We start from the raw sequence: 55,733 nt of genomic DNA, 5'->3' as shown, positions 1-55,733 counted from the left end.
GCATCCGCTCGAAGCTCGTCGACATGGTCCAGCACACGGACCTGATGTATCTGCAGGTCGACGACTATCTGCTCAGCAGCGGACTCGCCGTCGAGGGTGACAAGGTCGTCGTGATCTCCGGTTCCCCTCCCGGAATCGTCGGCTCGACCAACGACATCCGCGTGCACAAGGTCGGAGACGCCGTGAACGGCGCGGCTCCGATCTACAAGGAAGCCACGGTCTGATCCAGGCAAGAGGCGAAGGGGCGGAGCCACGGTTCCGCCCCTTCGTCGTATCCGTCGCCGGGGAGTCCTGGCGGTTGGTATCGTCTGGCGTGACGGATGCGGCGCGGCCACCAGGGGAGGGGACATCATCGATCTCGTGAGACGGGCCCGCTGGTGGATCGCGGACTACGCCTATGCCGCCTACTGGCAGGTGCGCTCGGCCTTCGACCGCCGCGATCCGTCTTCGTTCGCCGGGGGCCATGCTGCTCCGATCGTCATCCTTCCCGGGGTCTACGAGACATGGCGCTTCATGCAACCGCTGATCACGGCCCTGCATGATCGCGGCCATCCGATCTACGTGGTCGATGCCCTGAGACGCAATCAGCGTCCCGTGCGGGATGCAGCGCGGGTCGTGACGGCCTTCCTCGAGCGCGCGGACCTGTCCGACGTGCTGCTCGTCGCGCACAGCAAGGGCGGACTCGCGGGGAAGCTCGCGATGGCCGGCCCGGCGGGGACTCGAGTACGCGCCATGTTGGCGGTCGCGACTCCCTTCGGCGGTTCCCGGTACGCACGGATACTCCCTGTCCCGTCCCTGTGGGCCTTCGCCCCCTCGCATCCCTCGATCGTGGAGCTCGCTCGGCATCAGGACGTGAACGAACGGATCGTATCGGTGTACGCCACCTTCGATCCGCATATCCCCGAGGGCAGCGAACTGCCGGGTGCGCGCCGGAACGTCCGGCTCGACACAGGCGGGCACTTCCGGATCCTCGCGGATCCTCGCGTCCTCGGCGAGGTCGCGTCTCTCTCCGAACCCTGAGCCGCTCGGCCTCGGCGCCCGCGGGCACCGTCTCGGGACCGGTCGGCGCCGCGACATGACGGATTCTCAGCGCATGACGGATACTCTGGTGCTGGCGCACGCCGTGACAGACCACGCGGGCGCCGTGCCCATGGATGAAGCGACCATCGAACCCGCCACGGACGCGCGCCTCGACAGCGCCCGGCCGCCGTGCGGCGTGCCCGGTGCGGGTCGTTCCGAGGCCCCGGCCGACCCTGCTGCGGTGATGGCTGATCCGATGACGTCGTCGAAGCCCGGCAGCATCGGGGTCCGATACCGCCTCAAGCGTCGATTCCGAACGTGCGACGCGATCGCGTGCGTGCCGGTGCCGCTCGCGCAGACGCGCATCGCCGAGACGATCGCGGCGGACGACGGAGCCCGCATCTACGGTGGCGGCACCTACATGCCCGTGCTGCGTGACGGAGCCCCGGTGGACGCCTCCGACGAGAACCTCGACGTGATCATCCGTGCGGCGGTGCCGACACGGGTCGTGCTCGCAGAGCATCCTGCCGTCGCGGAGCGCGAACTGCACGCGGCCATGCGGCCCGTACTGGATCGCTACCTCCTCATCGACGATGAGATCTGGTCACTCGTCTGAGGGCTGTTCTCTGATGTGCCGGCGGTGGGACTCGAACCCACACGCCCTTTCGGACAAAGCATTTTGAGTGCTCCGCGTCTGCCATTCCGCCACGCCGGCTCGTGTGTCGCGTCTTCGACTTTAGCGCAGCGGATCAGTGTCGATCCTCACGCGCCGCGGCATCGGGGGACCTCAGAGGCGCTCTCCACTAGGATGGATCTGTGACCGAGCAAGAACAGGCAGCCGAGCAGCCCACGTCATCCGCACCCCGACGCGTCGTCGTCGCCGAGGACGAGTCGCTGATCCGTCTCGACATCGTCGAGATCCTCCGCGACAACGGCTTCGATGTCGTCGGCGAGGCCGGCGACGGAGAGACCGCCGTGGCGCTGGCGACCGAGCTGCGCCCCGATCTCGTCATCATGGACGTCAAGATGCCGCAGCTCGATGGCATCAGCGCCGCCGAGAAGCTGCACAAGGGCAACATCGCACCCGTCGTCCTCCTCACGGCATTCAGCCAGAAGGAACTCGTCGAACGGGCCAGCGAGGCCGGCGCCCTGGCCTATGTGGTCAAGCCGTTCACGCCGAACGACCTGCTGCCCGCCATCGAGATCGCTCTCGCTCGCCACGAGCAGATCATCACGCTCGAGGCCGAGGTCGCCGACATGGTCGAGCGCTTCGAGACCCGCAAGCTCGTCGACCGCGCCAAGGGACTGCTCAACGAGAAGATGGGCCTTTCCGAGCCCGAGGCGTTCCGCTGGATCCAGAAGGCATCGATGGACCGCCGTCTGACGATGCAGGACGTGGCGAAGGCGATCATCGAGCAGCTCGCTCCGAAGAAGTAGCCTTTGCTTCCACTCGACGCAGAGCATGTTCTGCGTCCGGTCCGGACCGGCGACGGCGCGGCCCTCGCGAGAGCGTACTCCGCGAATCGCGACCATCTCGCGCCGTGGGAACCGCTCAGGGCTCCGGAGTTCTTCACTCCGGAGTGGCAGGAGTTCCATGCGGAGCAGTGCGTCATCGAAGCGTCGGCCGGTCGGAACATCCGGTTCGTGATCGAGTCGTCCGATGGTGAGATCCGCGGAAGGATCAACCTCAACAACATCGTCCGCGGGGCTTTCTGGAATGCGGACCTGGGCTACTGGGTCGACAGGACGCGTCTGCGGCGGGGACTCGCTTCCCGCGGCGTCCACCGGGTCGCCGAGTACGCCCGCGAGGAGGTGCAGCTGCACAGGCTGCAGGCAGCGACCCTCCTGCACAACTCTGGTTCACAGCGTGTGCTCGCCGACAACGGCTTCGAGCGCATCGGCATCGCGCCGCAGTACCTGCGCATCGCGGGGGAGTGGCAGGATCACCTGCTGTTCCAGTTGCTGCTGGTCGAGCCGCTCAGCCTGCCGCGGGAGCGTCCTTGATCATGTTGGTGATCCGGATGGTCGAGCAACGACGCCCCTGATCGTCGGTCACGACGATCTCGTGCACGGTGATGCTGCGGCCGAGATGGACGGGTGTGCAGACGCCCGTCACGACACCCGACGTGGCGGAGCGCGTGTGGGTGGCGTTGATGTCCACCCCGACCGCGAGTCGGCCCGGGCCCGCGTGCAGGTTCGCCGCCATCGAGCCGAGCGACTCGCCGAGAACCACGTAGGCACCGCCGTGCATGAGGCCGACGGGCTGTGTGTTCCCCTCGACCGGGAGCGTCGCGACGCATCGCTCGGTGGTGAACTCGAGGAACTCCATGCCCATCTTCTGAGCGAGAGCACCCATTCCGCGGGCTGTCGCCCAGTCGAGTCCTGCACTGGTGGCAGTGTCGCTCATGGTTCCTCCTCAGCGGGTGTCTGTCGTCCTCGTTAGGCTGACAGGGTGACGGACTCCGCAAAGCCTACCCTCATGGTCGTCGACGGCCATTCGCTCGCCTATCGTGCCTTCTTCGCCCTCCCGGTCGAGAACTTCACGACGAAGGACAATCAGCACACGAACGCCATCTACGGCTTCCTGTCGATGCTGGTGAACCTCATCAAGGCCGAGCAGCCGACGCACATGGCGATCGCGTTCGACACCTCCCGTCATTCGTTCCGCACCGATCAGTATCCCGAATACAAGGCGACGCGGTCGGAGTCCCCGCAGGAGTTCCGGGGTCAGATCCCGCTGCTGCAGGACTGCCTCGCGGCGATGTCGATCCCCGTGCTCACCAAAGAGGGCTTCGAGGCCGACGACATCCTCGCGACGCTCTCGACGCAGGGCGCGGAGCAGGGATACGACGTCCTGGTGGTCTCCGGAGACCGTGACACGATCCAGCTGGTCACCGACGACGTCACGCTGCTGTACCCGTCCGTGCAGGGCGTCTCGCAGCTCAAGCGCTACGACCCGGTGACCGTGCAGGAACGCTACGGAGTGCGGCCCGAGCAGTATCCCGACATCGCGGCTCTCGTGGGCGAGACGAGCGACAATCTCCCCGGCGTGCCCAAGGTGGGGGAGAAGACCGCCGTCAAGTGGCTGACGCAGTTCGGTTCGCTCGACGACCTGCTCGAGCGAGCCGGTGAGATCAAGGGGGTCGTGGGCGGCAACCTGCGCGATCACATCGAGGACGTGCGCCGTAACCGTCGGCTCAACCGACTGCTGCGCGACGTCGAGCTTCCCGTCGCTCCCGACGACCTCGCGGTCGCCCCGATCGACGCTCAGGCCGTGCGCGACATCTTCGCCCGCCTCGAGTTCCGCACCCTGCTGCCCCGTGTCTTCGAAGCAGTCGGCGCCGGCGAGGTCGCCGACGATCCGGCCGCGACGGTGGTGCTGCCCGAACCGACTCAGGTCACCGCAGCCGAGTTCGTCAGCTGGGCCGACGCGCAGACGGACGACGTCGCACTGCGTATCGTCGTGCAGGGCGGGGCACCGACGCGTCTCGGCGCCGCGACCGCGAGCGAGCTCCGCGAACTCGACTGGAACGATGACGACATCGAGGTGCTGAGACCGTGGCTCGAGTCGACGCGCCCCAAGGTGCTGCATGATGCGAAGCCCCAGGTGAAGGCGCTGCTGCGCCTCGGCATCCGGCTCCAGGGACTCGCTTACGACACCAGTCTCGCCGGCTGGCTGCTGCGACCGAGCTTCCCCGACAAGACCCTGTCCGACCTCGTCGAACGCTATCTCGGAGAGAAGCTCCCCGAAGCGGATCCCTCGCAGCTCGTGCCGGAGACCGAGGGCGCCACCCCATCGCAGGAGGCCTGGTTCGCGCTCCGCGTCGCCACGGCTCTGCGTGACGACATCCCCGAGTCGGTCGCCGCTGTGCTCACCGACATCGAGCTTCCGACCCTGCTCACCCTGGCCGACATGGAGGTCGCGGGAGTCGCGGTGTCGCACGACGTCCTCTCGACGTTCTCGGGCGAGCTGGCGACGCGCGCCGACCGCCTCGCACAGGAGGCGTTCGGGATCGTCGGTCGCGAATTCAATCTCGGATCTCCGAAGCAGCTCCAGGAGGTGCTGTTCGACGACCTGCAGCTGCCCAAGACCCGCAAGACGAAGACCGGATACTCCACGGATGCTGCGGTGCTCGCCGATCTCCAGGAGTCGCATCCGCATCCGTTCCTCGGTCTGCTGCTGCAGCACCGTGAGGCCACGAAGCTCCGTCAGATCATCGAGTCGCTCGACACCGCGATCGGAACCGATCACCGTGTGCACACGACGTATGTGCAGACCGGAAGCCAGACCGGGCGCCTGTCGAGCACAGACCCGAACCTGCAGAACATCCCGGTGCGCACCGAGGAGTCGCGTCGCATCCGCAGCGCGTTCCAGGTGGGAGAGGGGTACGAGTCGCTGCTCACCGCCGACTACTCGCAGATCGAGATGCGCATCATGGCCCATCTGTCCGGCGACGAAGGCCTCATCGAGGCGTTCAACAGCGGTGAGGACCTCCACCGCTTCGTCGGCGCGCGAGTGTTCGGGGTCGAACCGAGCGAGGTGACGTCCGCGATGCGCACGAAGGTGAAGGCGATGTCCTACGGCCTCGTCTACGGTCTCTCCGCGTTCGGCCTGTCGAAGCAGCTCCGCATCGAGCAGTCCGAGGCGAAGCAGCTGATGGTCGAGTACTTCGCGCGGTTCGGAGCGGTACGCGACTACCTCCGGGCATCTGTCATGAAGGCCAAAGAGGTCGGCTACACCGAGACCATCTTCGGGCGGCGGCGACCCTTCCCCGACCTCGCGAGCCCCAACCGCGTGCTGCGCGAGAACGCCGAGCGCGCGGCGCTCAACGCACCGATCCAGGGCAGCGCGGCCGACATCATGAAGATCGCGCTGCTGCACATCCACGAAGACCTCAGGTCGGAGGGACTCGCCTCGCGTGCGCTGCTGCAGATCCACGACGAACTCGTCGTCGAGGTCGCACCGGGGGAGTGGGACGCGGCCGAGCGGATCGTTCGGACTCGCATGGGCGATGCGGCGGATCTCACCGTGCCGCTCGACGTGCAGGTCGGGCGCGGGCAGGACTGGAACGAGGCGGCGCACTGATTCCGACCGCGCGTCCGTGACGACGGATGCGACCGCGAGGGCCGGCAGCGCCGGCGACGGGTACCAATATCCTGCGCCGGGGCGCAGGGCTACGCTGGAGGGATGACCTCTTCCTCTCGCACACCGTCTGCCATCGACAGAGTCGCCGATGAGTGGGTCGACACCATCGCGGTGCTCGCTCCGACGCTCGGCACTTACATCGGCCGGGACGACGTCAACGACCGTTTCGGCGACCTGAGCCCCGAGGGGCACGAGGAGATCGTGCGAGCGACTCGTTCGACCCTCGCCGCGCTCGAAGCGCTCGAACCCGTGGACGCGATCGATGAGGTCACCAAGACCGATCTGGCTGCCGAGCTGAGTCTCGACCTCGAACTGCACGATGCCGACTGGCACCTGCGCGACCTGAACGTCATCGCGTCGGCGGCGCAGGACGTACGGTCGGCCTTCGACCTGATGCCCACCGCGACGGCGGACGACTGGAGCGTCATCGCCACCCGCCTCGCCGCGGTCCCTGATGCGCTCCGGGGCTACACCGAGACCCTTCGTGCAGGCATCGCCGCCGGAGTGACCCCCGCACGCCGTCAGGTCGTGGAAGTCGCGACGCAGATCGATCGCTATACCGCCGACGACGGATTCTTCGCTGCATTCGTCGCCGAGGCAGCGCCTCAGGAAGGCAATCTCCCCGCATCGCTCGCCCGTACTCTGGCCGACAACTCGGCCGCCGCTCGGGTCGCCTACGACGAGCTCCGCAGCTTCCTCGCTGACGAGCTGGCACCGGCAGCGACTGAGACGGACGCCGTCGGCCGAGAACTCTACGCGCTCAACTCGCGACGTTTCCTCGGCGCGACGATCGACCTCGACGAGACCTATGAATGGGGCCGCGAAGAACTCGCCCGCATGGTCGCGGAGCAGACCGCGATCGCGAACGAGATCCTGCCCGGAGCCACCGTCGAAGAGGCTGTCGCCCATCTCGAGGCCGACCCGTCCCGCAAGCTCGTGGGCACCGATGCTCTACAGCGCTGGATGCAGGAGACGAGCGACCGTGCCGTCGCAGAGCTCGGCGCGACGCACTTCGACATCCCGGAGGCGATCCGGACCCTCGAGTGCATGATCGCTCCGACGCAGGAGGGCGGCATCTACTACACCGGCCCCACCGACGACTTCTCACGCCCCGGCCGGATGTGGTGGTCGGTGCCCGAAGGCGTCACCGAGTTCGACACCTGGCGGGAACTGACGACCGTCTACCACGAGGGCGTCCCGGGGCACCACCTGCAGATCGCCCAGGCGGTCTACAACCGCGCGGAGCTCAACTCCTGGCGCCGTCTGCTCGCAGGGACGTCGGGACATGCCGAGGGATGGGCGCTGTACGCCGAACGTCTGATGCAGCAGCTCGGCTACCTCGACGACCCGGCGGACAGGCTCGGCATGCTCGACGGTCAGCGGATGCGCGCAGCCCGCGTCGTGCTCGACATCGGCGTACACCTCGGCAAACCTCGTCTCGACGGTCAGGGCACGTGGGATGCCGACTACGCCCTGGACTTCATGCGCAAGAACGTGAACATGTCCGATCAGTTCGTGCAGTTCGAGGTCAACCGGTATCTGGGCTGGCCGGGGCAGGCTCCGTCGTACAAGGTCGGGCAGCGCATCTGGGAGCAGGTGCGCGATGCGTATCAGGCGGAGCGTGGCGCGGACTTCGATGTGAAGGAGTTCCACAAGCGCGCGCTCGACATGGGCGGGGTCGGACTCGACACGCTCCGCACGGCACTTCTGAATCGCTGAGGGAATGCCGCGCCGGTGTGCGCTGTTCATTCAGCTGAATAGAAAGGGCTGACATGAGCATCGAGTTCGGACTGGACACCTTCGGAGACATCACGAGAGGCGACGACGGCGAGCTCCTGACCGGCGCGCAGACGATCCGCAACATCGTCGAGCAGGCGGAGCGAGCCGACAGCGTCGGTGTCGACTTCTTCGGTGTGGGGGAGCACCACCGCGAGGAGTTCGCGGTGTCGTCCCCGGAGATGGTGCTCGCCACCATCGCAGGGCGCACAGAGAACATCCGCCTCGGCACCGCCGTCACCGTGCTCTCCTCCGACGACCCGGTGCGCGTCTTCGAACGGTTCTCGACACTCGACGCGCTCTCCAACGGACGCGCCGAGGTCGTGCTCGGGCGCGGATCGTTCATCGAGTCCTTCCCGCTCTTCGGATACGACCTCCGCGACTACGACGCGCTCTTCGAGCAGAAGCTCGACCTCTTCGTCGAGCTCCTCAAGGAGGAGCCGGTGACCTGGTCCGGCTCGATGCGCGCATCGCTCGAGAACGCGAATGTCTTCCCGAAGACGGAGAACGGTCTGCGCACCTGGGTGGGTGTCGGCGGCAGCCCCGAATCCGTCGTGCGGGTCGCCCGCCACGGACTGGGCCTGATGCTCGCGATCATCGGAGGTCCTGCGGGGCGATTCCGTCAGTTCGTCGACCTCTACCACCGCTCGATCGCATCCTTCGGCACGACGTCGCATCCGATCGCGGTGCACTCGCCTGGTCACATCGCCGACACCGACGAGGAAGCGTGGGAGGCCGCGTACTCCGGTTTCGAGGCGATGAACAACACCATCGGTCGCGAGCGCGGGTGGCCTCCCTACAGCCGGGCGCGGTTCCAGAACGACGTCGGTCCCGCGGGTGCCCTCTACGTCGGTTCTCCCGACCGGGTCGCGGCCAAGATCGCCGACACCGTCACGACGCTCGGACTCGGGCGATTCGACATGAAGTACGCCACCGGCACGCTGTCGCACGACTCGATGATGCGCAGCATCGAGCTCTACGGGTCCGAGGTCATCCCTCGGGTGCGCAAGCTGCTGGCCGCCCAGGACTGACGCGGGACTCGGCAGCGCGGCGCTCCCCTCTACGATGAGGGGATGGCCAACACCGCGCTGCCGAGCCGGGCGTCCATCGCCGGGCGTCTCGATGAGCTTCCGTTCACGCGCCGCCACCTTCGTCTGCTCACAGGATCAGGCGTGGGGTGGGCTCTGGATGCGATGGACGTGGGACTCATCTCGTTCATCCTCGCCGCACTCACCCAGCAGTGGGGCCTGACGAAGGCGGATGCCGGGTGGATCGCCTCCGTCGGCTTCATCGGAATGGCGATCGGCGCAACGCTGGGCGGACTTCTCGCCGACCGGCTCGGACGGCGCCAGGTCTTCGCTCTGACGTTGCTCATCTACGGCATCGCCACCGGAGCGAGTGCGCTCGTGAGCGGCCTCGCCGCGCTTCTCGTGCTGCGCTTCCTGGTGGGGCTGGGGCTCGGCGCCGAGCTTCCCGTGGCGTCGACGTACGTGAGCGAGTTCGCGCCGGCGCGCATCAGAGGCCGACTGATCGTCATACTCGAGGCGTTCTGGGCGGTGGGATGGACGGCGGCCGCACTGATCGGCTTCTTCGTGATCCCCGCGTCCGACGCCGGCTGGCGCTGGGCGTTCGCCCTCGGCGCGATCCCCGCGGTCTACGCACTGATCGTGCGCTGGGGACTGCCGGAATCGCCTCGGTGGCTCGCGTCGCGCGGGCGCATCGCCGAGGCCGATCGCATCGTCTCGGCGTTCGAGGCCGACGCCGGTGTCGAGCCGGGGCCTGCGATCAGACGCGAGCCGATGTCGCGGGCGATCGCCGTGACGACGCGAGCTCGTCTGACGACACTGTGGAACGGCGAGTTCCGCGTGCGCACCCTGTGTCTATGGGTCGTCTGGCTGTGCGTGAATTTCGCGTACTACGGCGCCTTCATCTGGATCCCCAGCATCCTGGTCGATGCAGGCTTCGATCTCGTCCGCTCGTTCGGTTTCACTCTCATCATCACGCTCGCGCAGCTTCCGGGTTACGCCGTCGCCGCGTGGCTCATCGAGGTGTGGGGTCGACGCACGACGCTGTCGGTCTTCCTGATCGGCTCGGCGGTCTCGGCCGTCTTCTTCGGCACGTCGACGACCGAAGCCGCGATCATCGCCTCGGGCATGGCTCTCTCGTTCTTCAACCTGGGCGCATGGGGTGCGCTGTACGCGGTCACCCCGGAGATCTACCCGACCTCGCTTCGCGGCACCGGCGCGGGATGGGCCGCCGGAGTGGGGCGTATCGCGTCCATCATCGCTCCGCTCGCGGTGCCGGTCGTTCTCGTCGCCGGGGGCGCGCCGGTGCTGTTCGCGGCGTTCGGCGCGTGCTTCGTGGTCGCGGCCGCGGCGGCGTGGGGCCTGGTCGATCGCGGCGGGATGGCGCTCGACGACCGCTGATGCGCCTGGTGTCGGCGAGCGGGAATAGGCTGTCGAGGTGACAGACGTTCGCTATGTGGCCATCGGAGATTCCTTCACCGAGGGAGTGGGTGATGTGCTGCCCGACGGCCGCGAGCGAGGCTGGGCTGATCTCGTGGCTCAGGGGTGGGCCGATGCCGCCGGCCATTCGATCAGCTATGCCAACCTCGCCATCCGCGGCAAGCTGGCTTGGCCGATCGTCGAGCAGCAGCTGGAGCCGGCGCTCGCGCTGCGCCCGACCCACCTGTCGTTCAACGGCGGAGGCAACGACATGCTGCGGCCGCGGACCGACCTCGAGCACATCGCTGACGCGTTCAGCCGGGTCCTGCGCCGCTGCGACGAAGAAGGCGTCACCCTGATCCTCCTCTCCGGAGCGAATCCGAGCGGCCAGCTCCCGATGGGATCGCTCGTGCAGCGGCGAGGCGACCAGCTCTCGGATGCCGTGCTTCGCCGCGTCGAGGGGCGCGACGATGTCGTGCGCGCATTGAACTGGCCCGACCGCGAGTTGGCAGATGCGAAGTACTGGTCCGAGGACCGCCTGCACATGAACGCCGCCGGTCACCACCGAGTCGCCGCACGGGTGCTGCAGGGGCTGGGCTACGAGCCTCCGTCGACCTGGTGGTCACCGACAGCCCTCACCGCGGGTGGCCCCGCGGGGCTCGCCTACTATCGAGAGTTCGTCGGCCCGTGGGTCAGGCGACGCGTCACGCGCACCTCGTCCGGTGACGGACGTGCCGCGAAGTACCCCGACTGGGTCGAGAGGGTGCCGCAGGCGTGACCGATATCGAGATGCGACCGATCCGGGGCGGGTCGGTCACACTGCATGATGCGCGCCGAAAGGTGGAACGCACCGTCAGTCTCGAGGATTTCGAGATCGGCGTCTTCCCGATCACCGAGGAGCAGCTGGCGGAGATCCTTCCGATCTCCTCACGCCATCCCCGTCGACCGGCCGCGGACCTGAGCTGGTTGCGCGCGATCCACTTCTGCAACGCCGCATCGGAGTGGGAGGGATTCGACCCGGTCTACCGATTCGACGGCGAGGACGTCACCTGGGACGTGACCGGAGAGGGCTATCGTCTCCCGACTGAAGCCGAATGGGAGTACGCGTGCCGGGCAGGGTCGACGGGGCCGCACTATGCACCTCTCGCCGAGGCCGCGTGGACGAGTGCCGACGGTGTGTCGGCTCCCCAGGAGGTCGGCGGCAAGCTGCCCAACCTCAACGGGCTGTTCGACATGCTCGGCAACGTGTGGGAGTGGTGCTGGGATCTGCTGGATCCCGCGCGATACGACGACTATCGCGTGTTCCGCGGGGGCGGCTTCGCAGACGATTCGTGGAGCGTCCGCGCCTCGGTGCGTCGCGGGGGAGGACCCCGCATGCACCATGAGGACGTCGGGCTTCGAGTCGCGCGCGGCGCGTATGAGACTCCGGGAGAAGCTCAGGGGTGGTCGACGCGCGCCGACCAGGAGAGAGCAGCGTTCGACGGCCCGGTGCCGTTCGGCTGGACGCCGTTGCGGCGCCCAGGGCGCTGAATCGCTCGAGGCCGTCTCATCGCGACATGGGCCTGATCATGTACCGGCTCGGTCCCTCCGGCTCGGAGAAGCCGAACTTCGCGTAGAGGCCGTCCGCATCGCTGGTGGCGAGCATGATGCGCCGCACGGTCGAGGTCTCCTGCAGATCATCGACGATGCCCTGCACGAGCATCCTTCCGATTCCGATTCCGAGTCCTCGTTCGAGAAGGTGAAGCTCGGGGGCATGAGCACCATCCGCGGATTCCTCAGCGTCGCCGCTCAGGATCCAGCCCCATCCGGATGCGGGTGCGCTTGCGTTCGATCACGATGAAGGTGACACCGAGGATCCACAGCGGGATGGGCATGAGGAACGCCACTCGGAACGCCTCCAGCGAGTAGGTCTCCGGCGTCCCCGCGCCCTGTAGGTCGAGTGCGAGACCGATGAGGAAGATCGCGATGAGAGCGGCGATGAAGCCACCGGCATTCGTCACTCCTGTGGCCGTGCTGAGACGATGCGAGGGGTTGTGCGTGCGCGCGTGGTCGAAGGCGATCATGCTCGCCGGGCCTCCCGTCGCGAGCGCCACGGCGAGGACGTAGAGCAGCCAGAGCGGAGCCGGTTCGGGCAGGGCGAGGACGGCGACCCATGCGACGACCTGCACCCCGACGGCCGGAAGGACGAGTGCGAGCGAACGCTGATTCGGCAGCCGACGCGAGAGGTCTCCGATGATGGGGCCCAGTGCCATTCCGGCGATCACATACACCGAGATGATGCCCGCAGCATGCGCCGTGTCGAGCCCCTGCGCTGCGGTCAGGAAGGGCATTCCCCAGAGGAGGATGAACGCCGTGCCCGCGAAAGGTGTCGTGAAGTGCGACCAGAACGCGAGGCGGGTGCCGGGGTGCGCCCACGCGGCGCGGATGCCGACACCGGTGTCGATCGCCGACGTGACGACGCGGATGACACCCGTGTCGGTGTTGACCGTCACGTCGGCCCCACGCTCCGCCGGGTGATTGCGGATGACGAGCGCGACGAGAATGGTGAACAGCACGCCGAGCCCCGCAATGCTGCCGAAGGTGATCGTCCACGTCGTCGCGTGCAGGAGTGCGGCGAGGGGCACGAGTGCGATCAACTGTCCCGCCTGCCCGATGATGCCGGTGAACTGGACCATGATCGGCCCGCGCTGCGCAGGGAACCACGTCGCCACGAGCCGCAGCACGGCCGGGAAGATCGCCGCGTCGCCGGCGCCGAGCAGGATGCGCGCGAAGATCGCGATGCCGATGCCGGGGGAGAGGGCCATGGTGAGCTGACCTGCAGCCATGAGCAGCATGCCGATCGTCATGATCGGGCGCGAGCCGAAACGGTCGAGCAGGATGCCGATCGGAATCTGCATTCCGCCGTAGACGGCGAGTTGGACCACGGCGAACAGCGCGAGGGTCGACGCGTCGGCCTGGAATCGATCCGCGGCCTCCACCCCGACGGCGCCGAGGGAGGTGCGGTTCGTGATCGCCAGGACGTACGCCGCGACGCCGACACCCCAGATGAGCCAGGCTCTCCATCCCGGGGCGGTCACGGGGGAGCGGGGAACCTGATGCACTCCTCCCACGGTACTCCTGGTCGCGACCTCCCCTGTCGCGCAGCCCGCCCTCTCGGTTGTCTGGCGCATGTCGGATGCTGTCGCTAGCGTGGCCGCATGACACCCGCACCCGTGCACCACGCCATCAACTACGTCGAACTCGTCGTCAATGATCTCGAGACGGCGAAGCGGTTCTACCGCGACGCCTTCGGCTGGGTCTTCGTCGACTACGGTCCCGCCTATGCAGGCATCGCGTCACTCACAGGCGACGGATCCGAGGTCGGCGGGCTGCTCCTCTCCGATCAGGGACGCCCGCCCGGTGGCCCTCTCGTGCTGTTGTACTCCGACGATCTGGATGCCACCCAGGCGGCGATCACCGAGGCCGGCGGTGCGGTCGTGCAAGGTCCGTACGAGTTCCCGGGCGGCCGCCGCCTGCACTTCCTCGACCCCAGCGGCAACGAGCTCGGCGTCTGGTCCTCACGCTGAGGGCAGAATGAACCTGTGACCGAACAGCCTGATCTCGACACACTCATACGCCCCGAGCGCGCCTCTGTCCGCATCCGGCGGACGAACCTGCACGGTTCCGACGCGGTTGCGGTGACCCATCTCGTGCGGACGTACCTCCTCCAGACCGAGGACGAGAAGCGGGAGCACGGGCTCGCAGTGCCATCCCCGCCCGGCACGCTGCCGCCGCATTACAGGCAGGAGGCTGATGACCCCGCTCTGGCGTACGCCGGGTGCGTTGTGCTCATCGCAGAGCTGGACGATCAGCCCGTGGGAGTGGTCGTCATCCGGCCGGTCGCCGGAGAAGCAGAGGTCAAGAGGTTCTGGACGGATCCGAGCGTGCGGGGACGAGGCGTCGGCGGTGCTCTGCTCGATGCCGCCCTGGAGGTCGCGGGTTCCCCTGTCCGGCTGTCCGTCTGGCATTGGCGTGATGCGGCGATCCGTCTGTATGAATCCCGGGACTTCCTGCGTGTCGAATCCTGGGAGGATCGCGAGGCCCTCGTGTGCATGGTGCGACACCGCGACACTTTGCCCTTGCGCTAACCGTCCAGGTGCAGAATACTTTGCTCTATGGCTAACCATGACGACGTGAACGGAGTGTTCCTCGCGCTCGCGGACCCGACGCGGCGGGAAGTGATCCGGATTCTCGGATCGGGTCCGGCGAGCGTGGGGGAGTTGGCGAAGTCGTTCGCGATCACGCTGCCCTCTTTCCTGAAGCACGTGCGCACACTGGAGGGGAATGGTCTCATCCGCACGACCAAACGCGGACGCGTGCGCACCTGCAGCCTCGACCGCGATCGACTCGCCACAGTGGGGGACTGGCTCGACGCTCAGCGCCGAATCTGGGATTCCCGTACCGATCGACTCGAAGTGGTCGCTGCAGGACTGGAGGAGCCCCGATGATCGACACGCTGGCGGCCGAGAACCCCGAGGCCCCGTGACGAACACATCCGGCCGAGCGGGCGCAAGACCCCTTTCTGGTCGCCTGCGGACGGCGCGCCTGATCCTTCGGCCGCAGACCGCCACCGATGCGACCGTCTTCCACACGCTCTGGACCGAGCGGGATGAGCGCGTGCCGGCGCACCGGAAGCTGGACGCAGCCGGACACCCGACGGCGTCCGACATCGCCGCGCACATCACCGATCCGGCCTCGGAGCGATCGAGCCTGCTCACAGTGGAGGACGCGGTGTCAGGGGAGGTTTACGGATACTGCGGGCTCGTCTTCGACGCGAACGGCAACGATGAGGAGCCCGAGGTAGCGTTCGAGCTCCTCCAGGCCGTGCACAATCGCGGATATGCCACGGAGGCCGCGACGGCGGTCCTGCGGTGGGCTGCCGAAGCGGGCTATCGCCGTGCGTGGGCGGGAGTCTGGGAGTGGAACGTGAGTTCGCGTCGCGTGCTCGACAAGCTGGGGTTCGTGGATTCGGGCCGATCGGGCCGCGTCAGCGAGCACGGTCGCACCCTCATCACGGTCCGCGACCTCGGGACCGAGCACACCCCGATCGAACGCACCGAGCTCGTCGAGCATCAGGATCTTTCCACATCGCAGTTGTCAGCGCTCGGCAAACTCTTCGACTCCGAGTACCGCGTGACGCACGGCGCCTGGAATCCTGACCGCCCGTACGGGTATTCGCCGGCGCATGTTCATGTGATGCTGTCGATCGGCCGGATCGTGATCGCGCATGTCGGCTTTCAGCGACGCACGATCAGTGCAGGCGGCCACGAGATCGTCGTCGCCGGAACCGGGGGAGTCCTCGTGCATTCCGACTGGCGCGGCAGTGGGGTCGGGCGACGGGTGATGGCGCGTGCCCAGCAGGCGATGCGGGACGACGCGCTGGTCGACTTCGGGTACCTCGGATGCCGTGAGGCGGTCGTGCCTTTCTATGAGAGCACCGGCTGGAGGCGGATCCGCGCGCAAGAACGTCACATATCGATCGCCGACGGTTCCGACACGACCGAGCCCTTCGGAGCTCCCATACTCATCTACGACGCATCTGACTCGCGATGGCCGCCGGGGGACGTCGATCTGAGGGGTACGCCCTGGTGACGCTCAGGCCTCCGGGAGAGGGCGCTTCTCCCTCTACTGGGGAGGAGCATTATCAGGCTCGCTATTATGCGGGCGGCATCAGACCGGGGGACGGTAAGCGGAGCTGACGAGCGCACACTCGCCATGTGACGTCGCGGGTATCGACGAAAGGAACGATGATGCTTCGCGGACATCACGCAACTCAGCGCGACCTGTTGCGCGGCATCAGAGGGTGAGGCTCAGCTGCTGTATACCCGTCATCGGCTCTGCATACGGAGCGCCCAGGTGGGTGCGCCGGAGCTGTCTCGTGGATAGTTGAGCTGCGGTGTTGACGAAGCTTGAGACTGGTCCGGCGAGTCGGTGACGGGCCCCTGATGTCGAGGGCGACGAGTACAGTCTGACCCGTGAGCGATTCCTCCGGCAAACGTCGCGTACGCGGTGTGATTGAGAGCGTCAACGGGCGCGCAAATGGTCGCGGTGTCCCCGAACTCAGTCAGGCCGTTCTTCGACTTGAAGACGGGTCAACCCTCGAGGTGCGTATGCCACAACCGCTGGGAGCGGAGCGTAATTTTCGAGCGCTTCCCGTCGCCTTCGACTTCATCGACTTCGGTGTGTGTCCGATCTGCCTAGAGCCAAAACCCCGCAGCCGGGAGCATGTCCCACCCCACTCCGTCGGCGGAAGCGTCATCACGATGACGTGCGAGACGTGTAACAACGAGTTCGGAAGCAAGTACGAGCCGCACCTGCGTAATTGGTACGAGAACGCGATAGGAAAGGTGCGACTCTCGGGTAAAAACCTACCCGGACTCCGAAACGCGGGAGAGTACCTCCTGCGCGAGAACACATCCGGCGGGTTCGTTCTCTTCCAACACGGAAGGCACGACCCGGCGGTCAACCAGATCATTCGAGAACATGAGTTCGAGATGAGCTACGTGCCTATCGACGCAACGCGCTCACATATTGCAGCAGTGAAGACCGCGTACTTAGCCGGATGCGTCGCGCTACGGCAGATCCCGAGAACACCGCACGCTGATGCACTGCGAACTGCACTCCTTTCTGCTCGAGACGTGCCCCGTACCCAAGATCTCACGGTCGACGACACGGTGACATCAATCAAGGTCGCGCGCTCCGCACATCAACCAAACCCGGGTGAAATCGTTCTGATGGCGTTCTCAGACGGATCGGAACCGGCGATGATTATCAGCTTCAATCGCGTCTTCGCCGTGAATTGGCCGCTCGACCCGATTACTGGATTCACTAGGCGTGTGGACTGATGATGGCACGTAACGATCGCCGGGGCGAGAACAAGGGAGCGCCAGTGATGCAGCCCACGGAAATCGTGGAACGCTTCGTGCTGCGTGCGCGGCGGGTTGCCGCGCACTCGCTCTCGCAGTCGAGGGAACGCCTCCAGGCGTTCGCCCACACCATGATCCGCGGCACCATCGATCTAGCGGGCCGCTTTACCGTCGTAGAGGATCTGCCCGATGAGGATCGCAGAGCCTGGCGTGATGAAACACCACGACGCAGCCGCCCGCGAATGACGAGGCGGAGGCATACATGCGTGAACGGATCGGCGTCCTCCAGAACCCGCCTGAGGCACAGTCAGAGACCTATCTGGCCTCGACGATGGTTCGGACTTCGACGCCCACAGGTTCTCCTGAAAACGCAGCTCGCCCCGTAGAGCGTGATCGGGGCTGGTCCCGACAGGTCTGGGGTACCCGCGGGACCACCTGCCGGCTTCGCTGGGGACTCCACCGGCCCAAGGATCGCGATCTTCTGCGATCTCGGCTCAACATATCTTCGGAACAGTCGGGCTCGTCGGCCCCTTGAGCGGTTCTTCGTCGGGGTCTATCATTCCGGCTTCTGCTGCTCGCTCTACGGTGCGGACTGGTCCGCCTGGGAGGATCGAAGAATGCCCGAACCTGTCGATGTCACCAATGCTGATCACTACGTGTGGGGCGAGGTCTCCGACGGGTGGCGACTACTCGACAGCCCCGGGCTGTCGGTGATCGAGGAGCGAGTCCCGGCCGGAGCCGGCGAAGAGTGGCACGTGCACCACACCGCGACCCAGTTCTTCTACGTGCTCGAAGGAACCGCCCAGATGTAGACCGCCGAGGGCGAGGGCGAGCGGGAGAACCACTAGGGAGTTGCGGGTCGCGCCGGAGAATACGACAGCGCGAGTGCTGGAGACGTCGAGTCGTGCCGCACGCCCCGCGAATATCCCTACCGGGATCATGACCGCCGCGAAGGCGGCATAGATCGGAACTGTGGCGAGCAGTGCAGGAAGTTGCCGGCTGACGCCGTAGACCTGGGAAGCGACGACGACGGCGAGCGTGAGCATCATCAGCGGCACCATGGCGGCTAGAGCGGTGTCTCGGAGAGTGCGACCCCAGCGCGTGCGGGAGGCGACGTACTGGGTGAGGCCGGCCGCCATGAGCGGGAGCACGATGAGCAGGAGGAAAGCGTCGACGAAGGGCGCGAGGTCGACCGCGGCGATGAGTTCAGGGCCGACGAACAGCCAGAGGTATGCCGGCAGGAGCAGCATCTGTCCCAGCATGAGGATCGGCGCGGCCGCAAGTAGCCGTTCCTTCGCCCCTCCGGCGAGCCCCGTGAAGACGATCACATAGTCGATGCAGGGCGTCAGCAAGACGAACAGCACACCAACCAACAGCGCCTGATCGTGAGCGACGAACCGAGACAGGCAGAACACGATGACCGGCACGATCACGAAGTTCACGACCAGCACCACGAACAGGAACCGCATCGCGGAAGGCGCGTCCGATCATCGAGAAAGGGACACCGAGGAATGTCGCGTACAGCAACAGCCCGAGAACGGGGTTGATCGCGAGCTCGAGCGGGTGCGCGGCTCCTGGTACCAACAAGCCCAGCACGACGCCCGCAGCGATCGCTGCGAGATAGAGGGCGATCTGATGACGTTCCCACCAGGCGACGAGGTTGCTCACGTTCCCAGCATGTCGACTCATCCGGTCCTGCACGAATCACCCACGCCAGGGCCGGGTTCGTGACAAGGGAAACTCAGGCAAGAAGCGTCGTACGAATCTTCTCGGCCACCGCTTCCCGTAGCGGGCGCACTGCTTCGGCGTCCCAGGACTCGGGGTTGGGGAACGACCACTCCAGAACCTTTCCGCGAGGGGTGGAAGGCAATGTGAGCCCGGGCTTCATCAGGACGATGACGTCGGCGGCATCCAGATCTTCGACCGTGACGGCGCGCGGTACGCGCCCCGTGATGTCCACCCCGAGCTCCGCGACAGTGGCGGCCACAGCCGGGTTCACTTCGTTCGCCGGGGAGAGGCCCGCAGACGTGGCACGAAACCGGTCCCCGGCCAGGTGCTCTAGGAGAGCCGCGCCGAGCTGCGACCGGCCGGCGTTGTGCTGGCAGATGAATAGGACGGTCGGAGTGGTGTCAGTCACGGGTTCTCTTTCAGGGTGAGTCAGCTGGCGGCGAGCCGGGGTGCGAGTTCCGCGATACGGCGCTCCAGCTCGTCGTAGGCGGTGTCGAAGGCGTCATCGGTGCCGATCCGAACAGGGTCGGGGATCGACCAGTGCAGGTGTCCGATGGCGCCGAGTTCTTCGTGGGCGCTGTCGCACACCGTCACCACGAAATCTGAATCGGTCAGGACCGAAGTCAGAGCGCGGGGTGCCTCATCGTGCAGCGCGAGAGTGTGGCGATCGGCAGCGGCGACTGCGCCCGGATCTATCCGCCCCGTCGGGTGCGTTCCTCCCGACGTCGCGGGGATACTGCTGCGGGTCGACCACAACGCCGCGGCGAGCTGCGACCGGGCGGAGTTCGCCGTACAAACGAACACGACGCGATCTGCGCGCTCGACCCGGCCGGGTGTGAGCCCGCGGAGTGCGTTATCTGAGAGGTGAACGTAGCTGCGCCGTCTATCGGCCTCCGAGCGGGACCGCGAGACCATCCCCACCGACTCCAGCACGTTCAGATGATGGGTGACGAGGTTGGAGGGAAGGCCCAACGCCATTCCGATTTCGGTGGGCGAGAGGTCGCCCAGCGTGAGACGATCGACGATCCGCAGGCGAGATGGGTCGCTCAGCGCAGCGTGCTTCGCGGCGCGCGCCTCCACCTGGTCAGTTCGTTCAGTGTTCATTGTCTCAATCTTGACTGAAGTACCCCGTTCGGGTCAAGATGAGCCGACATGAAAACACCTCACCCCGCCCTCGCACGGCCACACCTTCTGCGCCGAGCAGCCGCCGAGTTCCTTGGAACTGGTCTGCTCGTCACTATCGTGGTGGGTTCCGGTATCGCCGCGCAGCGGTTGTCCCCGGATGATGTCGGTCTCCAGCTGTTGGAGAACAGCCTGACCACTGCCCTCGGTCTGACGGTGCTGATCCTGATGCTCGGGCCAGTGTCCGGCGCGCACTTCAACCCCGTGGTGACGGTCGCGGATTGGCTGCTTGGCCGCAGCGCCAGCACCGGGCTTCCGTTGCGCGACGTCGCTGCGTACGTGCTCGCGCAGATCTTCGGCGGCATCGCCGGCACCCTGCTAGCGGGGGTCATGTTCGACACCGGTCCCGGGTTCTCGTCCAACGACCGGGTCACAGGCGGACATCTGGTCGGGGAAATGGTCGCCACTGCAGGGCTCGTGCTGCTGATCTTCGCTCTCGCCCGCACCGGAAAGGGGTCGGTCACGGCCGCCGCGGTCGGTGCGTACATCGGCGCGGCCTACTGGTTCACCAGTTCCACATCGTTCGCAAATCCCGCCGTCACGATCGCCCGAATGTTCACCGACACGTTCGCCGGTATCGCACCGTCGTCTGTTGCGCCGTTCATCGCTGCACAGCTCTTCGGGGCTGCCATCGGCCTCGCGCTGCTGCTCGCCCTCTATCCAATCGCCGCCCGCACGGCCGGCGACGTCGTGGTTCCTCAAAAACTCGAAACCCAGCCCTGAAAGGCATCCTCATGCATCTTGTAGCGATCGGCGGAAGCGACGCCGGAATCTCCACCGCCCTCCGGGCCCGCGAACTTGACCCGTCTGTTGATGTCACTGTCGTGGTGGCCGATGCCTACCCGAACTTCTCGATCTGCGGCATCCCGTACTACTTCTCCCGCGAGGTACAGCCCTGGCAGTCGCTCGCCCACCGCACCCACGCTGACCTCGAAGCCACCGGCATGAACCTCCGTCTGGACACCCTCGCTACAGGTATCGACGTCGACGGCCGCCGACTCACGGTCCGCGACGCGAACGGCAGCGAATCAACGATCGCCTACGACGAGCTCATGGTCGGCACCGGGGCCTCCCCGTCAACCGCGGGCATCGCGGGTCTTGACCGGCTCGGCCCCGATGACGGCGTGCACCTGTTGCACTCGATGGGCGACACGTTCGCGCTCGAGAAGTACCTCGACGAACATCAGCCCGAGACGGCGATCATCGTCGGAGCTGGCTACGTCGGCCTCGAAATGGCCGAAGCGCTCACTGTGCGGGGCCTCCAGGTCACCCAGCTGCAGCGCGGCCCCGAAGTCCTCTCGACCCTCGATCCCGAACTCGGTTCACTTGTCCGCGACGAACTCACCCGACACGGGGTCGACGTCCTCACCGGTACGCGTGTCGAAGCCGTCGCCCGTGACGGCGGCAGGATCACCGTCACCGGCATCCACGACGGAGAGGCGTTCTCCCGTACCGCTGACGTGGTGCTCGTCGTCGTCGGCGTGCGGCCCAACACCAGCCTTCTCACCGCAGCCGGCGCAACCACGGGCGCGGGCGGCGCTGTCGTCGTCGACGAACAGATGCGCACTGGCCTGCCGCACGTGTGGGCGGCCGGCGACGGAGTGGTCACCCACCACCGCCTCCTCGGGATCACCTACCTCCCCCTCGGCACGACCGCCCACAAGCAGGGACGTGTCGCGGGCGAGAACGCGATCGGGGGCGATACGCGGTTCGCCGGGAGCCTCGGCACACAGGTCGTGAAGGTCTTCGACGTCGTCGCCGCACGCACAGGCCTCCGCGACCACGAAGCCACAGCCGCCGGCCTCGCCCCGCACAGTCACACCGCCATCGCGGACGACCACAAGCGCTACTACCCGGGCGCCACGCCCGTCAGCATCCGCATCACCGGCGACACCAATGACGGTCGTCTGCTCGGCGCGCAGCTCGTCGGCAGCCGAGGTGCCGAGATTTCGAAGCGCGTCGACACCTACGCCACGTCTCTGCACCACAGGATGACCGTCGCCGCGATGAGCGACCTTGACCTCTCCTACACGCCCCCGCTCGGCTCCCCGTGGGATGCCGTGCAGATAGCGACCCAGGCATGGGAGCGCGAGGCGCGCTCCCTCTCGCGTGTCTGAAAGAAATGGTGACCACGGCCGGGCACGATGAGTGCCTGGCCGTGGTCATCGTCATCCCGACGTATTGTCCGGGCGTAGCCGCAGGGCCACCCACCAGGCGCAGCGACGACAGATGAACACCCCATCGTCCCCGAGGGCATGCACCTTCTTACGGGGTAAGGATCGCCCGCAGCATGTGCACACCTGGTCGGAGTCAGTTGCCATGAGTGAGGATGGCCTCTCGGATCTGCTCGACCGTCGGGAGACCAGCCAGACCCGCCGGGGTTGCGTAGATGCGGCAGGCTAGGTCGACACTGGGCTCCGCACCAGGGAAGAGGTCTTCCCCGTTCAGGGTGACTGTGGGGGACCCCGAGAAGGGAACCTCCGCTGCGTCCTCCTCAGAGCGGATGAGTCGATAACGCAGTTCTGTTGCCGCGTGGCTCGTTTCTCGGAGGGCCTCGGTGACACGGCGACCGGCTTCGATCCAGCTAGGGCATTCAGCGATGTGTAACAGCTCGATCTTCACGTTTCCAGCATCCTCCTTTTTGGGCGCTCACTCCTGGGGTACATGGGTGATCCCGCTGTCGTCGACGATGAGCATGTCGCCGGTATTGGTGATCGCGATGGCTTGCGCGGTCCCGTGAACGGTTCCGGCCTCTGTCCACTGGGTAGCTCCCGCGGTGGTGACCCAGATCTTCCCACCGTTTCCGACGCCGACGAGCCGTTGATGGTCAGGGGATGCGTTCAGCATGAACAACAAGGGTGCGTTCGGCCAGAGGGCGAACGTGGCCGCGTCGTCGGTGCTGACCTGGAGGCCATCGGGGGTCGCGGCGACGATCCGGCCCGCGGTGTCAACCGCGAAGGAGACGGCGACAAGTGCCGCACCTGTCGCGTTCCAGGTGGATCCTTGGTCGGTGCTGATCTGCAACTGTGTGCTGTCCGAGGAGAGCCCGTATATGGTGCCATCGGGTCCAGCGGTGAGGGCGTGGAAGTCCTTCTCACCGGTGAAGGCGACCGGTTCCCAGGTTTCGGCCCGGTCGGCGCTGCGGATGATGCCGAGGTTGGGGGTGCCAAGTTCGACGGGGGTGTCCGGTCCGGGATGTCCGGACGCGAGCAGTGTGTCGTCGACGACAGTGAGCCCCATGGCGTCGAAGTCCGACCCGGTGACTCGTTGACCGAGTTCGCCGGTCTGGGTCGCGGGGAAGATACCCTCGTGTGTTCCGAGAAGGAATCCATCTCCTTCGGGGTCTGCGACGATGCCGTGAACGTGGGAGAGCGCCTGATCAGTGTGGCCGTCGCCCGTGGTCGCGGTGGTGGCTGCGCAGCCGGCGAGGGCGAGCAGAGCAGCTGTGCCCAATCCGATCAGGTGCACTGACCGCCGACGAGTGGGGGATTTCGAAAGAGTCGCGAGGATGCGCGTGGGAGCGCTGGAAGTGGTGTGCTGACGCATGGCTTGTCCGCATCGTCTGACCGATCGTGTGGCGCGGCTGTGGGGCCGCGCCACACGATGCGGGGTCAGAGAGTTGCGAGAATCTCCTCCATCGTGGTGATCTCGGCCGTCTGGGTGTCGATGATCTTCTGGGCGAGCGAGACGGCGTCACTGTTCTGCCCGTCGTCGACTTCGTCCTGTGCCATGTCGATCGCGCCACGGTGGTGCTCGATCATCTGCTCAAGGAACAACCGGGATGCTTCGGTGCCGGTGGCCGCATCGAGGGCTTGCATGTCCTCTTCGGTCATCATGCCGCTGCCGTGATCCATGCCTTCCATGTCGGAGGTATCGGCACCCCAGTCTTTGAGCCAGGATTCGAGTTTGTCGATCTCGGGCTGTTGGGCCGCTTTGATCTCTTCGGCAAGGGCGGTCACCCGCTCGTCGATGTCGGCCTTTCCGAGGATGGTGTCGGACATGTCCACGGCTTGCGTGTGGTGCTCGATCATCATGCTCGCGAACATGATGTCTGCGTCGTTCGCGTCCGCTGTTTCTGCCGGTGCGGACGAGCTGTTGCTGTGGTCCATGCCGGGCATGTCACCGCCGGAGCCGGCGCTGCCGGCGCAGCCCGTGAGGGCGAGCAGTGTGGTGAGGGTGATTGCGGCGATTGCCGCGGGTCGGATCTTCATGAGTGTTCTCCAAGGGTCGGTGATGACACCCGACGAAAGCCGGGTATTCAGGGTGCGTTGCCCGCGTGGGCGGGCTAAAGCGTCATCACGTGCGACTGATGCAGAGAACCGTGAGGGAAGGGGGAGGGGGAAGGGAGTACGCGCGCGCCGGCCACTGTGCCATCACGACCGCGAGCAGCATGGCCGGTGGGGTGCGCCGCCAGCTGAGGCCGACCCGACCAAGAAGAATGATGGCGACAAGGAGAGCGAGCACACACGCCATCCAGGTCATCGCATCCTGGTCACCACCGCACGTTGCGCACCCCGCCTCCTGCGAAGCAGTACCAGGGGTCACGGCGACGGTGGACGGGGCGGGATGCTGCTCTGACATGTCGCCGGTGTGCGCGCTCACGGTGACGGAGTCGTGGTGCCCGACAGATGTCGCATGCGAGTTGAAGGAATGCATCGCCAGCAGCCCGGCGATGACGCCCACGGCGACGATCAGCACGGTCAGAACGTTGCGGGTGAGCGTGCGCGAACCCCACACACGTTGTGCGACAGCAATCAGCGACATACTCACCTCCCGTTCTCCTAGGGTACGTCCGGGGTCGACGGTTCCCTGGTCTAGTTGCCTGTGACGGCCTCGGGGCGCAGGTCCAGCCGCCGCAGCAGCTGCGCGTTGAGCGCAACGACGATAGTGGACAGCGACATCAGTACCGCTCCCACCGACATGGGCAGCACGAACCCGATCGGGGCGAGCACGCCGGCCGCGAGGGGGACCGAGAGCAGGTTGTACCCGGCGGCCCACCAGAGGTTCTGCTTCATCTTCCGGTAGCTCGCTCGCGACAAGTCGATCACGGACAGCACCGACCGGGGGTCGTCGCTGGCGAGGATGACCCCCGCAGACGCGATTGCGACATCGGTTCCCGCCCCGATCGCAATACCGACGTCCGCCTGCGCCAGCGCGGGGGCATCGTTCACCCCGTCACCAACCATGGCGACCTTTCGACCTTCGCCCTGAAGCTCTTTCACCTTCGACGCTTTGTCCTCGGGGCGTACCCCGGCGAAGTACCGGTCGATGCCGAGTTCGCCCGCCACGGAGGCGGCGACCGCGTCCGCATCACCGGTGATCATGACCACCTGCACACTGCGCTCATGGAGCGCGTCGACCGCATGGCGCGACTCCGAGCGGATCTCATCCGCCAGACGCAGCGCGCCCACAACCTGACCGTGGACGAGCACGTGAAGGATGATCGCACCCTCGTTCCGCCACTCGTCAGCAACGGGCAGCTCCTGCGCATTCTCCTGCTCGAGCATGTACGGGCCACCGACCTGCACGACACGTCCGTCAACGCGGGCACGCACCCCGACAGCGGGGGATGACTCGAAGTCGGTTGAGCGTGGAACGGTGAGCGTCTTCTCTTTTGCCGCGTTGACGATCGCGCGGGCGAGGGGGTGCTCGGAGTCTGCTTCCGCCGCGGCCGCCCACGCCAACAGCTGATCGGCGTCGGTCCCCGTGACGGGGTTGATGGCGGTCACCGCGGGGGTGCCCTTGGTGAGCGTGCCCGTCTTGTCGAACAGAACAGTGTCGACGGTGCGCATGCTCTCCAGCGCGAGACGATCCTTGATGAGCACGCCCCCGCGGGCGGCGCGCTCGGTCGCGATCGACACGACCAGCGGGATCGCCAGGCCCAGCGCGTGCGGGCAGGCGATCACCAGCACCGTGATGGTGCGGATGACGGCGGCGTCGGGTAGGCCAACAACCGTCCAGACGATCGCGGTGATCGCTGCGGCGCCGAGCGCGAACCAGAACAGCCACCCTGCGGCCTTGTCCGCGAGCCGCTGCGCCCGAGACGACGAACTCTGCGCCTCGGTGACCAGCTTCTGAATCCCCGCGAGAGCGGTGTCCTCACCGATGGCCGTGATCTCCACCCGCACTCCGGAATCCGTGGCGACGGTACCGGCAATGACCGGGTCGCCATCGCTGCGGCGCACCGGCCGGGATTCTCCGGTGATCATCGACTCGTCCATGCTGGCCGATCCCTGAACGATGCGCCCATCGGCGGGGACCCGCCCGCCCGGACGCACGACCACGACATCGCCTACCTGCAAGTCCGAGGGCGCGACCGTTACGGTCGTATCGCCGTCGACCTTTTCTGCCTCGTCAGGCAGCAACGCCGCTAAGGAATCCAAGGCCGATGTCGTCTGCGCGAGCGAGCGCATCTCGATCCAGTGACCAAGCAGCATGATCACGATCAGCAGCGCCAGCTCCCACCAGAAATCCAACTCGTGGTGCAGCATGCCGAGGCTCGCACCCCAGGACGCCAGGAATGCCACGGTGATCGCAAGGGCGATCAGCAGCATCATCCCGGGCTTGCGTGCACGGAGCTCGCTCACGGCACCCGTGAGGAACGGGGCCCCGCCCCACACATACATCACGGTCCCGAGAACCGGGGACACCCAACCCACCCACGCGGCGTCGGGCAATGGGTACCCGAGCAGCATCGAGAACATCATCGAGAACCCAACCACAGGGGCCGCGAGGACCAGCATGATCCAGAACAACCGCCGGAACTGACCGACATGATCGCCGTGACCGCCGTGACCGCCGTGGCTCGTGTGACCAGCGTGCTCTGGGGGAGCACCGTGGTCGTGGCTCATCGCCGTGTGGTCATGCTCCGTTGTCGGCACGCTGCCGTGATCCTGATGCGCAGTGTGTTCGTGGTGCTGGTCATGCTGGCTCATCGGAAACTCCTTGCTCGGATGCACCCGGATCAGCCGGGCGCAAACGGATAGCGACTCAGATCGGGGAGGTCGCGAGGGTGTAGCCGGCCTCTTCAACCGCAGCCCGTACAGCCGTGGGATCGATAGGGGCGGCGCTGTGGACAATCACGCGGGATGCCCCGCCGGCATTCAGGTCGACCGTGACACCGTCGACACCATCGATGGCGTTCAGCTCATCGCTGACGCTGGAGGCGCAATGCGAGCATGTCATCCCCGCAACCAAGACAGCACTTGCCTGAGCGACACAATGAGCGAGATGGTCACTGAGTAGCGACAACGCCACCGTCTCGAGGGCCTTCGTCGCCGCAGACACCTGCGTCAAGATATCGATGCAGTACTTGTCCTCATCAACCATTCGTGCGATACCTCGCACCTGACCCTCTACCCGGCTCAACCGCTTACGCAGATCAGCCTTGTTGCTCTCGTAGCCGTTCACTCCCAAAAAGATACCCCCTAGGGGTACATAACACAATGCATGCGAGTCTATTCCCGGTCGGGAAGTGTCCGAGGCAAAGGTGACGCATAGGTGATCTGTGTAAGGTTCGAAATATGCGTCGAAGACCCCGCTTTCGTGCCGTTCGTGGCGCGGTCGGGGCCATGCTCGCTGTGTCCGTGATCGGGCTGACCGGGTGCGCGCCGGATCCGGTCAGCGATTCCTTCCTCAAGGGTGAGAACACCGGGTATGTGGCCGCTGGCGGCGCGATCGTCGAGATCCCGATCGACGAGCGGAGCGAACCGGTCGACTTCAGCGGCATCACTGAAACTGGTGATGATTTCGACAGCGCAGACAACGCCGGCAAGGTCACGGTGGTGAACTTCTGGTACGCCGGGTGCGCGCCGTGCCGCATCGAGGCGAAGGATCTCGAAAGCGTCTGGCAAGAATACGGCGGCGAGGATGTAGCTTTCATCGGCATCAATACCCGCGACCAGGCCGACACTGCCCAGGCTTTCTCTCACGAGTTCGGCATCACCTACCCGAGCCTGATCGACGTGAACACGGCCGAGGCGAAACTCGCTTTCTCCGAGGTCGTGCCGATCCAGGCGACACCGACGACTCTCGTGCTCGACAGGCAGGGCCGTGTCGCCGCCCGCATCATCGGACCCATCGACGGCACCTCGATCCTCTCGACGCTCGTCAAGGACGCTCTGGCGGAGACACCGTGAACGCCGACACCATCATCGGGTCCGGTGCGCTCTGGCTCGCAGTCCCCGTCGCGATGCTCGCTGGCCTCGTGTCGTTCTTGTCGCCCTGCGTGCTCCCGCTGGTCCCCGGCTACCTCGGCTTCCTTGGCGGGGTGGTCGCGCCGGACTCGAAGGGTCGCGCGACGAACGCAGTCGCGCCCCAGCGCCGTCAGCTCGTAGTCGGCGTACTGCTGTTCATCCTCGGCTTCAGCGTCGTCTTCGTTCTCATCACCGCGCTGGGCGGCACGGCCGGCGTGTTCTTCCTACGCTGGGGCGACCTGGTCACACGCATCCTCGGAGTCGTCATCATCCTGATGGGGCTCGTCTTTCTCGGGTTGTTCAATTTCGCCCAGCGGGAGGTCCGCTTCCACGTCGGCTCCCGGGCCGGAATCGCAGGGGCGCCGCTACTTGGAGTGGCACTTGGTATCGGCTGGGCACCGTGCATGGGTCCGACGCTTGCCGCGATCATCGCGCTTTCGTTCAATGCTGGCGACCCTGTCCGTGCCGGCTTCCTCGGCCTCGCGTATTCGCTCGGCCTCGGCATCCCGTTCCTGTTGGTCGCATTCGGGTTCGGTTGGGCGGCGAAGACGGTCGAGTTCCTCCGTCGTCACATCCGGGTGGTGAACGTATGCGGAGGCATACTGCTGATCGTCCTCGGAATCCTGATGGTGACAGGGCTGTGGACCGACATCATGTCGCGGCTGACGGCGGTGATGGGTAGCGTCATTCTCCCTCTCTGAGATCCCTAGCAAGGATGTCGCGAGTGACGACTGGAGCAGCCCTCTCTACCCAACTGGTCATTGTGGGTGGCGCCACTTCGTGCTCCCATGTCGGAGCCTTAGATATAGACGCCGCGGTCTTCCATGAATCGGACGGGGTTGGTGTAACCACCATTGATGTAGACCTCGAAATGCAGATGGCAACCGAAGGAGCGTCCAGTGTCACCCGCGTAAGCGATGACCTGGCCCGAATTGACCCATTGCCCCCTGCCAACGAGGATGCCACTGGGTTTGATGTGCGCGTACCCGGTGCTGACGCCCCCGCCGTGTTGGATGCGGACGTAATTGCCGTAGTTGCCGTTCGCGCCGGCGTAGTCCACTGTTCCGGAGTTGGCGGCGTAGATCGCCGCTCCGCAGCCATTGGCCATGTCCGCGCCGTAGTGGTAGCTCGAGGAGCAGCCCTGCGAACCGCAGATCGGGGTCCGCGGGCCGTAGCTTGAACTTCGGCCGCCCCCGTGGGGCCGGACCCAACCGCCGCTACCGGCAGAGCCTCCGCCGCCGCCGTTGCCGCCACCGTTGGCTGCCGCTTCCGCGGCTTCGCGTTCGCGACGGGCGCGCTCTTCGGCCTCGCGCGCGGCCACACCCGACTGGTAACCAGCGACAGTCTGCGTGGTGGTGTCTTTCAGCGCGGCGAGCTGCGCCTGCATCGTCTCGAGGTTCGCGGCTTGCTCGTCGAGCGCGGCCTGTGCGGCGTCGGCCGCTTCTTGTGCCGCAATCATCTTCTGCTCTGCGACCTGCTGCAGGCGGTCTCGTTCGTCGCGGGCAACCTTCGCCTGATCGGTCAGCGATTGGGCGGTGTTGCGCGCCGAGATTGCGCCATCGTAGACCGACCGGTTGTACTCGAGAAGCTTGTCCATGGTGCCCAGGCGTGACAGGAGCTCATCGGCGTTGGCCGCGGAACCGGAGAAGAACAGTTGCAGTGCTGAATCATCTCCACCGTTGCGATACAGCTGTGCCGCAACTTGACCGGCCCTGCGCGCAGAGGTTTCGGCAATCGCTGATTGTTCGTCCGCCTGCGCCTGCAGGCTCTGAGCTTCCGTGATCGCAGCGAAGTACTCCTGCTGCGCTGCATAGAACTCGTCGGAGGCTGTATCGGCAGCAACCTGAGTCTCAGCGACCTTCCGCGTCAAGGACTGGATCAGCCCTTCGATTCGGGTGATCTCGGCAGCCTTGGCAGCTTCGTTGTTCTTGGCGCGTTGCACATCGTCCCAACTCGGGTACGACGCAGCGTACGCCGCTGAGTCGCCGGAGCCGATGCCGAGTGCAGCGAATGCAGCGACACCGAGCGCGCCGAGCCCGAAAGCGCCACGTCGAGTAACACTCAGCTTCCAGAACGAGTCGCGTTCGGCGGGCGTGGGTGCACAACCGCATTCTTCAGCCGCCTCCGTAGCCGCAGAGACGAGTCGTCCGTTCACTGTGCCCTCTCCTCGAGCTCGGCTTCGTGGATTCTGCTGCCATGGGCGCGCAGATTGGCCACGCTTGCATTGCCCGCCGTCTGGTCCATCGGCCGTACGTGGCCGCCGAAGTCGCGCCGACTCGCTCGTGATCTCTGATCAGTGGCCCATATCTGTCGCATCGAATTCGAGTTCGACTGTCCTGACACGAAGTTCACGCTTTCGGGTCCGTGTGGATGTCGGGGCTCACCTTGTTGTGTTTGTTCTTTTTCACTTGCCGTACGACAACGGTGGTGGCGATCACCGCGGCACCTATGACAGCCACGGCGATGATGAGCGGGATCGCGATCGAAGCCACCTCGTTCTCGCCTGCGGATGCCGCCGGGGCAGGGGTGTCCGCTGCGGGAGGTTCGGTAGTTGGCACAGCAGAGGGCGACGCCTTTGCCGGTTGCATCCGTGATTGTTCGTTCCCGCATGCTGGTTGGTCCCATCCCAGCCCTGGCTCGATGCCGGTGGGAGCGTACGTGAACGTGAAGCTCTCGGATATGGGGTGACCGTCGCTGGAGACGGCGTTCCAAAGCACGGTGTAGACGCCGGGTTCTCCGAGTGCGACCGGGGTGGTGAGGATGTTGCGGTCGATGGTGGAGCAGCTGGATTCGTAGAAGAGGCCGTCGGGTCCTTGCACTTGGGCGAAGCTTGCCTGGCTGAAGTCAATGAGTTCCCCGCTGAACGTGAGAGCGACGTCGTCGAGTTGGGTGACGGTTTCGTCTGCCCCGGGCACGGTGTCCAGGAGGTTGTCGTGCGCGAGAGCTGCGGGGGCCGGTGCGGCCACGATTCCCAGTGCGATGAGGGCAAGAAGTGTGCTGGCGAGCCAGCGGGTGCGGTGGGTGGAGGTCACGGGCGTGGGTCCTTTCGTCCGGCGGGCACGGGGGTGCTGTCGGTAGGTCTGTTGTTGCGTTTCGTGTGGAGGACGGAGAAGCCGGTGAGGATTGCGAGCATTCCCGCGATCATCAAGGTGGCGGCTCCGGCGAGGGCCTGGTCCTGCAGGGGGGTGGGTCCCCACGTCCGCCCCATGGCGCCAAACCACTCCGCGACGATGAGGTCGGAGCGAGCGATAGTGGCGATGCCGAAGAAAGTGGCCACGCCTGTGAGCGCAGTGAGTGAGGCCACACGCCACCGCCCCTCGGGAGTCGTGGACGCGTTCGGGGAAAGCGATCGTACGAAGAGGCACCCGGTGACGAGGAGCTGGCTGATCATCCATTCCGCTCCGAGCTGGTCGTAGAGCGACCATCGGAACAGGTCGGAGTAGTGGAACAACCACAGCGACGTGGCGAACAGGGACGCGGCGACGACGGGGCGACGAGTAAACCGGGCCAGGGGGCTGTGGGCGGCCCAGAGAAGCCATTCGCGCGGTCCTCGGCTTCCATCGTCCCGTGGGTGGATGACCAAGGTTGCGAGGGTGATCGGCGCCGCGAAGACAAGGAGCAAGGGGATCGCGAGACTGAGGAGAGCGAAGGCGAGGAATCGCATACTGATGAGCGAATCGTCATAGGCTGCGATCGGCCCACTGGTCGTCCACAGAAGCGCCCCCATCCCCGCAATCCAGCTGATCGTGCGCCTGGCTGGCCACGGATACCCGCGGCGCCGTGCGCGTCGGACGCCGACGAGGTAGAAGACGATTCCGAAACCCGCGACGAGCACCCAAAGGAGGTCGGGACTCCACGCCGTGAACCATCTCTGCAGGGTGAGTGCGACCGGGACGGGTGCGTCGGTGAGGATCTCCGCGGCGGTGGTCTGCGGCAGGGTGATCGCATCGGCGGGGGCGGCGGTGCGGGCGAGGGCGGCGGCGACCCCGCTCGCGACACCCATGAAACCGTGTTCGACGCACACGATCATCCAGAAGGCGCCACGGCCCTCGCTGGTCTTTGCGATGAGTCGGCGGCGGTAGGCGGCACCCAGGACGCCCATGACCAAAAGCGCGCCGATCTTTGTGAGAAGGAGGATGCCGTACGGTGAGGCCAAATCCTCCCACCGGCCGAGGGCTGTGAGCGTCCGCGCGTATCCCGAGACGGCGACGCCGATGAACGCGATGAGCGCCACCGTCGAGTACCGGCGGAGCAGGTTCTCGAGTTCGCGCGGCGAGCTGATCGGTCGCGCGACGACGAGCAGGATGAGCCCCCCGAGCCATACTGCTGCTGAAATGACATGCAGGACGAGGGACATGACAGCGGGATCGTGATTGGCGAGCTCACCCGAATGACCTTGGGTGGCCATGGGAATCAGACTGATGATCGCAAGCACGGTTGTGATCATCACCGCACCATAGCTGCGCACAGCGAATGCGAGGACTGTCACGACCGAAGCGAGGATCGCGGTGATGAGCCATGATCGTCCCAGCTCCGTGTCGAGGAGGAAGCGACCGAGCTGCGTGCCGAACTCGGCACTCAGGTTAACTTGCGGATTGAATGAGGACAGGAAGGTGAGGTAAGCCACCACCCCGCTTGTGAGGGTGAGGGTCGCGGCGCCGGCGGAGGCAATATCGAGCGCGACGGTGAAGGGCTTCCCTGCCGAGGGGAGAGCGAACACCGCCAGCACCAGGGGCCCGAGCATCGCCGCACCGGACAGATTGACGAACAGTTTCGCGGCCGGGAGTCCCCATCGCACGAGCGCTCCAGGGTCACTCGCGAGTCTTGGTGCAGCTCCTCCACCAATCACGAGCCCGATGACCACAGCGATGAGTGCGGCGGCAACGAGAATCGTCGGTCCAACGATCCGGAGAACAACGGGATTCATGGAGTGGTATCCCCTGTCTGAGCGCCAGCAGCGTCCGGGTCTTCCGTCACAGGTGCCGTGCATTCACCGGTCTTGGGGAGCTGCTGGATCGCCCCGGCAAGAGATTCGAGAACCGCGTCCGCCGACAGGGTGGTCGTGTCCACGTACACCTGGGCAGCTGGATCTCGGCCGTAGGTTGTGAGCCGCAGATTCGGGGTCTCCTCCTCGTCGACGATCCAATCGACGCCCCCCAAGCTGACACATTGCAGCGTGGTGGGGGCCGGGGGCTCCAACCCGCAGGTGAGGAGCACGCTACTGGGGGTGCCCCATCCTGCGGTGGCCTGAGCGTCCGTCCAGACGCGAGCCTGGTCGCCAATCGAGTCCGGTAATCGTACGGTGACCTCTGCGCACAGCGGGTCATTCGCGTTCGCTGCGGGCTCGAGGTGGACGGTGGGTGCGCAGCTGGTGAGCACAAGCAGTGCGCACAGCGCCGCGCCAGAGGTCAGAATCTTGAGCTTCACAACGTCATCCATCCGTCTTCCTGGGAGTCAGCATGCGTCCGTCGCTGTCGGATCGACATGACGAGCAGCGCTAGTACCGTTCCGATACTGAGCATCCAGCCGAGCCACGGCATCAGCACGACAGCGAGAGTCGTGCCGGCGCGGAGGGGGACCTCGGTGATCTTCGCCGCGGTCGTGTCCACCGCAACCTGAGCCAACACTTTTCCATCGCGGCCGATGACTTGACTGGTCCCGGTGGTGGAGACGTTCACCGCAGTTCTCCCTGTTTCGAGCGCGCGTATGCGGGCGATGGTCAGCTGTTGGAGGTTCTCGTCCGTGCCTCTGAAATCCGCATTGTTGGTTTGAAACACGAACATCTGCGCGCCAGAGGACGCGCTCTGGTGGATGACGTCGTCGTAGATGACGTCGAAACAGATCGCCAGACCGATGGGCACATCGCCAACGTTCATGAGGGGCGTGTTGGAGCCGGGCGTGTACTCGCGTTGTATCAACCCGATGAGATCGGGGGCGATGGCTTCGTAGAACCAACGGTCCGGCACGTATTCGCCGAAAGGGACGGGGTTGGCCTTGTCGTGGAGCTGCTGCGGCCCGGCGCTGGTCCACAGCATCGAGGTGTTGAACGTGTCAGCTCCGCGGGTGGTTGCCGCATTCACCAGTGCCGGAGCGCCAGCACCCTGCACGAGTCGATCAAGGCGGCCTGCGACGGCGGCATCGCGCAGGGGATCGGCGTCGACGGCCCCTTCTGGCCAGACGAGAAGGTCCATTTCACGCCCCAGGAGCGGAGCGGTCGCTTCTTCCTGTGCGCGCAGGATGTCACCTGTTGTCCTGGTGTCGAAGTAGCCGCTGGGACCGTTGCCCTGCACCCATCCGACGCGCATCATTCCCGCTTGCTCAGTCGGGAACAGAGGGACGGCCATCGCGGCAACGACGATGACCGCCGCTGCTGCTCCCGGCTCCCACCGGCGGAGGGTGAGGGCTTCCACGACGCTTGCGCAGACGAGGATTGTCAGGAAGGTCAGCCCGGTTGTCCCCACCCAGGAAGCGGCTTCCGCGAGCGGGCTCTCGGCAAGAGTGAAGCCGATTCGCGCCCACGGGAACCCGGTGTACGGCGCATTCCCCATCAGCGTTTCCCGCAGCACCCACACCCCGGCGACGAGCACAGGAGTGATCGCGTGATACCCGAATCCCGCCCGCGTGGTGGCGACACGATAGGCGAGTGCGATCAGCGCACCGCCGGCACCGAACAGCAGGGATTCCAAGCCAGCCAGCGCGACCCATGGGATGGGCCCCAGAAACCGGGTCACCCATACCAAGTGAGTGAAGTAGAAGGCCGTCCCGTAGACGAGGGAGATCAGGAACGCCCCGGGAACAGAGCGTCCGCGAAGCGTCCACAGCCCGATGGTTGCGCTCACGAACGTCGCGGGCCACCACCCGGACGCGGGGTAGGCGAGATCCAGCATGCCTCCTGCGATGGCGGACGCGACGATCGCTACGGGAAATGGCACCGCAGCTGCCAGGAGCGCATCGTGCGCACTGGCGTTGCCGCGCCGTGGTCGAACGGAGAGGGCGTGTCCCACCAACGGGTCAGCGGTCACGGTCATGAGTGCCCAGGTTTTTCAGGTAAGCGTTGTACGAGTCGAGGTCGGCGTTCCCGTGCACGTCGGCATACCGATCCGCCGCGGCAGCACGAGCGGTGTCGCTTCGGAACCAACGATGCATCACGTAGATCAACATCAGTACGGTCGGGGCTTCACCGTAGGACCATGCCAGAGCGCCGGCTAGCTGCTGATCGGCGAGGGGATCGATGCCCAGTGCTTCGGTGGGCGCGACGAACGAGCCGACCAGGATCGTACTGGCCATCATGAGAAACACCCCGAAGAATGCGTGGAGCGCGGCTTCGGCAAAGACGTCCAGTGCACGGGCACCATGACCCAACCTGACCGGCAGCGGATCGGAGGACAGGATGGGGATGGTGAAGAGCACGCCGGCGAGGAGGAATCCGACCTCGAGTGCGACGTGACCCCCGGGGAGAGCGAGGATGGCATCGGCAGCACCCGCAAGGTAGATGCCGTAGAACGCGAACAGGTAGAGCGGGACAGTGGCCCACGGACTGAGTATCCATTTCGCGGCCGGGCTTCGAAGAGCACCGTGGGCCGCTGTGAGGACTAACCGTCCCGCTCCATGATGCGGTGTCGCTCGCAGAAGAAGGGTGCCGGGAGAGCCCAGGACGAGGAGCGGCGGCACCATCATCATCAGAGTGAGCTGCTGGAACATGAAAACGGACACCAGCGCCTGGCCGTAGGTTTCAACGCCTAGACCAGTGACCGCCGCGAGGAGAACACACCCGAGAAGGAAGCTGACCGTTCGCCACACGGGCCACCGACGCCCGCGCGTCCACAACCGGATCGCTCCGACCAGATACAGCACAGCGAGGATCCCCGCGACTATCGGTAACACCGGAAGCGGGATGTCCGCCGGTGCGAGGAACGCCTGCAAAGATGGGGGACTTTCGAGGATCTGGCCGCTCACACGCATGGTCGTGACAAGAAGATCGCGCTGTTCACTTCCGGATCACCTTGATCGTCGCCCCCGCTGCCAGGAACGCCACGGCCGCGATGGGCTGTGCTGTGGTCCACACGACACCGGAGAAGGGGAAGGGCATTACCGGGTTCCAGAGCACGGCGATCGCGAGGAAGACCGGGATCCACCACCAGTGGCGTGCCTGCAGCGCAAACCACGCGACGATCAGCCCGAAAATTGAGGCGATGAAGAGGACGAGGGGCGCCCAATTCGCCTGGAAGAGCGCCGGGGCGAGGAACAGGATCGCGGCGGCGACGAGGCTGGGGGCCAGGGCGTTCCGCTGGTAAGTGGAGGGGACACGTTCTTTGGGACTCATGGGTGAACCGTTTCTTCGGCGGGTACAGGGTCGACGGGATCGGGGCGGGACGAGGGGTCTGGCCGGCGACGGCTTATGCGCAGACCCGCGACGATGAGGAACACGGCACCGATGCCGAGAGCGACATCGGCGAGGTTGCCGATGAACAGGTTCCCGTAGGCAAGGAAATCGGTGACGTGCCCGATCCCGAACGCGGGCGGCGAGAATAAGCGATCGATGAGGTTCCCGATCGCACCGCCCACGATGAAACCGAAACCAACCGCCGACCACACGTTGCGGGCTCGGGTAGCGGCACCGATGAGGGCCGCGGTGACAGCGAGCCCGACGACGGTGATGACCCATGTGGAGCCTTCCCCGAGCGAGAAGATCGCCCCGGGGTTGAAGGCCAGTTGAAGACCGAGCCAGTCACCGATCAGCGGTATACGCGCATCCTGTCGCAACGTGTTCAGAGCAAGAGTCTTGGTGCCTTGATCGATCAGGATAACGATGGCGGCGACGATGAGCACCACGGCCGACCGGCGGACTCGATCACGCATCGGCGTCTTCCCCCGCGGCCGCGGCATCCTCAGCAACTTCGGCGCGATCCCGCTGGTGACGGCGGCGCCCGGCCATCATCACGCCCACAACCCCGACCCCCAGGATGATAGCCAAACCGGAGAGGAAGAATAGGGGCAGCATTTCGAAGGCACCGCCTCCGGATGGTGTGCCGCCGTACGTTTGTGCCGGCGATGCGGTTTCCGTTTCTTCGCTGCTCTGTGGTGAGGCTTCAGGGGTGGGGCTTGCGGTGGTTGTGCCGGATCCCGTGTCCGTCGCGGGTCTGACGGTGTACACGTACTCTCCGCTGATCGGATGCCCATCGGCGGAGACGGTCTTCCATCGGACAGTGAAGACACCGGTCGCGGCGTCCGGGGAGAGGTGCTGCGTGATAACGTCATCGGTCGCCTGGGGGGCGTCGACTGCGACGTTTGCTCCGGTTTCATCGACCACGTCGATGACTGTTGCGCCGTCACCATCCGGAAGCAGCCCGGTGAACATCAGAGAGATCTCGTCGGGAGAGCCGTCGACGGCCGAGTCGGCGTCGGGGTACGCCGAGACGAACTCGTCGTGAGCGGCGGCCGGGGCTGTGGTCCCCAGCACGACGGATGCCGACACCATCAGGGCGGCGGCGGCGAGGGCTGTGATACGTGCCGAGAGGCGTTTATGCATGGGTGTCGTGCTCTCCGGGGTGGGATTCGGGTTCGATCTGGAAGGTGGAGTGTTCGATGCTCACGGCGAAGTGCTCGTTGACGCATTGCTGAAGTGATGTCAGCAATGCGGCGGAAGCTTCCATCGTGACGGTGTCATCGACCACGACATGGGCGGTGAGCGTGGGGAGGTCGGTCGAGACTTGGGTCGCGTGAAGGTCGTGCACCGCGACCACGTGCGGAAGGGCAAGGATGTGGCGGCGGACATCCTCGAGGTCGAGGCCGGCGGGTGTGGACTCCAACAGCACCCGACCGGATGCTCGCAACAGGATAAGAGTGCGGGGAATGATGAGCAGCGCGATCAAGACGCCCGCGACGGCGTCCGCCTGATACCAACCGAAAACGGCGATGAGGATGGCGCTGGCGATGACGCCGACGGAACCGAGGGCATCGTTGACGACCTCGAGGAACGCGGCGCGCATGTTGAGATTGCGTCCGCGGCCGCTGAACAATACGAGCATGGAGGCGATGTTGGCGACGAGACCGACGATGCCGAAGAACAGCAGACTCCCCGATGCGATCTCAGGGGGCTCGAACAGCCGCCGTACGCCTTCCACGAGCGCGAAGATGCCCACCCCGAGCAGCAAAGTTGCTTGAGCGAGCGCACCGAGAACCTCCGTGCGTCGAAGACCGAAGGTGTACTTGGGAGTCGGGGGACGATTCATCAGATGCGCAGCGGTGACGGCCATCGCCAACCCGACGACATCGGTGAGCATGTGCGCCGCATCAACAAGCAGTGCGAGGCTGCCTGTGATGATTGCGCCGATCACTTCGACGATGAAGACCGAAGAGGTGATCGCGAACGCGATGACCAGGCGATTGCGGGGAGTGGCGTCACCGATACCGTGACTGTGCCCTGTGTCTGTCATGGTGCTCCTTTACGGCCGTCCAACGATGTGCCGGGCGACGATCGCCGCATCACGACCCGCCCCAGCGAGGGTGCCCGCATCTGCCCGGGAGTAACGCGGCATGCCAACAGTGAACAGTCCCGGGATGCGTGCATTGACGTGCAAAGGCTGCCCGGGCGGCTCCGAATCGGGCAGCCATGCGTCCGCCGGCCTGTACCCGGTCGCAAGGATCACGGAATGCGGCTTCACGGACGCCCCATCGGCGAACATCACGGTGTCTCCGTGTACCTCCGTCACGGCGGCGGCATGAGTGACGTCTGTCGAAGCTACGCGGGGGCGTGACTCAGACATCGGACCCCGACGTCGCAGCCTCGACCAGATGGGCCGCTCCGACACCTCTGAGGATTCCGCTCGAGTGGAGAGGGTGACGTCGTGGGAGGAAGCGAGCTCTTCTGCAATCTCCACTCCGCTGAATCCACCGCCAACGATCAACACGCGGCCGGGAGGTATCTGGGCGGGATAGAGGTACTGGCTGGAATGCAGCACAACACCGGGTACTGCCAGTTCCAGGCGCCAGCCCGGCACGCGCGGCACCGCGGCAGCTCCCGTTGCACAGACCACATTTCGGGTTTGCACTTCCCCGGCGGAGGTCGACAGATGCAGTGTGGATCCGTCGCCCAACCGGGTGATTCCAAGAGCACGAGTGCCCCACACGGTCTTCACACCGAGGGCGTTCTCCACCGAAGACAGGTAATCGGACATCTCATCCTTACTCGGATAACGGTCTCCATCGCCCGGGAAAGGAAACCCGCGGACGACACTGTGGCGGGCCGCGCTGCGTAGCTTCATCGACTGCCACCGTGTGGCCCAGCTTCGTCGACCGGGAGGTGCAGAATCGATGATCACGAAGTCCTTCTGCGGCTCAAGCCCGGAGGACCTGAGTGCGGCGGCTGTCGCCAACCCGGAGTGCCCGGCGCCGACGATGATGACGCGACGGTGCGATAGCGAACGCGCCATCATTCAGCACCGTTCACCGCGGCTTCAATGGTGTCCTCCAGGTCATTCCACGTCTCCAGCACGACAGGCTCCCCATCGATGAAGAACGAGGGGGTACTGCTGACACCGAGCTGCTCACCCTCGTCTAGATCGAACTGGACCCGTTCTGCAGTCGCCGGATCAGCGACCGCATCATCGAACGCGGCCATATCCAATCCGAGTTCCTCCGCAAATCCCCGGAACAGGTCCGCACGAGACTCTTGAGCCTCACCCCATTGAGACTGCGTCTCGAACAGGCGGTGATACATCTCTTCCAGCCGTCCCTGCTGCGCTGCGGCTTCGGCAGCGATCGCGGCATTCTTCGAGTTGAGATGACCCGGCAACGGGAAGTAGCGGATCACGTACGTGATCTCGCCATCGAACTTGCCACGGAGATCCTCGACGAGGGGATAAAAAGCACCGCAGGCCTCGCACTCGAAATCGAGGAACTCGACCACCGTCACCGCCCCATCTCCTCCGTCATCGAGGACATGCGAGTTCTCACGGACGACCTGTGGACCATCAGCGGCCCCCGTCTCGGGTGCGGCAGCTCGACTCTGATTGACAAGGACGAACACCAGCGCAACGATCAGCAACACCACGGCGAGAGCCACGGTGACAAGTACCGCTTTCATAGAAGATTTCATAGACACTCCAGACACACACAACGAACGAGGACGACCAGGGGAGCGCCATCGAAGAGATGGCGCCGCCAGATCAGGTTCGCGACAGAGAAAGCTGTGTGAGAGAAGGAGGCAATACGAACAGGCGCCCCGTCATGGCCGCCAGTGATGGTGCGCGCGGCAAACGTTCACGAACGCGAGAAGAGGGGACGTGACGGCGGAAGATCCGCGTGACGATGAGCACCAAGAAGCAGCAGAGGATACCCAAGAGGCACCCGGCGACGCCGATCATGATGTCGTTCGCAGTATCCCCAGCCACGACATGTTCCGCAGTTGCGCCGACACCGCTTTCACCCGAACCCGCCGCGACAGGGCCAGCAGAAGACGTACCTAGTGACGACGAGGATGTCGTGCTCAGATACGCAGTCGCATCCGTCGCGTCACGATGGCCGCCCGGCCACGCTCCGACGATGAGAAGAAGTGCCAATCCGAGGGCCGTAATGATCTTCGTTATCATGAACTCGTCGGCGCGGCTAACGCATTTGTGAGCGCGACCGTGGACGACCATGACCTCAGGATGATACCAGCCCCACCAATCAAGTCTTCTTGCGAACCCGTGAGCCACGCGCCCGTTCTACGGGCGAAGCGAGAAAGCCTTGGGACGTCGTCCGCTGAGCCAGCCCATCACCCATCAACTGGACCAGTTCCAACTAACCGCCACCACACCCAACCCGCCCCGATCATGCCCGGAACGATCACCAGCCATCCCAAGTAGAAGTTCTCGGCAGGGCGGCCGTACGCGTTACTCCAGAGTGCGATGAGACCGCCGTGCAGCAAGTACAGGGACAACGCCACCTGACCGCACGCGCACAGGGGAACAAAGACAGCACCCCAAAAACGCTCTGCATGCTCCCGCCTCACCGTAGCCCCCAGCACAACGCAGACGTAGACGGCGAACACCAAGCCAATATCCCTCAGAGAGTCCAGGTAGTCCCCCGATAACACCGTGCCGAAGCGCTGCCCGAAACCCCAGGCAAGATACGCCAACAGCGCCACAGCCGCCATGATCCACAACAAGCGATCGCGTTTCAAGCCGTGACGGATCAACAGGGCACCGATGAGGAACACCGGCAACAGGTTGACCACCCGATACTGAGGGCCCAGGAACATCCAGGTCGTGACCTCACGCACGGGCGGCGGCGCGGTGTAGACCCAAATCCAGGTGCGTGCGACGCTCAGCAATGGCTGACTGGCCAGGACAAGGACCGCTGTCGCGGCGATCACGACCGAGCTGCGCAGGAGTAGAAGGGGCGCGCCGAGGATGATGAGCAGCCCGAGATAGCTCAGGATGACCGCCAGCCAGGAGCCCCACGTGGCCATCCACACACCCAGGACGATGAGGAACAGGCCACGCAGAGCCTGTTGCAGCAACGTCACCCCCGCAGCGCCGCCGCGTCTCCACACAAGCTCCGCCGACATGCCCATGACGAGTGCGAAGAGCGGCGACGCGACACTACTGAAGTTCGCCGTGACGAATTGCACCGCCCACGGTGCGTTCGGCACGAACGGAGCAGCGTGCGCGATGAGCATCGCGACAATCGCGAACCCGCGGAGCGCGTCCGGAACCAGAAGACGGCTCATGTCAGAGACGCGTCGAGCTCGCCTGTGCATTCTGGGCGGCAGCGTTCTTTCGGGCTCGAAGACCATGCCCTGAGGGCATTGGCTTGACCGCATAGGAAATAGGTCAGCGGAGACTGTATAGTTCAGGTTATGCTGACCATTGCTTCTCGTCTCGACGTCATGAACCGGCTCGGCCGCGCCATGGCTGATCCTACGCGTTCTCGGATTCTCATGACTCTGCTCGGTGGCCCGAGCTACCCCGCAGTCCTGTCCCGTGAGCTAGAGCTGACGCGCTCCAACGTGTCGAACCATCTCACCTGCCTGCGTGACTGCGGGATCGTTGTCGCCGAGCCTGAGGGCCGGCAAACCCGCTACGAGATCGCCGACCCTCATCTCGCCGCGGCCCTCCTCGCGCTTGTGGATGTGACGCTGGCTGTGGACGAGCACGCGCCGTGTGTGGACTCGGCCTGCACGGTGCCGGGCTGCTGCGGAGCAGGGGCTGACGCGTGAGCGCGGCGTGCGGCTGCGAGCACGAGTCCGCCGCCCCGGCGGGAGAGGAACACGAAGAGGCTGAGCGGCCGTGGTGGAGGGACCGCGGGATCATGGTGCCGGTCCTTTCCGGCGTTGCGTTCCTCGTCGGCCTGATCCTCGAGTGGTCCGGCCTCGAGATTCCGGCGCTCGTGCTGTTCTGGGCCGGTCTGCTGCTGGGTGCGTCGACGTTCACGCCTGGCGCGATACGAAAGCTGTTCAAGGGCAAGCTCGGCATCGGACTGCTGATGACCATCAGCGCCATCGGTGCAGTCGTCCTCGGATACGTCGAGGAGGCCGCGGCTCTGGCGTTCCTGTACTCGATCGCTGAGGCGCTCGAAGACAAGGCGATGGACCGGGCCCGCGGGGGGCTACGGGCGCTCCTGAAGCTCGTCCCGGAAACAGCGACCGTGCTGCAGGGCGGCAACGCTGTGCAGGTGCAAGCGAGAGAGCTTATGGTCGGTCAGGTCATGGTGGTCCGCCCGGGCGAGCGGATCGCAACGGATGGGATCGTCCGCTCCGGTCGCTCCAGCCTGGACACCTCGGCGATCACTGGGGAGTCGATCCCGGTCGAGGTCCAGCCTGGCGATGTTGTGTCGGCCGGCGCGATCAACAGCGCCGGCGCGCTGGAGGTCGAAACGACGGCTGCGGGCACCGACAACTCGCTCACCACGATCGTCGAACTGGTAGAGAAAGCACAGACCGAGAAGGGCGAGCGTGCTCGTCTCGCGGACAGGATCGCCCGCCCGCTGGTGCCCGGCGTGCTGATCCTCGCAGCGCTTGTCGCGATCATCGGTTCGCTGCTGGGCGACCCCGAGGTGTGGATCACCCGCGCGCTCGTCGTGCTCGTCGCGGCCTCCCCGTGTGCGCTGGCGATCTCGGTGCCGCTGACGGTCGTCGCTGCGATCGGTGCGGCGAGCAAGTTCGGTGTGATCATCAAGTCCGGCGCCGTTTTCGAGCGCTTCGGGACGGTCCGGCACGTCGCCGTCGACAAGACCGGAACCCTCACCCGCAACGAGCCCGTGGTCACCGCCGTGCTCACCACGAACGGTGTAACCGAGGTCCAGGCGTTGGCGTGGGCGGCTGCCCTGGAGCAGCACAGCACACATCCTCTTGCCTCAGCAATCACCGCCGCAGCCTCGGGGACACCGGCAGCTGCAGATGTGACCGAGCAGGCCGGCCACGGTATTGACGGCACCGTCGACGGATCGAGAATCACCGTCGGCAGTCCCCGCTGGCTGGACGCCGGCGACCTCGTCGAGCGGGTCGCAACGCTGGAAGAGCAGGGCATGACCGTCGTCATCGTGCACCGCGACGGGTCACCGGTCGCCGCGATCGGCGTCCGTGACGAGCTGCGCCCTGAAGTCTCTGACGTAGTCCGGACACTCACCGGCCAGGGCGTCGGCGTGACGATGCTCACCGGCGACAACGCCCGGACCGCTCGTGCTCTGGCTGCGCAGGCCGGGATCAGCGCCGTGCGAGCGGAGCTGCGCCCGGAGGACAAGGCGACCGCGATCGCAGAACTGTCGAAGGCAGGACCGGTCGCGATGATCGGCGACGGCATCAACGATGCCCCGGCCCTCGCTAGCGCAGACGTCGGCATCGCGATGGGCGCGACAGGCTCCGACGCAGCGATCGAATCCGCCGACGTGGCCTTCACCGGCCATGATCTGCGCCTCATCCCGCGGGCGTTCGATCACGCCCGGCGCGGTCGACGGATCATCAACCAGAACATCATCCTGTCGCTGCTGATCATCACCGCCCTGCTCCCGCTCGCGCTCTTCGGCGTCCTGGGGCTCGCGGCTGTCGTCCTGGTCCACGAGGTCGCGGAGGTCATCGTGATCCTCAACGGCCTGCGTGCCGCCCGCACGCCACGACTGGAAAGCTGATGCTCGCCACCATCGGTTCAGCGATCGGCCTTTTTGCGGCGACGAACATCGACGACATCGTCGTGCTCACCGTGCTGTTCCTCGCCTCCAGTCGAGGGAATCCCCGCCCGTGGCAGATCATCGCAGGCCAGTATCTCGGGTTCATCACCCTGGTCGTGATCAGTGTGATAGCCGCGCTCGGGCTCACGATCGTTCCGGACGAATGGGTCGGGTTCCTGGGTCTGATCCCGCTCGGCATCGGCGTGTGGACGCTCATTCGCGGCTTGCGCCGCAACGGCGACAATGACGACGACGACTCCAAGATCACCGCGGTCGGACTATGGGGCGTCGCAGGGATCACGATCGCCAACGGGGCCGACAATATCTCCCTCTACACGCCAATCTTCCGCACCAGCACCCCAGTCGACGTCGCGATCATGATCGTCGTGTTCCTCATCCTCGTCGCGGTCTGGTGTGCGGCCGGTCGGCTCATCGGCACCAACAAGGCAGTCACCGAAGCGCTGGAGCGCGTCGAGCACTGGCTGGTACCGGCAGTGTTCATCGGCCTGGGCCTGTTCATCCTGATCGAATCTGGGGTCATCGTCCGTCTGATCGAGGTCCTCGCATGACCTCCTCCCGGACAGAGGCTCGCCCGCCCGCTGCGCGCAAGCTGTCGTCGGCACGGCGGTGGCAGCTCACTGGTGGAACGCTCCTGATCGCCGTGGTTGTCGTGCTGATTGATCAGGGAACCAAGGTGTTGGCCGAAGCGACCCTCACCGAGCGCGAGCGCATCCCGCTGATCGGTGACCTCCTGGGTTTGCAGCTCGCCTATAACCCCGGAGCGGCATTCTCGTTCGGGGAAGGCTTCACCTGGGTATTCGCGCTGCTCGCTGTCGCCGCCACCGTCACAGCGATCGTGTTCGCGTTCCAAGTGCAACGCCCGGCGTGGGCGATCGTGATCGGCGCTCTCGGTGGCGCTGCCGCCTCACACGCAGGCGACCGCCTCTTCCGCGACCCCGGATTCGCCCGTGGACACGTCGTGGACTTCCTCGCCTACGGGAACTGGTTCATCGGCAACCTCGCCGACATCGTGATCTTCGCCGCAGCGATCACCGGAGCAGTTTTCATGATCCGCGCAGACGAGGAGAGCACCGAGTGAGATCTCTCGTGCGGTGGTGGGACACTCATCAACTCGCCCTCTACATCGGCGCAATCGCCGTGGGGGCGGCCATCGGGCTGATAACGCCGCAGGCCGCTCCGAGCCTCGAGCACTCGATCGAACCCGCACTGATGTTGCTGTTGTTCGCCACTTTCCTCGGCGTCCCGCTTATCGAGGTGAAGCGCGCGTTCCGTGACATCAGGTTTCTGGGCACGGTGCTGGTGGCGAACTTTGTCATTGTGCCGATGCTCGCCTGGGGTCTCTCCCGTTTCGTAGTCGACGACCGGGGACTGCTCCTCGGGGTGTTGTTCGTCCTGCTGACCCCGTGCATCGATTACGTCATCGTGTTCGCTGGTCTCGCGGGTGGTGCTGGCGCGCGACTGCTCGCAGCCGCACCGCTGCTGATGTTGGTCCAGATCCTGCTGCTCCCGGTGTTCCTGTTCCTCTTCGCCGGCGGCGCTGTGCTCGGTGTGGTTGACATCGGCCCATTCATCCGGGCATTCCTGTTGCTGATCGTGGTCCCACTCTCTGCAGCAGCGGTTGTGCAGGCTCTTGCGCGTCGTTATCGGGGAGGGCGGTTTATCGAGAAGATCATGGCGGGTGCGATGGTGCCGCTGATGATGGTGACCCTCGCCGTAGTCATCGGTTCCCAGATCGCCGCCGTTGGATCGCAGATCACCGCGCTCCTGCGTGTAATGCCGCTGTACATCGCATTCGTCGTCCTCGCCGTCGCGATCGGGAAGCTCGCCAGCCGCGTCGCACAACTAGACGTTTCCGCCACCCGCGCGGTGATGTTCTCCACCGCGACGCGCAACTCGCTCGTCGTCCTACCGCTCGCTCTCGCCCTTCCCGCCTCGATGAGCATGGCCCCGCTCGCGATAGTCACGCAAACCCTTGTCGAGCTGGTCGCGATGCTCGTCCTCGTCCGCGTGGTCCCCCTTCTCGCGCGCGAACCACGGCCGAGCCTCGCCTAGCCGCAGCACTGAACTATAAATCGGAGCGGTCGTCCCATCGAAAACGATCGTTTCCGGCGGCTTGGAGGATCGCCCTGGTCAACGTCACGACACGCCGAGGATCGACCCGCCGTAACCCCCTGCCGAAACGCAATAGCACCGAAACCGGTGGTGTAGCGTTTCCGGCTGGCCAATCCGAGCGGGTTCGGCCGAACCTGAAGGCCCACGTCAGTCGCGAGCGTTGAACACCTGGAAGGCGACGCCATCCTCGTGCTGCCAGTGGGAGGCGATGCCGAGCGAGCGCTTCGTCAGCTCATGCCGGAAGGCCTCGATGTCGTCTTCCGTGAAGATCCACGCGTGCTGGGACGAGCGGGCACGGTACTGGGCGAAGGCGCGGATGTTGATCCTGCAGGCGAACGATGAGAAGTCGACGCTGCGGGGGAGAGCTCGCCCGGCTTCGCGATCGACCTGCCTGGGCGAACCGCGGTGGTCGCCGTACTCGGTGCCGGCGCGCATCATCTCGGCGACCATGTCCAGGCCCTTCAGGTGCTCCGGCGTCGGGTACGTGGGTCGCTGCGCGGCCATGAGGGCGTCGTACTCATCACAAAGACGCCGCTGGTCGACGCTGTAGATAGTCCTGAGATCCGAGAACGCGCGCTCGTTGTCGTTGATGACCTGACGCAGAGCAACCAACTCGCCGGTGTCGTGCGGGGTCGTGCTGTAGATGAGAACCATCGGTGTTCTCCTCGAGGTCGTGTGTGGGGTGAGCGTCGAGCGCAGGTCAGTCGATCTCGCCTGCCTTCAGCGCGCGCTTGATCGCTTTCATCGACCGCCAAGGGCGACCCTTCAGCGCGTCGTCCTGCGTGATGACGAGAGCTCGGATGTGCCGGGCGGTCTTCTTGTCGATCGGTTTCTGTTCAGGCATGGGGCCACTTATTCGGGGTCAGGGTCGGTCGTGACGAGCGGGGTGGAGGCTCGCTGAGCAACTGAGGTTTGTGAGGTTGTAAACACGTAAACCCCGGAATCACGCGGATCGACGAGGACTCCGCATAGAGAGGTTTCTGGGGTTGCGGTCGCCAGCCGCAGTGGCTGTCTGACCGGATCCGTCGCGCGGGGGATGACCGCGGGCACGCCGAGTCCGTAGCGTGAAGCGCATGGATATCGCTTCGATGATCATGGGCGGCTCGATCGTTTCGATCGGGTGGATCGCGTTCTGGCCGTGGGCGCAGCTGAAACGGCTTCGCGAGCTCGAGGGAACTGCAGCCGCAGGTCCGGACCCGGATTAGACCTCGTTCAGAGGCAATGCGCGCTCGGATCCGCTCGATTGCTGGGGGTCTCCGTCGAAGTGCCCAGCAACCGAGCGCAGGGGAGCGCACGAAATCCGCGAGATTCCGCGGAAGTCGGATCGGGGGTCATAGGCAGTGCCGACCCGCCGGGGCTTATGACCCCGCGCTGGCGCGCGGCTAGCCTCGAGCGGTCATCCGGCGGATCTGCTCGGCGTATCCGTCGAGGACGTCGAAGATCCCGCGGTGCTGCCAGACGCGGTTGCGTCCTTGGCCGGTCGTCTCGGTGAGCACCCCGCGATCGGTGAGTGTGTCCAGCGCGCGCAGCGCCGCCATCTCGCCGAGTCCGAGCGCGCTCATGAGGTACTTCGTGTTCACAGCCGGCTGGCCCACGAGCGCGGGAAGGACCTTCCAGACCGCAGCGTCGGAGCGGACGCCCTGGAGTAGAGCGCGGGACTCGTCCAGCTGCGCGACGAGATCGTCGACCAACTGCGTCCCCGTGGACGCGGCGATGCGACTCGCCATGGCGAACTCGCGGATGATCGGGGCAGCGTCGCCGGCTCGGAAAGCGGTCAGCGCCTGGAAGTAGCGCCCGGTGTTCACGAGTAGTCCTGCAGAGATCGGTACGGCGGTGGAGCTGACGAGACCCTTGTTGCGCAGGATCGACTGCGCGAGCGCGCGGCCGGTGCGGCCGTTGCCGTCGACGAACGGGTGGATGGTCTCGAACTGGGCGTGCGCGACAGCGACCTGAACAAGCACGGAGATGTCCTGGCGCTGCACGAATCTGACCAGGTCACCGATCGCACCGGGAATCCGGTCGTGGTGGGGACCTATGAACTCCGCGTGGCGGGGGCCGGCGTTGCCGGGGCCGATCCAGACCGGTTCTTGGCGGTAGAGACCTGCTTCGTGCTCGAGGCCTGATTGGTGGCGCAGCAGAGCGTGGTGCATCTGCAGGATGGAATCCTCGGAGATCTCGTCCGAGAGCGCGAGGGCTGCCTCCATGGCGCGGACGTTCCCGATGACGGTGAGCGCGTTGGCCTTGTCGCCTTCATCGATCTCGGCGAGAGCGAGCTGCTTCGCCGACGTCGTCAGCTGCTCGATCTGTGAGCTGGACGCGGACTCTGTGCGGAGCAGGATCGCGGTCATCGGGCCCAGGGCCGGGTTGTCGGTGCCCAACGTGCGCCGCGCATGCTCGTCGAACGCGACCAGCTGGCGCGTGGCGTCTTCGACGTCAGCGGCATCTTCGCTCGGGACCTGCGGGCTCCAATGAGCGATCGGTGCTGTGACCGTCGCCTCAAAGGGCCCGGTCTGACGCACAACCTCGGCCCGTGAGAACATCTCCGGTGCGCGCGGCTTCCAGTCGAGGGTCTCGCTCGAGATGGCATCGATGGGGATGCGGGTGCTGGGCGAAGACGTGGGCATCACACCATGATACCAACACTTATGAAACTAGGTGTTTGTAGGGGGTGACTCAACCCGCGTCTGGCGCGAAGAGCTATCTGCGGCGAGATCATCTCGCCGGATGAACTCGAGCGTCTCTTGGGTCGTGCAACCGTAGAAGGCGGCCCCGCAACGCTCAACCTGGGTCCTGAAGGCCAGCCGGAGCTGGGCACGACGATTAGCGAGGCGCCCGCGTTCACCGCCTTCTACGACTACCTACGCGCACGGCACCCCGAGCACGACCACCGGTATGACACCATATGGGACGCGCTCCGCCCCACCAACGCCAACACCGCCGTCGTTCTTTCGGCATGGTCTGAAGTCGTCGACGACGCACGATCCCTCGCCCGCCTCCTTGAGGTACGCGACGGCAAATGGTCCGTCCCCATCATCACAAGCCTCCTGGTGAGCCAAGGCAAGCTCAACGCGGCCTACGAAGAGATCGCGTCCCGTCTCCAGAGCCTCCGCAACAAGGTGGGCGGCGCCACCGAACCCCCACCGACGAGGTCGTGGACGACTTCGCATCCACCACGCGCGTCGTACGAGCACAACTCCGAAAGGCAGAGAAAAGCATCCGTCTCGCGCAAGCACGCGACCAGCTGCCCACGGACCAGTCACCTCACCGCCAGGCGGGTTCTGGCCGTGAATCGGGGACGAGTGAGGCAAGCAGCGGGTGTGCTGACGATCAGTAGGCCATCGGGTCGATCTTGGTGACGATGTCGTAGCCGTACTGTTCGGCTCCGTTCATGGCGAGCTGCACGTCGCGCTTGTACACGAACACCCGGTACCACTTGGTGGCGAAGAATCGCGGGGCGTTGCGGGTCTTTTTGAGGAGGGCGGCCCATTCGTCAGCACGCCATGAGCCGTCGACGAGCACGAAGGATTCACGGTGTGCTTCCAAGAGGCGGCGGTTACGAACGTACTCGTCCATGACCTGACGGAGGTCGAGGTCCTGCTCAATCGCAGCTTTGATCGCCGCCGAGAGGCGCGGCCCATAAGGTTCGGGCCACTCCCACGCCCAGAGCGGGTCGTAGGGCGGTTGCAGCAGGCGCTTGATGTTGTGCGCGATTGCGTCCGGAACGGCCAAGAGGTCGAGGTCCGACTCGTGCTTCGTGCGCTCGGTGAAGATCGCGTCCGCGGAGGACTCGACCTCGTCGAGCAACTGCACTACCCGATAGGCGTGCACGATGCCTGGGTAACGCTCGAGTGGTTCTCCTGTCGGAACGGCTTTCACCACCGGGACCAATCGGTCGAGCTGAGTTCGACCGGGAGTTAGATCATTGCATTCTTCGTCCCAGACGATCGGATGCCGGAGCACTGCACGTGCCTTCTCGACCACCGCACCCTCAGCATTGGTTACCTCAAGACTTCGAGCGCGCTTCGATAGGCGGCGCTCGGCACCGAGCACAACGCCACCAACCAGCCCACCTGTGACCACGCCGACGAGCAGGTCGGGTAAAAACGAATCCCAATTCACCCGCTCAGTATGCCGTGCGGTGGCGAAGAGCGAAGGTCAGGCGGGCGGAAAGATCGTGTCGAAAAGACGTTGGCCTAGTACGCCCAGCAGTGCGCCGATAACGAGGAGCAGCCCTTGTATGCCGACGGCGCGGAATCGAGAGGGGCCACGTTCGCCAAGAACCACTCGAGACCGCCCCGTGAAGGCAATGTAGGCACCGAGAAGGGCTACCTGGCCGATGGCTGAAGTGAGCACGGCGGGCAGCCAGTCGGCGCCCAACGCGATCAACCCGAAGTAGATCACGGCGTTGGCCGCGAAGAGCAGACCCGTGAAGGCGAGCCACCCTCGGAACGTGGTCAGCCACGCCCACTTCGGTACGAAGCGGATGATGGCTTCTCGCGCCCACGGTTCGGTCAACCGCAGCCAGTCTTGGTCGGTCGACTGGAGCATGATCTCGACGCTCCGCTGGACCAGCGTGATGCGAATGATGCGATCCCCGAGCGTCAGCCGAAGCCCGACGTACGCGTGAGTGCGGGGGATCTCGATCGTGGACACGACGTCCTCGACGGCAACCGTGGGATGGTCCTCCCGCCCCTGCTTGCTCTTGGTCACCCAGTAGACCGAAATCGGGGTGTCCACATCGACGTTTGCCCCGGAAGTCAGGTTGCGTTGCGCGTCGCTGATCAGTCCGACGAACTCAGTTGGGGTGATTCGCCACACGTTGGCGGTGAAGGGCACGACAGACGGCATCATCCGAATAACGTATCGGGAATCACGATCACCGCGGGGCAGCGGGGGATCGCAACACACCGATGTGATCAGCTGGAAGTGTGAGCGGAGCTCCTGTTAAGTTGTGCTTGCACCTGAACTGTGACCGAAGCCTCGCCCAACCGGCGGGGCTTTTGTCGTACCCGGGAGACGAGGTGTGTGGGCGGCCGGGGTCTGGAAAGGCCCGGACGCGCGGTCCCCAGCCCGCAGCGGCGCCCCTGGCACGAGTAAGCCGCCGCCCACGTCCCGGTCGGTTAGTCGACGAGTGTGACGGTGAATCGCTGCTGCAGGTCGACGCCGTTCACGTTCAGGCCCGCGTGGGCGCTGTCGATGCCGTCGGGCCCGACACTGGCGTCCACGAAGTGCACCGAGATCGATTCGCGAGTGATGGTGACCTTGTCGAGCGGGTAGTTCGACTGACCGCCACCCATGTGGTCGAAGACGAACGCGCGGACCTCGGGGTCTTCGGTGCCGATGAACTTCACCCCAAACTGCTTCAAGCTGCTGGCCCGACCGCCGTACACCGTGACCGAGTACATGAAGTACTCGACACCGCTGGCGGGCGCCGGGTCGCCGAGCGCCCAGGTGATGTGCACGCCGTTGTCGTCGCGGCCGACGAGCACGCTTTGCATCAGTCTGGGGTTGACTACACCGCTCGCTCGTTCCATGCCCTCACCGTATCGGAAGCCGCAGGGGAGGGCACGTGAGTAGGCGCACGCACAACCGTGAGGACCAGCGGCAGCGGACCGAGTTCATTCGAAGCGGGCAAGCTGCTCGACGCGGACCCGGCGACCCGCCACCTGTCGGTGTGCTGGATCTGCACGCTGCGCATCGACTGCGAGCAGGCACCGGGTACGACGACCGACTCGCACACCCTCGACCACTACTACCCGGTCGAGGACTTTCCCGTGCTACAGAACGAACCCGACAACTTCCGCCACGCGCACTTCGACTGCAACAGCAGCCGCGGCAAGGGTGACGCCGAGCGTGGGCTTGGCGAACCAATGCCGGCGTGGTGGTGATTCGCCACCCCATCTTCCGGCTCGCTTCGCTGCGGCGCACATACCTCGCGCATGGGCTGAGCGAGCCGGACTTGACCGAACGGAGAAGCCTTGACCGCTGTCGCACCCATTGAGGGAACCGTGGACATCAGTCTCGGCGCCGGTACGCCGACGCAGGTGGCGTCGTTCACCGTGCCCGTGAGTCTCGAGGACCAGGGTGGCGGGCGCGTGGTGCTGCACGCGGCGGCGGTCGACCCGATCAAGGCCGCGGCCGGCGAGGCGCTCTCGCAGGCAGCGGACGCCCTACTCGCATCCATCCCGACCGCGATCCTCGAGGACGCCCGATGAATCGCTTCGCAGCTGTGGGACTGTTCGTGGAGGCGGCGAAGGGCAAGCGCATCGCGGTCTTCACGCCGCGCCATGCTGACATCACGGATGTGCTGCGCTGCTTCGAGCGGGTGCCCAGGGTGGTCGAGTGGCCGGGTGTTCGCATTCGCCACTACAAGGGGGATTCGCACATCGACCTGGGTGGGCGCGGCCGCATCACGCTCCACAGCGTGCGTTCGAACGTACGGGGGATCAGCGCCGACATGGTGTTGATCAACCAGGACGCGGACCGTTCACTGGACGACGGGCGTCACGATGACTTCCATCGCGACGCCCGTGCCATCGTGCTGCCAGCCCCAAGGGGGAGGTGGTCCGCGCATGAGTACCGACAAGGCCCACCCGGACCCGCGGGCGACAGTCCCACGCGTGGATGTACCGCCCGGCCAGGTGTCCAACCGCCACCGGCGCGGCTTCACGAACGCGTCCACTGCGAGGGAAAGTCGTCAGTTGTGAGCCAGCTGATGGGCTCTCCGTTGACCATCAGCACGATCCCGGCCACGCTGAGCGCGACTCCGCCGAAGGCGATGATCGCCCAGAGAATCTCTCGACGCCCAGCCATTAGGCGGCCTGCTCCAGCAGAGTCGGTTCAGCGGGGTCGACGGTGCGCGAGCTGCAGACCTTCCCGCCAACGATGTGCTCACGGATCGGGGAGGCGACAGTGCTCGAGCCGTGAGCCAGGTATCCCAAGTGTCGGGCGTCAGGAACGCTGGCATGCGGTCGTGCACCGCGCCACTGGCGTCGCGCGCTTCGCGGGAGATGACTACGAAGCAGGAGCTGAAGTTCAAGTTCGGTGCTCGTCGCTGAAGACGATCACGTCTTGCTGGAGTTCATGATCACCGCGACAATCGAATTCGGATCCCTCTTCAGGCGCAACCACTGCGCCGGGGTGACGAGCTCTAGCGCAGGGCTTCGAGTCGTCATGAATGAGTACACACGCTCAGCAGACCACGATTCTGGAAGTGCCTTTCCTAGTTGCGTGACGCCCTCGAGCACGCCGCAAAATCGGTCAAACTGCCACACGGGGTAACGCCGTTTCCGGTTCACCACAAAGTAGTAGAGGGAGCTTTGTTGAGCGCGTCGCCGGACCTGACGTGCACCGACCATGAGAAAGTCAGCAGTTTCATCGTCGCTCCAAGAATCGATGACGGCCTCGAGTCGTAGTCGGTACTCGGGACGAAGCCGAAGTCTCGGTTCAGCCGGCGAATCAATTGGAGTAGCCGTTTCGTTGCTGGTTGTGCTCGTCTCAGGAGCCGGCGACTTTGCCGATATAAACAGATCGCCTTCGGTCTCCAGCACCAGTTCGATCATCGTGCGGAGGATTGCGTCGATAAGTTTCCGATCGCGCCCGGAATCTGCTGCCGCTTGCACGAGCCGTCTGAACGCCTCGAGAACTGAATCGAGCTCCTCTTGCGTGACTGCGTCGTGATCACCAGGAGTGCTCACTCCCTTACGGCGCGACGAGGGCTCACGCTCCTGGGGGTCGCTATTCACTCTCCACCTCCAAAGTCTCGAGAAAGTCGGCGATCTGGTGTGGATCACTCCCTCGTATTAACCAGTCGGCGGGAGAGACTGAGCCGCCATCGTCGGCGAGTTCGCGGCGCGGAGTCATCATGAACGAGTTGATCGTGGCCGGCGACCAATCCTTCGGAATGGCGGGGGCGACGATATCGATTCCCGGTACGACAGCGAATCGTGGTCGCCCCGCGAACTGCCAGGACGGGTATCGCCACTCGGAGTCGCACTCGACGACGTGCAGATAGCCGCGACGAGTGAGTCGACGCAACGACGTTGGCGCGACGCGCAGTAGAGCGCGGGCTTCGACCGCGCTCAGGGAGTGCTCCGACGCGTCGGTCGCCGTGGGCGATCTCGCACCGCCTAACGCTTTATTACTCTCGCGGGGTTGCGCTTGGAGTGCACGAGACTGCTCGCGAAAGCGGTGACCGACTCGAAGACTACGTGTGACCTGTCGGTCGTATTCGATGTATCCGCGTCGGCGCCATTCGATAGCCACGTGGCTACGGAAGCTGCTGTTCCCGCGGCGTCGCTCTAAGACATCCCATTCCGTGGGGAGGCGGGCAGGAACTCCACCGGTGTCGGGGAGCAAGTGCTCGAAGAGTTCCCGGAAGGTCGGTCCCTGCGACTGACGACGGCGGTACTGGGCAATGAAGATGCCTGCTGCCAAGCCCCATTCATCGGCAGAGTCCTCTCCGGTGAAGTCCTCGAACATGTATGCCCACGAAGCGGGCGGGGGATGGCCCACACCGCGCCACCACGAACCCCAAGAACTACTCGCCACGATAACCGTCACAATCGCGGTCGCACGCATCGGCCCAGCCCTGCGGTGCGACCGCGGTGTCCGTAGGGCGGGCAGCACACGTGCAGAGTGGAGGGAGGATCCGGCGAAAGTCGATTGTTTCGTATGGCCAGAGTAATTATGCCATACGGACTAGGCCATGTCCTCTGCACCGAATCGCGAGGCTAGAGATGTGGTTCGGCGAAATGAGTTGGCGGAAGCCGAGTGGAGCGCGTACGCGCAGCAGCTCGCGGTCGCACTTCGTCGAGTTCGGCAGGAGGCTGGGCTGAGCCAAGAGGACGTGGCGTACGGCGCCGGCATGAGCCGTTACACCTATCAGAAGTACGAAAAGGGGGAGTCCCGTCCGGGGATGCCGGCGAATCCCTCACTTCGATCACTGTTCGCAATATCCCAGGCCCTCGGGGTCGGTTTGGATGCCATTCTTCCCGGAGGCGTGCCAGACCTACGCCCCCGCTAGCCGACGGGTGGTGTCCGGCGGACGGCTCGA

Annotated in this window: 63 protein-coding genes, 1 tRNA gene and 2 pseudogenes (1 of these 66 only partly in view); 29 read left to right on the top strand and 37 right to left on the bottom strand. The window is 65.4% G+C overall.

Annotation, left to right across the window (positions count from 1 at the left end; all coding sequences use genetic code 11):
- The 3 genes from pyk to ASE34_RS09990 form a co-directional block, all read left to right on the top strand.
- Nucleotides 1-224 carry the end of a pyruvate kinase gene (gene pyk / locus ASE34_RS10000; RefSeq protein WP_053096089.1) on the top strand. 1,228 nt of this gene lie to the left of the window's left edge, so the window shows 224 of its 1,452 coding nt (coding positions 1,229-1,452); its start codon lies beyond the left edge, outside the window; its stop codon occupies nt 222-224.
- 136 nt (nt 225-360) lie between these two features.
- Nucleotides 361-1,020: an esterase/lipase family protein gene (locus tag ASE34_RS09995; RefSeq protein WP_230100793.1), complete on the top strand. Its 660-nt coding sequence runs from the start codon at nt 361-363 to the stop codon at nt 1,018-1,020.
- 73 nt (nt 1,021-1,093) lie between these two features.
- A complete protein-coding gene (locus tag ASE34_RS09990; RefSeq protein ID WP_157538189.1) occupies nt 1,094-1,636 on the top strand; it encodes a hypothetical protein in 543 nt (180 codons plus the stop codon).
- 16 nt (nt 1,637-1,652) lie between these two features.
- Here the strand turns inward: ASE34_RS09990 and ASE34_RS09985 are convergent.
- Nucleotides 1,653-1,735: transfer RNA gene (locus tag ASE34_RS09985), tRNA-Leu, on the bottom strand.
- Between the two features lie 101 nt (nt 1,736-1,836).
- On the opposite strand from ASE34_RS09985, the gene ASE34_RS09980 reads away from it, so the two are divergent.
- Both ASE34_RS09980 and ASE34_RS09975 read left to right on the top strand, forming a co-directional pair.
- Nucleotides 1,837-2,457 (top strand): ANTAR domain-containing response regulator, encoded by a 621-nt coding sequence (locus ASE34_RS09980; RefSeq protein ID WP_042536652.1) that lies wholly within the window; start codon nt 1,837-1,839, stop codon nt 2,455-2,457.
- Between the two features lie 3 nt (nt 2,458-2,460).
- Nucleotides 2,461-3,024 (top strand): GNAT family N-acetyltransferase, encoded by a 564-nt coding sequence (locus ASE34_RS09975; RefSeq protein WP_056278761.1) that lies wholly within the window; start codon nt 2,461-2,463, stop codon nt 3,022-3,024.
- On the opposite strand, the gene ASE34_RS09970 is transcribed toward ASE34_RS09975, so the two are convergent.
- Nucleotides 2,999-3,427, bottom strand: coding sequence for a hotdog fold thioesterase (locus ASE34_RS09970; protein WP_056278760.1), 429 nt, complete (start codon nt 3,425-3,427; stop codon nt 2,999-3,001). The two genes, ASE34_RS09975 and ASE34_RS09970, sit on opposite strands and share 26 nt — an antisense overlap.
- A gap of 45 nt (nt 3,428-3,472) precedes the next feature.
- Between ASE34_RS09970 and polA the strand changes: the two genes are divergently transcribed.
- The 6 genes from polA (at nt 3,473) to ASE34_RS09940 (ending at nt 11,916) form a co-directional block, all read left to right on the top strand.
- Nucleotides 3,473-6,106 carry a DNA polymerase I gene (gene polA / locus ASE34_RS09965; protein WP_056278759.1) on the top strand — a complete coding sequence of 878 codons (2,634 nt, stop codon included), beginning with the start codon at nt 3,473-3,475 and terminating at the stop codon, nt 6,104-6,106.
- Nucleotides 6,107-6,208: 102 nt separating this feature from the next.
- Nucleotides 6,209-7,885 carry a DUF885 domain-containing protein gene (locus ASE34_RS09960; protein WP_053096084.1) on the top strand — a complete coding sequence of 559 codons (1,677 nt, stop codon included), beginning with the start codon at nt 6,209-6,211 and terminating at the stop codon, nt 7,883-7,885.
- Nucleotides 7,886-7,938: 53 nt separating this feature from the next.
- On the top strand, nt 7,939-8,973 hold the full coding sequence (locus ASE34_RS09955; RefSeq protein WP_056278758.1) for an LLM class flavin-dependent oxidoreductase: 1,035 nt from the start codon (nt 7,939-7,941) through the stop codon (nt 8,971-8,973).
- A 42-nt stretch (nt 8,974-9,015) separates the two neighbouring features.
- Nucleotides 9,016-10,368 (top strand): MFS transporter, encoded by a 1,353-nt coding sequence (locus tag ASE34_RS09950; RefSeq protein ID WP_056278757.1) that lies wholly within the window; start codon nt 9,016-9,018, stop codon nt 10,366-10,368.
- Nucleotides 10,369-10,405: 37 nt separating this feature from the next.
- Entirely contained in the window at nt 10,406-11,164 is a 759-nt protein-coding gene (locus ASE34_RS09945; protein WP_056278756.1) for an SGNH/GDSL hydrolase family protein, read from the top strand.
- Entirely contained in the window at nt 11,161-11,916 is a 756-nt protein-coding gene (locus tag ASE34_RS09940) for a formylglycine-generating enzyme family protein (protein WP_230100794.1), read from the top strand. Before ASE34_RS09945 ends, ASE34_RS09940 begins: the two co-directional genes overlap by 4 nt.
- A 16-nt stretch (nt 11,917-11,932) precedes the next feature.
- On the opposite strand, the gene ASE34_RS17805 is transcribed toward ASE34_RS09940, so the two are convergent.
- Together ASE34_RS17805 and ASE34_RS09935 are read right to left on the bottom strand one after the other, a co-directional pair.
- A complete protein-coding gene (locus ASE34_RS17805) occupies nt 11,933-12,082 on the bottom strand; it encodes a hypothetical protein (RefSeq protein ID WP_157538187.1) in 150 nt (49 codons plus the stop codon).
- A 79-nt stretch (nt 12,083-12,161) separates the two neighbouring features.
- Nucleotides 12,162-13,487, bottom strand: a complete 1,326-nt coding sequence (locus ASE34_RS09935; protein WP_053096080.1) for an MFS transporter — start codon at nt 13,485-13,487, stop codon at nt 12,162-12,164.
- 96 nt (nt 13,488-13,583) lie between these two features.
- Here ASE34_RS09935 and ASE34_RS09930 point away from each other — a divergent pair, with 96 nt between their 5' ends.
- The 5 genes from ASE34_RS09930 (at nt 13,584) to ASE34_RS17570 (ending at nt 17,270) form a co-directional block, all read left to right on the top strand.
- Nucleotides 13,584-13,952, top strand: a complete 369-nt coding sequence (locus tag ASE34_RS09930; RefSeq protein ID WP_056278755.1) for a VOC family protein — start codon at nt 13,584-13,586, stop codon at nt 13,950-13,952.
- A gap of 15 nt (nt 13,953-13,967) precedes the next feature.
- Nucleotides 13,968-14,513: a GNAT family N-acetyltransferase gene (locus ASE34_RS09925; RefSeq protein WP_230100795.1), complete on the top strand. Its 546-nt coding sequence runs from the start codon at nt 13,968-13,970 to the stop codon at nt 14,511-14,513.
- 27 nt (nt 14,514-14,540) lie between these two features.
- Nucleotides 14,541-14,873: an ArsR/SmtB family transcription factor gene (locus tag ASE34_RS09920; RefSeq protein WP_056278754.1), complete on the top strand. Its 333-nt coding sequence runs from the start codon at nt 14,541-14,543 to the stop codon at nt 14,871-14,873.
- A 34-nt stretch (nt 14,874-14,907) separates the two neighbouring features.
- Nucleotides 14,908-16,017: a GNAT family N-acetyltransferase gene (locus tag ASE34_RS17575; RefSeq protein WP_082586589.1), complete on the top strand. Its 1,110-nt coding sequence runs from the start codon at nt 14,908-14,910 to the stop codon at nt 16,015-16,017.
- Nucleotides 16,018-16,400: 383 nt separating this feature from the next.
- On the top strand, nt 16,401-17,270 hold the full coding sequence (locus ASE34_RS17570; RefSeq protein ID WP_157538185.1) for an HNH endonuclease: 870 nt from the start codon (nt 16,401-16,403) through the stop codon (nt 17,268-17,270).
- An 839-nt stretch (nt 17,271-18,109) separates the two neighbouring features.
- Here the strand turns inward: ASE34_RS17570 and ASE34_RS09910 are convergent.
- The 3 genes and pseudogenes from ASE34_RS09910 to ASE34_RS09900 all read right to left on the bottom strand — a co-directional run.
- Nucleotides 18,110-18,980 (bottom strand): annotated as a pseudogene (locus tag ASE34_RS09910) (arsenic resistance protein); the annotation flags it as partial.
- Nucleotides 18,981-19,032: 52 nt separating this feature from the next.
- Nucleotides 19,033-19,428, bottom strand: coding sequence for a low molecular weight phosphatase family protein (locus ASE34_RS09905; protein ID WP_056278753.1), 396 nt, complete (start codon nt 19,426-19,428; stop codon nt 19,033-19,035).
- Between the two features lie 20 nt (nt 19,429-19,448).
- A complete protein-coding gene (locus ASE34_RS09900; protein ID WP_056278752.1) occupies nt 19,449-20,123 on the bottom strand; it encodes a helix-turn-helix domain-containing protein in 675 nt (224 codons plus the stop codon).
- Nucleotides 20,124-20,171: 48 nt separating this feature from the next.
- Here ASE34_RS09900 and ASE34_RS09895 point away from each other — a divergent pair, with 48 nt between their 5' ends.
- Together ASE34_RS09895 and ASE34_RS09890 are read left to right on the top strand one after the other, a co-directional pair.
- Nucleotides 20,172-20,924, top strand: a complete 753-nt coding sequence (locus tag ASE34_RS09895) for an MIP/aquaporin family protein (RefSeq protein ID WP_056278751.1) — start codon at nt 20,172-20,174, stop codon at nt 20,922-20,924.
- 11 nt (nt 20,925-20,935) lie between these two features.
- Nucleotides 20,936-22,318 (top strand): FAD-dependent oxidoreductase, encoded by a 1,383-nt coding sequence (locus ASE34_RS09890; protein ID WP_056278750.1) that lies wholly within the window; start codon nt 20,936-20,938, stop codon nt 22,316-22,318.
- A 193-nt stretch (nt 22,319-22,511) separates the two neighbouring features.
- Here the strand turns inward: ASE34_RS09890 and ASE34_RS09885 are convergent, their stop codons facing one another.
- The 6 genes from ASE34_RS09885 to ASE34_RS18340 all read right to left on the bottom strand — a co-directional run bounded on the left by ASE34_RS09885 (nt 22,512) and on the right by ASE34_RS18340 (nt 27,611).
- Nucleotides 22,512-22,823: a hypothetical protein gene (locus ASE34_RS09885; RefSeq protein ID WP_056278749.1), complete on the bottom strand. Its 312-nt coding sequence runs from the start codon at nt 22,821-22,823 to the stop codon at nt 22,512-22,514.
- Between the two features lie 27 nt (nt 22,824-22,850).
- Nucleotides 22,851-23,654, bottom strand: coding sequence for a F510_1955 family glycosylhydrolase (locus ASE34_RS09880; protein ID WP_230100797.1), 804 nt, complete (start codon nt 23,652-23,654; stop codon nt 22,851-22,853).
- A 158-nt stretch (nt 23,655-23,812) separates the two neighbouring features.
- A complete protein-coding gene (locus ASE34_RS09875; protein ID WP_056278748.1) occupies nt 23,813-24,412 on the bottom strand; it encodes a DUF305 domain-containing protein in 600 nt (199 codons plus the stop codon).
- Nucleotides 24,413-24,497: 85 nt separating this feature from the next.
- A complete protein-coding gene (locus tag ASE34_RS09870) occupies nt 24,498-24,899 on the bottom strand; it encodes a DUF6153 family protein (RefSeq protein ID WP_157538183.1) in 402 nt (133 codons plus the stop codon).
- A 116-nt stretch (nt 24,900-25,015) separates the two neighbouring features.
- Entirely contained in the window at nt 25,016-27,136 is a 2,121-nt protein-coding gene (locus tag ASE34_RS09865) for a heavy metal translocating P-type ATPase (RefSeq protein WP_396654928.1), read from the bottom strand.
- 55 nt (nt 27,137-27,191) lie between these two features.
- Nucleotides 27,192-27,611, bottom strand: a complete 420-nt coding sequence (locus ASE34_RS18340) for a metal-sensing transcriptional repressor (protein WP_082586588.1) — start codon at nt 27,609-27,611, stop codon at nt 27,192-27,194.
- A gap of 113 nt (nt 27,612-27,724) precedes the next feature.
- Here ASE34_RS18340 and ASE34_RS09845 point away from each other — a divergent pair, with 113 nt between their 5' ends.
- Together ASE34_RS09845 and ASE34_RS09840 are read left to right on the top strand one after the other, a co-directional pair.
- Entirely contained in the window at nt 27,725-28,339 is a 615-nt protein-coding gene (locus tag ASE34_RS09845) for a TlpA family protein disulfide reductase (RefSeq protein ID WP_056278745.1), read from the top strand.
- Entirely contained in the window at nt 28,336-29,097 is a 762-nt protein-coding gene (locus tag ASE34_RS09840; RefSeq protein ID WP_017201929.1) for a cytochrome c biogenesis CcdA family protein, read from the top strand. The genes ASE34_RS09845 and ASE34_RS09840 overlap by 4 nt, the downstream gene beginning before the upstream one ends.
- A gap of 98 nt (nt 29,098-29,195) precedes the next feature.
- Here ASE34_RS09840 and ASE34_RS09835 read toward each other — a convergent pair whose 3' ends face one another.
- The 14 genes from ASE34_RS09835 to ASE34_RS09775 all read right to left on the bottom strand — a co-directional run bounded on the left by ASE34_RS09835 (nt 29,196) and on the right by ASE34_RS09775 (nt 42,110).
- Nucleotides 29,196-30,551 (bottom strand): M23 family metallopeptidase, encoded by a 1,356-nt coding sequence (locus ASE34_RS09835; RefSeq protein ID WP_026049678.1) that lies wholly within the window; start codon nt 30,549-30,551, stop codon nt 29,196-29,198.
- Nucleotides 30,552-30,744: 193 nt separating this feature from the next.
- Nucleotides 30,745-31,428, bottom strand: a complete 684-nt coding sequence (locus ASE34_RS09830) for a copper resistance protein CopC (RefSeq protein WP_026049677.1) — start codon at nt 31,426-31,428, stop codon at nt 30,745-30,747.
- Nucleotides 31,425-33,140 (bottom strand): cytochrome c oxidase assembly protein, encoded by a 1,716-nt coding sequence (locus ASE34_RS09825; RefSeq protein ID WP_235567484.1) that lies wholly within the window; start codon nt 33,138-33,140, stop codon nt 31,425-31,427. The genes ASE34_RS09830 and ASE34_RS09825 overlap by 4 nt, the downstream gene beginning before the upstream one ends.
- Nucleotides 33,141-33,319: 179 nt before the next feature.
- Nucleotides 33,320-33,835 carry a DUF3515 family protein gene (locus ASE34_RS09820; protein ID WP_042538292.1) on the bottom strand — a complete coding sequence of 172 codons (516 nt, stop codon included), beginning with the start codon at nt 33,833-33,835 and terminating at the stop codon, nt 33,320-33,322.
- Entirely contained in the window at nt 33,820-35,424 is a 1,605-nt protein-coding gene (lnt, locus tag ASE34_RS09815) for an apolipoprotein N-acyltransferase (RefSeq protein WP_079112071.1), read from the bottom strand. Before lnt ends, ASE34_RS09820 begins: the two co-directional genes overlap by 16 nt.
- Nucleotides 35,408-36,358, bottom strand: coding sequence for a cytochrome c oxidase assembly protein (locus tag ASE34_RS09810; RefSeq protein ID WP_042538291.1), 951 nt, complete (start codon nt 36,356-36,358; stop codon nt 35,408-35,410). Before ASE34_RS09810 ends, lnt begins: the two co-directional genes overlap by 17 nt.
- A 25-nt stretch (nt 36,359-36,383) precedes the next feature.
- Entirely contained in the window at nt 36,384-36,719 is a 336-nt protein-coding gene (locus ASE34_RS09805; RefSeq protein WP_042538290.1) for a DUF6804 family protein, read from the bottom strand.
- The gene (gene lspA, locus ASE34_RS09800; RefSeq protein ID WP_053098498.1) at nt 36,716-37,255 is read right to left on the bottom strand and encodes a signal peptidase II; all 540 of its coding nucleotides are present in this window, start codon (nt 37,253-37,255) and stop codon (nt 36,716-36,718) included. The genes ASE34_RS09805 and lspA overlap by 4 nt, the downstream gene beginning before the upstream one ends.
- Nucleotides 37,248-37,856 (bottom strand): copper resistance protein CopC, encoded by a 609-nt coding sequence (locus ASE34_RS09795; protein ID WP_162253853.1) that lies wholly within the window; start codon nt 37,854-37,856, stop codon nt 37,248-37,250. The genes lspA and ASE34_RS09795 overlap by 8 nt, the downstream gene beginning before the upstream one ends.
- 61 nt (nt 37,857-37,917) lie before the next feature.
- On the bottom strand, nt 37,918-38,832 hold the full coding sequence (locus ASE34_RS09790) for a cation diffusion facilitator family transporter (protein WP_042538288.1): 915 nt from the start codon (nt 38,830-38,832) through the stop codon (nt 37,918-37,920).
- A gap of 9 nt (nt 38,833-38,841) precedes the next feature.
- On the bottom strand, nt 38,842-39,828 hold the full coding sequence (locus ASE34_RS09785) for a flavin-containing monooxygenase (RefSeq protein ID WP_042538369.1): 987 nt from the start codon (nt 39,826-39,828) through the stop codon (nt 38,842-38,844).
- The gene (locus tag ASE34_RS09780; protein WP_136041016.1) at nt 39,828-40,493 is read right to left on the bottom strand and encodes a DsbA family protein; all 666 of its coding nucleotides are present in this window, start codon (nt 40,491-40,493) and stop codon (nt 39,828-39,830) included. The genes ASE34_RS09785 and ASE34_RS09780 overlap by 1 nt, the downstream gene beginning before the upstream one ends.
- Before the next feature lie 70 nt (nt 40,494-40,563).
- On the bottom strand, nt 40,564-41,094 hold the full coding sequence (locus ASE34_RS17800) for a hypothetical protein (protein WP_157538181.1): 531 nt from the start codon (nt 41,092-41,094) through the stop codon (nt 40,564-40,566).
- Nucleotides 41,095-41,153: 59 nt separating this feature from the next.
- Nucleotides 41,154-42,110, bottom strand: coding sequence for an acyltransferase family protein (locus ASE34_RS09775; RefSeq protein ID WP_056278743.1), 957 nt, complete (start codon nt 42,108-42,110; stop codon nt 41,154-41,156).
- 129 nt (nt 42,111-42,239) lie between these two features.
- On the opposite strand from ASE34_RS09775, the gene cmtR reads away from it, so the two are divergent.
- The 5 genes from cmtR to ASE34_RS09750 are packed head-to-tail and all read left to right on the top strand — an operon-like array spanning nt 42,240 to nt 46,618.
- Nucleotides 42,240-42,599 (top strand): Cd(II)/Pb(II)-sensing metalloregulatory transcriptional regulator CmtR, encoded by a 360-nt coding sequence (cmtR, locus tag ASE34_RS09770; RefSeq protein WP_017201917.1) that lies wholly within the window; start codon nt 42,240-42,242, stop codon nt 42,597-42,599.
- Entirely contained in the window at nt 42,596-44,506 is a 1,911-nt protein-coding gene (locus tag ASE34_RS09765; protein WP_040568236.1) for a heavy metal translocating P-type ATPase, read from the top strand. The genes cmtR and ASE34_RS09765 overlap by 4 nt, the downstream gene beginning before the upstream one ends.
- Nucleotides 44,506-45,114: a cadmium resistance transporter gene (locus tag ASE34_RS09760; protein ID WP_056278742.1), complete on the top strand. Its 609-nt coding sequence runs from the start codon at nt 44,506-44,508 to the stop codon at nt 45,112-45,114. Before ASE34_RS09765 ends, ASE34_RS09760 begins: the two co-directional genes overlap by 1 nt.
- Nucleotides 45,111-45,644 (top strand): signal peptidase II, encoded by a 534-nt coding sequence (locus ASE34_RS09755; protein ID WP_056278741.1) that lies wholly within the window; start codon nt 45,111-45,113, stop codon nt 45,642-45,644. The genes ASE34_RS09760 and ASE34_RS09755 overlap by 4 nt, the downstream gene beginning before the upstream one ends.
- Nucleotides 45,641-46,618, top strand: a complete 978-nt coding sequence (locus tag ASE34_RS09750) for an arsenic resistance protein (RefSeq protein ID WP_056278740.1) — start codon at nt 45,641-45,643, stop codon at nt 46,616-46,618. Before ASE34_RS09755 ends, ASE34_RS09750 begins: the two co-directional genes overlap by 4 nt.
- Nucleotides 46,619-46,825: 207 nt before the next feature.
- Here the strand turns inward: ASE34_RS09750 and ASE34_RS09745 are convergent, their stop codons facing one another.
- Complete coding sequence (locus ASE34_RS09745) at nt 46,826-47,332, bottom strand: hypothetical protein (protein ID WP_056278739.1); 507 nt, start codon at nt 47,330-47,332, stop codon at nt 46,826-46,828.
- A gap of 46 nt (nt 47,333-47,378) precedes the next feature.
- Entirely contained in the window at nt 47,379-47,522 is a 144-nt protein-coding gene (locus tag ASE34_RS17795) for a hypothetical protein (RefSeq protein ID WP_157538179.1), read from the bottom strand.
- Between the two features lie 229 nt (nt 47,523-47,751).
- On the opposite strand from ASE34_RS17795, the gene ASE34_RS18275 reads away from it, so the two are divergent.
- Nucleotides 47,752-47,883, top strand: a complete 132-nt coding sequence (locus tag ASE34_RS18275) for a hypothetical protein (protein WP_268776162.1) — start codon at nt 47,752-47,754, stop codon at nt 47,881-47,883.
- Between the two features lie 177 nt (nt 47,884-48,060).
- Here ASE34_RS18275 and ASE34_RS09740 read toward each other — a convergent pair whose 3' ends face one another.
- From ASE34_RS09740 to ASE34_RS09725, 4 genes are all read right to left on the bottom strand, one after another.
- On the bottom strand, nt 48,061-49,302 hold the full coding sequence (locus tag ASE34_RS09740; RefSeq protein WP_056278738.1) for a Fic family protein: 1,242 nt from the start codon (nt 49,300-49,302) through the stop codon (nt 48,061-48,063).
- Nucleotides 49,303-50,005: 703 nt separating this feature from the next.
- A complete protein-coding gene (locus ASE34_RS17790) occupies nt 50,006-50,797 on the bottom strand; it encodes a hypothetical protein (RefSeq protein WP_157538177.1) in 792 nt (263 codons plus the stop codon).
- A 36-nt stretch (nt 50,798-50,833) separates the two neighbouring features.
- Nucleotides 50,834-51,529 (bottom strand): hypothetical protein, encoded by a 696-nt coding sequence (locus ASE34_RS09730; protein ID WP_056278736.1) that lies wholly within the window; start codon nt 51,527-51,529, stop codon nt 50,834-50,836.
- A gap of 269 nt (nt 51,530-51,798) precedes the next feature.
- Nucleotides 51,799-52,176 carry a hypothetical protein gene (locus tag ASE34_RS09725; protein WP_157538175.1) on the bottom strand — a complete coding sequence of 126 codons (378 nt, stop codon included), beginning with the start codon at nt 52,174-52,176 and terminating at the stop codon, nt 51,799-51,801.
- A 93-nt stretch (nt 52,177-52,269) separates the two neighbouring features.
- On the opposite strand from ASE34_RS09725, the gene ASE34_RS09720 reads away from it, so the two are divergent.
- Entirely contained in the window at nt 52,270-52,566 is a 297-nt protein-coding gene (locus tag ASE34_RS09720; RefSeq protein WP_056278734.1) for a hypothetical protein, read from the top strand.
- 120 nt (nt 52,567-52,686) lie between these two features.
- Nucleotides 52,687-52,893, top strand: coding sequence for a hypothetical protein (locus ASE34_RS09715; RefSeq protein ID WP_056278733.1), 207 nt, complete (start codon nt 52,687-52,689; stop codon nt 52,891-52,893).
- A gap of 451 nt (nt 52,894-53,344) precedes the next feature.
- Here the strand turns inward: ASE34_RS09715 and ASE34_RS18145 are convergent, their stop codons facing one another.
- The 4 genes and pseudogenes from ASE34_RS18145 to ASE34_RS17775 all read right to left on the bottom strand — a co-directional run bounded on the left by ASE34_RS18145 (nt 53,345) and on the right by ASE34_RS17775 (nt 55,159).
- On the bottom strand, nt 53,345-53,491 hold the full coding sequence (locus tag ASE34_RS18145) for a hypothetical protein (RefSeq protein ID WP_230100832.1): 147 nt from the start codon (nt 53,489-53,491) through the stop codon (nt 53,345-53,347).
- Between the two features lie 103 nt (nt 53,492-53,594).
- Nucleotides 53,595-53,717, bottom strand: a pseudogene (locus tag ASE34_RS18270) (SOS response-associated peptidase family protein); the annotation flags it as partial.
- Nucleotides 53,718-53,742: 25 nt separating this feature from the next.
- Nucleotides 53,743-54,240 carry a hypothetical protein gene (locus tag ASE34_RS17780; protein ID WP_157538171.1) on the bottom strand — a complete coding sequence of 166 codons (498 nt, stop codon included), beginning with the start codon at nt 54,238-54,240 and terminating at the stop codon, nt 53,743-53,745.
- Nucleotides 54,241-54,415: 175 nt separating this feature from the next.
- A complete protein-coding gene (locus ASE34_RS17775) occupies nt 54,416-55,159 on the bottom strand; it encodes a hypothetical protein (RefSeq protein ID WP_157538169.1) in 744 nt (247 codons plus the stop codon).
- Between the two features lie 226 nt (nt 55,160-55,385).
- Between ASE34_RS17775 and ASE34_RS17555 the strand changes: the two genes are divergently transcribed.
- Entirely contained in the window at nt 55,386-55,703 is a 318-nt protein-coding gene (locus tag ASE34_RS17555; RefSeq protein WP_082586584.1) for a helix-turn-helix domain-containing protein, read from the top strand.
- Nucleotides 55,704-55,733: the final 30 nt, after the last annotated feature.

The organism is Microbacterium sp. Root280D1, from assembly GCF_001428975.1.
Classification (GTDB): domain Bacteria; phylum Actinomycetota; class Actinomycetes; order Actinomycetales; family Microbacteriaceae; genus Microbacterium.
Note: the sequence above shows the minus strand (reverse complement) of the source record. Positions and strands in the feature narration are given on the sequence as shown.

Excerpts from the sequence above, each read along its gene's own strand:
- ASE34_RS09990 (WP_157538189.1), top strand. The coding sequence starts at position 1,094 with ATGACGGATACTCTGGTGCTGGCGCACGCCGTGACAGACCACGCGGGC.
- ASE34_RS09970 (WP_056278760.1), bottom strand. The coding sequence starts at position 3,427 with ATGAGCGACACTGCCACCAGTGCAGGACTCGACTGGGCGACAGCCCGC.
- ASE34_RS09960 (WP_053096084.1), top strand. The coding sequence starts at position 6,209 with ATGACCTCTTCCTCTCGCACACCGTCTGCCATCGACAGAGTCGCCGAT.
- ASE34_RS09955 (WP_056278758.1), top strand. The coding sequence starts at position 7,939 with ATGAGCATCGAGTTCGGACTGGACACCTTCGGAGACATCACGAGAGGC.
- ASE34_RS09950 (WP_056278757.1), top strand. The coding sequence starts at position 9,016 with ATGGCCAACACCGCGCTGCCGAGCCGGGCGTCCATCGCCGGGCGTCTC.
- ASE34_RS09930 (WP_056278755.1), top strand. The coding sequence starts at position 13,584 with ATGACACCCGCACCCGTGCACCACGCCATCAACTACGTCGAACTCGTC.
- ASE34_RS09920 (WP_056278754.1), top strand. The coding sequence starts at position 14,541 with ATGGCTAACCATGACGACGTGAACGGAGTGTTCCTCGCGCTCGCGGAC.
- ASE34_RS09900 (WP_056278752.1), bottom strand. The coding sequence starts at position 20,123 with ATGAACACTGAACGAACTGACCAGGTGGAGGCGCGCGCCGCGAAGCAC.
- ASE34_RS09895 (WP_056278751.1), top strand. The coding sequence starts at position 20,172 with ATGAAAACACCTCACCCCGCCCTCGCACGGCCACACCTTCTGCGCCGA.
- ASE34_RS09890 (WP_056278750.1), top strand. The coding sequence starts at position 20,936 with ATGCATCTTGTAGCGATCGGCGGAAGCGACGCCGGAATCTCCACCGCC.
- ASE34_RS09875 (WP_056278748.1), bottom strand. The coding sequence starts at position 24,412 with ATGAAGATCCGACCCGCGGCAATCGCCGCAATCACCCTCACCACACTG.
- ASE34_RS09865 (WP_396654928.1), bottom strand. The coding sequence starts at position 27,136 with ATGAGCCAGCATGACCAGCACCACGAACACACTGCGCATCAGGATCAC.
- ASE34_RS09845 (WP_056278745.1), top strand. The coding sequence starts at position 27,725 with ATGCGTCGAAGACCCCGCTTTCGTGCCGTTCGTGGCGCGGTCGGGGCC.
- ASE34_RS09825 (WP_235567484.1), bottom strand. The coding sequence starts at position 33,140 with ATGCTCGGGCCCCTGGTGCTGGCGGTGTTCGCTCTCCCCTCGGCAGGG.
- ASE34_RS09820 (WP_042538292.1), bottom strand. The coding sequence starts at position 33,835 with ATGGATGACGTTGTGAAGCTCAAGATTCTGACCTCTGGCGCGGCGCTG.
- lnt (WP_079112071.1), bottom strand. The coding sequence starts at position 35,424 with ATGACCGTGACCGCTGACCCGTTGGTGGGACACGCCCTCTCCGTTCGA.
- ASE34_RS09810 (WP_042538291.1), bottom strand. The coding sequence starts at position 36,358 with ATGCGTGTGAGCGGCCAGATCCTCGAAAGTCCCCCATCTTTGCAGGCG.
- ASE34_RS09805 (WP_042538290.1), bottom strand. The coding sequence starts at position 36,719 with ATGAGTCCCAAAGAACGTGTCCCCTCCACTTACCAGCGGAACGCCCTG.
- lspA (WP_053098498.1), bottom strand. The coding sequence starts at position 37,255 with ATGCGTGATCGAGTCCGCCGGTCGGCCGTGGTGCTCATCGTCGCCGCC.
- ASE34_RS09790 (WP_042538288.1), bottom strand. The coding sequence starts at position 38,832 with ATGACAGACACAGGGCACAGTCACGGTATCGGTGACGCCACTCCCCGC.
- ASE34_RS09785 (WP_042538369.1), bottom strand. The coding sequence starts at position 39,828 with ATGGCGCGTTCGCTATCGCACCGTCGCGTCATCATCGTCGGCGCCGGG.
- ASE34_RS09780 (WP_136041016.1), bottom strand. The coding sequence starts at position 40,493 with ATGAAATCTTCTATGAAAGCGGTACTTGTCACCGTGGCTCTCGCCGTG.
- ASE34_RS09775 (WP_056278743.1), bottom strand. The coding sequence starts at position 42,110 with ATGAGCCGTCTTCTGGTTCCGGACGCGCTCCGCGGGTTCGCGATTGTC.
- cmtR (WP_017201917.1), top strand. The coding sequence starts at position 42,240 with ATGCTGACCATTGCTTCTCGTCTCGACGTCATGAACCGGCTCGGCCGC.
- ASE34_RS09760 (WP_056278742.1), top strand. The coding sequence starts at position 44,506 with ATGCTCGCCACCATCGGTTCAGCGATCGGCCTTTTTGCGGCGACGAAC.
- ASE34_RS09755 (WP_056278741.1), top strand. The coding sequence starts at position 45,111 with ATGACCTCCTCCCGGACAGAGGCTCGCCCGCCCGCTGCGCGCAAGCTG.
- ASE34_RS09745 (WP_056278739.1), bottom strand. The coding sequence starts at position 47,332 with ATGGTTCTCATCTACAGCACGACCCCGCACGACACCGGCGAGTTGGTT.
- ASE34_RS17795 (WP_157538179.1), bottom strand. The coding sequence starts at position 47,522 with ATGCCTGAACAGAAACCGATCGACAAGAAGACCGCCCGGCACATCCGA.
- ASE34_RS18275 (WP_268776162.1), top strand. The coding sequence starts at position 47,752 with ATGGATATCGCTTCGATGATCATGGGCGGCTCGATCGTTTCGATCGGG.
- ASE34_RS09740 (WP_056278738.1), bottom strand. The coding sequence starts at position 49,302 with ATGCCCACGTCTTCGCCCAGCACCCGCATCCCCATCGATGCCATCTCG.
- ASE34_RS09730 (WP_056278736.1), bottom strand. The coding sequence starts at position 51,529 with ATGATGCCGTCTGTCGTGCCCTTCACCGCCAACGTGTGGCGAATCACC.
- ASE34_RS09725 (WP_157538175.1), bottom strand. The coding sequence starts at position 52,176 with ATGCAAAGCGTGCTCGTCGGCCGCGACGACAACGGCGTGCACATCACC.
- ASE34_RS18145 (WP_230100832.1), bottom strand. The coding sequence starts at position 53,491 with ATGGCTGGGCGTCGAGAGATTCTCTGGGCGATCATCGCCTTCGGCGGA.
- ASE34_RS17780 (WP_157538171.1), bottom strand. The coding sequence starts at position 54,240 with ATGATCGAACTGGTGCTGGAGACCGAAGGCGATCTGTTTATATCGGCA.
- ASE34_RS17775 (WP_157538169.1), bottom strand. The coding sequence starts at position 55,159 with ATGTTCGAGGACTTCACCGGAGAGGACTCTGCCGATGAATGGGGCTTG.
- ASE34_RS17555 (WP_082586584.1), top strand. The coding sequence starts at position 55,386 with ATGTCCTCTGCACCGAATCGCGAGGCTAGAGATGTGGTTCGGCGAAAT.